The 56,108-nt window shown below is 73.2% G+C and carries 51 protein-coding genes, 1 tRNA gene and 1 riboswitch (1 of these 53 running past the window's edge); of the genes, 19 read left to right on the top strand and 33 right to left on the bottom strand.

All coding sequences use genetic code 11. The features are described from left to right. A protein-coding gene (gene pip, locus ACIRPH_RS30540; protein ID WP_402920703.1) for a prolyl aminopeptidase crosses the window boundary here: on the bottom strand, nucleotides 1-133 show its beginning. 827 nt of this gene lie to the left of the window's left edge; only the first 133 of its 960 coding nucleotides appear in the window; the start codon lies at nucleotides 131-133; the stop codon falls past the left edge of the window. A 178-nt stretch (nucleotides 134-311) separates the two neighbouring features. Further along, nucleotides 312-1,205, bottom strand: coding sequence for a DUF4429 domain-containing protein (locus ACIRPH_RS30535; RefSeq protein WP_402920701.1), 894 nt, complete (start codon nucleotides 1,203-1,205; stop codon nucleotides 312-314). 161 nt (nucleotides 1,206-1,366) lie between these two features. On the opposite strand from ACIRPH_RS30535, the gene ACIRPH_RS30530 reads away from it, so the two are divergent. Both ACIRPH_RS30530 and ACIRPH_RS30525 read left to right on the top strand, forming a co-directional pair. Beyond that, complete coding sequence (locus tag ACIRPH_RS30530; protein ID WP_402920699.1) at nucleotides 1,367-3,085, top strand: AMP-binding protein; 1,719 nt, start codon at nucleotides 1,367-1,369, stop codon at nucleotides 3,083-3,085. 238 nt (nucleotides 3,086-3,323) lie between these two features. After that, the gene (locus ACIRPH_RS30525) at nucleotides 3,324-4,385 is read left to right on the top strand and encodes a 3-deoxy-7-phosphoheptulonate synthase (RefSeq protein ID WP_402920696.1); all 1,062 of its coding nucleotides are present in this window, start codon (nucleotides 3,324-3,326) and stop codon (nucleotides 4,383-4,385) included. A gap of 234 nt (nucleotides 4,386-4,619) precedes the next feature. Here the strand turns inward: ACIRPH_RS30525 and ACIRPH_RS30520 are convergent, their stop codons facing one another. After that, on the bottom strand, nucleotides 4,620-5,495 hold the full coding sequence (locus ACIRPH_RS30520) for a penicillin-binding transpeptidase domain-containing protein (protein WP_402920848.1): 876 nt from the start codon (nucleotides 5,493-5,495) through the stop codon (nucleotides 4,620-4,622). 278 nt (nucleotides 5,496-5,773) lie between these two features. After that, nucleotides 5,774-5,874, top strand: a riboswitch (glycine riboswitch). A gap of 145 nt (nucleotides 5,875-6,019) precedes the next feature. Here ACIRPH_RS30520 and gcvT point away from each other — a divergent pair. From gcvT to ACIRPH_RS30500, 4 genes are all read left to right on the top strand, one after another. After that, nucleotides 6,020-7,135 (top strand): glycine cleavage system aminomethyltransferase GcvT, encoded by a 1,116-nt coding sequence (gene gcvT, locus ACIRPH_RS30515; protein WP_402920694.1) that lies wholly within the window; start codon nucleotides 6,020-6,022, stop codon nucleotides 7,133-7,135. Between the two features lie 154 nt (nucleotides 7,136-7,289). Continuing rightward, complete coding sequence (gene gcvH, locus ACIRPH_RS30510) at nucleotides 7,290-7,670, top strand: glycine cleavage system protein GcvH (protein WP_402920691.1); 381 nt, start codon at nucleotides 7,290-7,292, stop codon at nucleotides 7,668-7,670. A 7-nt stretch (nucleotides 7,671-7,677) separates the two neighbouring features. Then, nucleotides 7,678-8,946 (top strand): serine hydroxymethyltransferase, encoded by a 1,269-nt coding sequence (glyA, locus tag ACIRPH_RS30505; protein ID WP_402920689.1) that lies wholly within the window; start codon nucleotides 7,678-7,680, stop codon nucleotides 8,944-8,946. A 78-nt stretch (nucleotides 8,947-9,024) separates the two neighbouring features. Then, nucleotides 9,025-10,437 carry an L-serine ammonia-lyase gene (locus ACIRPH_RS30500; RefSeq protein ID WP_402920686.1) on the top strand — a complete coding sequence of 471 codons (1,413 nt, stop codon included), beginning with the start codon at nucleotides 9,025-9,027 and terminating at the stop codon, nucleotides 10,435-10,437. An 81-nt stretch (nucleotides 10,438-10,518) separates the two neighbouring features. Here ACIRPH_RS30500 and ACIRPH_RS30495 read toward each other — a convergent pair whose 3' ends face one another. Beyond that, the gene (locus ACIRPH_RS30495) at nucleotides 10,519-11,961 is read right to left on the bottom strand and encodes a sodium:solute symporter (RefSeq protein WP_402920683.1); all 1,443 of its coding nucleotides are present in this window, start codon (nucleotides 11,959-11,961) and stop codon (nucleotides 10,519-10,521) included. 177 nt (nucleotides 11,962-12,138) lie between these two features. Next, nucleotides 12,139-12,972 (bottom strand): MurR/RpiR family transcriptional regulator, encoded by an 834-nt coding sequence (locus ACIRPH_RS30490; protein WP_402920680.1) that lies wholly within the window; start codon nucleotides 12,970-12,972, stop codon nucleotides 12,139-12,141. A gap of 145 nt (nucleotides 12,973-13,117) precedes the next feature. Between ACIRPH_RS30490 and ACIRPH_RS30485 the strand changes: the two genes are divergently transcribed. Then, nucleotides 13,118-14,377, top strand: a complete 1,260-nt coding sequence (locus ACIRPH_RS30485) for an amidohydrolase family protein (protein WP_402920677.1) — start codon at nucleotides 13,118-13,120, stop codon at nucleotides 14,375-14,377. Between the two features lie 410 nt (nucleotides 14,378-14,787). Here ACIRPH_RS30485 and ACIRPH_RS30480 read toward each other — a convergent pair whose 3' ends face one another. From ACIRPH_RS30480 to purU, 8 genes are all read right to left on the bottom strand, one after another. Further along, nucleotides 14,788-15,378: an alkaline shock response membrane anchor protein AmaP gene (locus ACIRPH_RS30480; protein ID WP_402920675.1), complete on the bottom strand. Its 591-nt coding sequence runs from the start codon at nucleotides 15,376-15,378 to the stop codon at nucleotides 14,788-14,790. A gap of 2 nt (nucleotides 15,379-15,380) precedes the next feature. Next, nucleotides 15,381-15,986 carry a DUF6286 domain-containing protein gene (locus ACIRPH_RS30475; protein ID WP_402920672.1) on the bottom strand — a complete coding sequence of 202 codons (606 nt, stop codon included), beginning with the start codon at nucleotides 15,984-15,986 and terminating at the stop codon, nucleotides 15,381-15,383. A 1-nt stretch (nucleotide 15,987) separates the two neighbouring features. After that, nucleotides 15,988-16,356: a hypothetical protein gene (locus ACIRPH_RS30470; protein ID WP_402920669.1), complete on the bottom strand. Its 369-nt coding sequence runs from the start codon at nucleotides 16,354-16,356 to the stop codon at nucleotides 15,988-15,990. Nucleotides 16,357-16,419: 63 nt separating this feature from the next. After that, nucleotides 16,420-16,593: a hypothetical protein gene (locus tag ACIRPH_RS30465; protein ID WP_402920666.1), complete on the bottom strand. Its 174-nt coding sequence runs from the start codon at nucleotides 16,591-16,593 to the stop codon at nucleotides 16,420-16,422. Between the two features lie 38 nt (nucleotides 16,594-16,631). Beyond that, nucleotides 16,632-16,952: a hypothetical protein gene (locus ACIRPH_RS30460; protein WP_402920663.1), complete on the bottom strand. Its 321-nt coding sequence runs from the start codon at nucleotides 16,950-16,952 to the stop codon at nucleotides 16,632-16,634. Beyond that, complete coding sequence (locus ACIRPH_RS30455) at nucleotides 16,952-17,425, bottom strand: Asp23/Gls24 family envelope stress response protein (protein ID WP_402920660.1); 474 nt, start codon at nucleotides 17,423-17,425, stop codon at nucleotides 16,952-16,954. Before ACIRPH_RS30455 ends, ACIRPH_RS30460 begins: the two co-directional genes overlap by 1 nt. A 47-nt stretch (nucleotides 17,426-17,472) precedes the next feature. Further along, nucleotides 17,473-17,661, bottom strand: a complete 189-nt coding sequence (locus ACIRPH_RS30450; RefSeq protein ID WP_402920657.1) for a CsbD family protein — start codon at nucleotides 17,659-17,661, stop codon at nucleotides 17,473-17,475. Between the two features lie 305 nt (nucleotides 17,662-17,966). Further along, nucleotides 17,967-18,854, bottom strand: a complete 888-nt coding sequence (purU, locus tag ACIRPH_RS30445; protein WP_402920655.1) for a formyltetrahydrofolate deformylase — start codon at nucleotides 18,852-18,854, stop codon at nucleotides 17,967-17,969. Between the two features lie 171 nt (nucleotides 18,855-19,025). Between purU and ACIRPH_RS30440 the strand changes: the two genes are divergently transcribed. Beyond that, a complete protein-coding gene (locus ACIRPH_RS30440) occupies nucleotides 19,026-20,264 on the top strand; it encodes an amino acid deaminase/aldolase (RefSeq protein ID WP_402920653.1) in 1,239 nt (412 codons plus the stop codon). A gap of 128 nt (nucleotides 20,265-20,392) precedes the next feature. Here ACIRPH_RS30440 and ACIRPH_RS30435 read toward each other — a convergent pair whose 3' ends face one another. Together ACIRPH_RS30435 and ACIRPH_RS30430 are read right to left on the bottom strand one after the other, a co-directional pair. Beyond that, a complete protein-coding gene (locus ACIRPH_RS30435; protein ID WP_402920651.1) occupies nucleotides 20,393-20,788 on the bottom strand; it encodes a DUF3618 domain-containing protein in 396 nt (131 codons plus the stop codon). Then, entirely contained in the window at nucleotides 20,748-21,932 is a 1,185-nt protein-coding gene (locus ACIRPH_RS30430) for a CDP-alcohol phosphatidyltransferase family protein (protein WP_402920649.1), read from the bottom strand. Before ACIRPH_RS30430 ends, ACIRPH_RS30435 begins: the two co-directional genes overlap by 41 nt. A 327-nt stretch (nucleotides 21,933-22,259) precedes the next feature. On the opposite strand from ACIRPH_RS30430, the gene bcp reads away from it, so the two are divergent. Continuing rightward, nucleotides 22,260-22,742 (top strand): thioredoxin-dependent thiol peroxidase, encoded by a 483-nt coding sequence (gene bcp, locus ACIRPH_RS30425; RefSeq protein ID WP_267946267.1) that lies wholly within the window; start codon nucleotides 22,260-22,262, stop codon nucleotides 22,740-22,742. A gap of 87 nt (nucleotides 22,743-22,829) precedes the next feature. Then, nucleotides 22,830-22,904: transfer RNA gene (locus ACIRPH_RS30420), tRNA-Leu, on the top strand. A gap of 173 nt (nucleotides 22,905-23,077) precedes the next feature. On the opposite strand, the gene ACIRPH_RS30415 is transcribed toward ACIRPH_RS30420, so the two are convergent. From ACIRPH_RS30415 to ACIRPH_RS30400, 4 genes are all read right to left on the bottom strand, one after another. Then, the gene (locus tag ACIRPH_RS30415; protein ID WP_402920646.1) at nucleotides 23,078-24,259 is read right to left on the bottom strand and encodes a serine/threonine-protein kinase; all 1,182 of its coding nucleotides are present in this window, start codon (nucleotides 24,257-24,259) and stop codon (nucleotides 23,078-23,080) included. Nucleotides 24,260-24,595: 336 nt separating this feature from the next. Continuing rightward, nucleotides 24,596-25,942 carry a M16 family metallopeptidase gene (locus tag ACIRPH_RS30410; RefSeq protein WP_402920643.1) on the bottom strand — a complete coding sequence of 449 codons (1,347 nt, stop codon included), beginning with the start codon at nucleotides 25,940-25,942 and terminating at the stop codon, nucleotides 24,596-24,598. 55 nt (nucleotides 25,943-25,997) lie between these two features. Continuing rightward, entirely contained in the window at nucleotides 25,998-27,341 is a 1,344-nt protein-coding gene (locus tag ACIRPH_RS30405; RefSeq protein WP_402920640.1) for a M16 family metallopeptidase, read from the bottom strand. 170 nt (nucleotides 27,342-27,511) lie between these two features. Then, nucleotides 27,512-28,195, bottom strand: coding sequence for a hypothetical protein (locus ACIRPH_RS30400; RefSeq protein WP_402920637.1), 684 nt, complete (start codon nucleotides 28,193-28,195; stop codon nucleotides 27,512-27,514). 157 nt (nucleotides 28,196-28,352) lie between these two features. On the opposite strand from ACIRPH_RS30400, the gene sppA reads away from it, so the two are divergent. Further along, on the top strand, nucleotides 28,353-30,095 hold the full coding sequence (gene sppA / locus ACIRPH_RS30395; RefSeq protein ID WP_402920634.1) for a signal peptide peptidase SppA: 1,743 nt from the start codon (nucleotides 28,353-28,355) through the stop codon (nucleotides 30,093-30,095). Between the two features lie 20 nt (nucleotides 30,096-30,115). After that, nucleotides 30,116-30,574, top strand: a complete 459-nt coding sequence (locus ACIRPH_RS30390; protein ID WP_402920845.1) for a flavin reductase family protein — start codon at nucleotides 30,116-30,118, stop codon at nucleotides 30,572-30,574. A gap of 50 nt (nucleotides 30,575-30,624) precedes the next feature. Here the strand turns inward: ACIRPH_RS30390 and ACIRPH_RS30385 are convergent, their stop codons facing one another. The 5 genes from ACIRPH_RS30385 to ACIRPH_RS30365 all read right to left on the bottom strand — a co-directional run bounded on the left by ACIRPH_RS30385 (nucleotide 30,625) and on the right by ACIRPH_RS30365 (nucleotide 36,376). Further along, nucleotides 30,625-31,506, bottom strand: a complete 882-nt coding sequence (locus ACIRPH_RS30385; protein WP_402920631.1) for a shikimate dehydrogenase — start codon at nucleotides 31,504-31,506, stop codon at nucleotides 30,625-30,627. Continuing rightward, entirely contained in the window at nucleotides 31,503-33,392 is a 1,890-nt protein-coding gene (locus tag ACIRPH_RS30380) for a bifunctional sugar phosphate isomerase/epimerase/4-hydroxyphenylpyruvate dioxygenase family protein (RefSeq protein WP_402920629.1), read from the bottom strand. The genes ACIRPH_RS30385 and ACIRPH_RS30380 overlap by 4 nt, the downstream gene beginning before the upstream one ends. 46 nt (nucleotides 33,393-33,438) lie before the next feature. Further along, nucleotides 33,439-34,434, bottom strand: coding sequence for a DctP family TRAP transporter solute-binding subunit (locus tag ACIRPH_RS30375; protein ID WP_402920626.1), 996 nt, complete (start codon nucleotides 34,432-34,434; stop codon nucleotides 33,439-33,441). A gap of 110 nt (nucleotides 34,435-34,544) precedes the next feature. Further along, a complete protein-coding gene (locus ACIRPH_RS30370; RefSeq protein ID WP_402920623.1) occupies nucleotides 34,545-35,819 on the bottom strand; it encodes a TRAP transporter large permease in 1,275 nt (424 codons plus the stop codon). Then, complete coding sequence (locus tag ACIRPH_RS30365) at nucleotides 35,816-36,376, bottom strand: TRAP transporter small permease (RefSeq protein ID WP_402920620.1); 561 nt, start codon at nucleotides 36,374-36,376, stop codon at nucleotides 35,816-35,818. Before ACIRPH_RS30365 ends, ACIRPH_RS30370 begins: the two co-directional genes overlap by 4 nt. 151 nt (nucleotides 36,377-36,527) lie before the next feature. On the opposite strand from ACIRPH_RS30365, the gene ACIRPH_RS30360 reads away from it, so the two are divergent. Beyond that, entirely contained in the window at nucleotides 36,528-37,529 is a 1,002-nt protein-coding gene (locus tag ACIRPH_RS30360) for a LacI family DNA-binding transcriptional regulator (RefSeq protein ID WP_402920617.1), read from the top strand. A 303-nt stretch (nucleotides 37,530-37,832) separates the two neighbouring features. Here ACIRPH_RS30360 and ACIRPH_RS30355 read toward each other — a convergent pair whose 3' ends face one another. From ACIRPH_RS30355 to ACIRPH_RS30330, 6 genes are all read right to left on the bottom strand, one after another. Beyond that, nucleotides 37,833-38,741, bottom strand: a complete 909-nt coding sequence (locus ACIRPH_RS30355) for an ABC transporter substrate-binding protein (protein ID WP_402920614.1) — start codon at nucleotides 38,739-38,741, stop codon at nucleotides 37,833-37,835. Between the two features lie 54 nt (nucleotides 38,742-38,795). Further along, entirely contained in the window at nucleotides 38,796-39,476 is a 681-nt protein-coding gene (locus tag ACIRPH_RS30350) for an ABC transporter permease (protein ID WP_402920610.1), read from the bottom strand. Next, entirely contained in the window at nucleotides 39,464-40,273 is an 810-nt protein-coding gene (locus tag ACIRPH_RS30345) for an ABC transporter permease (protein ID WP_402920843.1), read from the bottom strand. The genes ACIRPH_RS30350 and ACIRPH_RS30345 overlap by 13 nt, the downstream gene beginning before the upstream one ends. Then, a complete protein-coding gene (locus ACIRPH_RS30340) occupies nucleotides 40,273-41,388 on the bottom strand; it encodes an ABC transporter ATP-binding protein (protein WP_402920608.1) in 1,116 nt (371 codons plus the stop codon). The genes ACIRPH_RS30345 and ACIRPH_RS30340 overlap by 1 nt, the downstream gene beginning before the upstream one ends. 279 nt (nucleotides 41,389-41,667) lie before the next feature. Next, the gene (locus ACIRPH_RS30335) at nucleotides 41,668-42,339 is read right to left on the bottom strand and encodes an HAD family hydrolase (protein ID WP_402920605.1); all 672 of its coding nucleotides are present in this window, start codon (nucleotides 42,337-42,339) and stop codon (nucleotides 41,668-41,670) included. A 74-nt stretch (nucleotides 42,340-42,413) separates the two neighbouring features. Next, complete coding sequence (locus tag ACIRPH_RS30330) at nucleotides 42,414-43,145, bottom strand: NUDIX hydrolase (protein ID WP_402920602.1); 732 nt, start codon at nucleotides 43,143-43,145, stop codon at nucleotides 42,414-42,416. A gap of 136 nt (nucleotides 43,146-43,281) precedes the next feature. Between ACIRPH_RS30330 and nadA the strand changes: the two genes are divergently transcribed. Together nadA and ACIRPH_RS30320 are read left to right on the top strand one after the other, a co-directional pair. Further along, on the top strand, nucleotides 43,282-44,280 hold the full coding sequence (gene nadA / locus ACIRPH_RS30325) for a quinolinate synthase NadA (protein WP_402920599.1): 999 nt from the start codon (nucleotides 43,282-43,284) through the stop codon (nucleotides 44,278-44,280). A gap of 169 nt (nucleotides 44,281-44,449) precedes the next feature. Beyond that, nucleotides 44,450-45,949 carry a sigma-70 family RNA polymerase sigma factor gene (locus ACIRPH_RS30320; protein WP_402920596.1) on the top strand — a complete coding sequence of 500 codons (1,500 nt, stop codon included), beginning with the start codon at nucleotides 44,450-44,452 and terminating at the stop codon, nucleotides 45,947-45,949. 56 nt (nucleotides 45,950-46,005) lie between these two features. On the opposite strand, the gene ACIRPH_RS30315 is transcribed toward ACIRPH_RS30320, so the two are convergent. Next, entirely contained in the window at nucleotides 46,006-46,632 is a 627-nt protein-coding gene (locus ACIRPH_RS30315) for a TetR family transcriptional regulator (RefSeq protein ID WP_402920593.1), read from the bottom strand. A 361-nt stretch (nucleotides 46,633-46,993) separates the two neighbouring features. On the opposite strand from ACIRPH_RS30315, the gene ACIRPH_RS30310 reads away from it, so the two are divergent. The 4 genes from ACIRPH_RS30310 (at nucleotide 46,994) to ACIRPH_RS30295 (ending at nucleotide 51,399) form a co-directional block, all read left to right on the top strand. Beyond that, a complete protein-coding gene (locus tag ACIRPH_RS30310; RefSeq protein WP_402920590.1) occupies nucleotides 46,994-48,022 on the top strand; it encodes an MBL fold metallo-hydrolase in 1,029 nt (342 codons plus the stop codon). A gap of 171 nt (nucleotides 48,023-48,193) precedes the next feature. After that, a complete protein-coding gene (locus ACIRPH_RS30305) occupies nucleotides 48,194-49,543 on the top strand; it encodes a glycosyltransferase family 4 protein (protein ID WP_402920587.1) in 1,350 nt (449 codons plus the stop codon). 54 nt (nucleotides 49,544-49,597) lie between these two features. Then, nucleotides 49,598-50,317, top strand: a complete 720-nt coding sequence (locus ACIRPH_RS30300; protein WP_402920840.1) for a methyltransferase domain-containing protein — start codon at nucleotides 49,598-49,600, stop codon at nucleotides 50,315-50,317. Next, complete coding sequence (locus tag ACIRPH_RS30295) at nucleotides 50,317-51,399, top strand: prenyltransferase (RefSeq protein WP_402920584.1); 1,083 nt, start codon at nucleotides 50,317-50,319, stop codon at nucleotides 51,397-51,399. Before ACIRPH_RS30300 ends, ACIRPH_RS30295 begins: the two co-directional genes overlap by 1 nt. 239 nt (nucleotides 51,400-51,638) lie before the next feature. On the opposite strand, the gene ACIRPH_RS30290 is transcribed toward ACIRPH_RS30295, so the two are convergent. Beyond that, on the bottom strand, nucleotides 51,639-54,857 hold the full coding sequence (locus tag ACIRPH_RS30290; RefSeq protein WP_402920581.1) for a transglycosylase domain-containing protein: 3,219 nt from the start codon (nucleotides 54,855-54,857) through the stop codon (nucleotides 51,639-51,641). Between the two features lie 324 nt (nucleotides 54,858-55,181). Beyond that, nucleotides 55,182-55,814 (bottom strand): class I SAM-dependent methyltransferase, encoded by a 633-nt coding sequence (locus tag ACIRPH_RS30285; protein WP_402920578.1) that lies wholly within the window; start codon nucleotides 55,812-55,814, stop codon nucleotides 55,182-55,184. Nucleotides 55,815-56,108: the final 294 nt, after the last annotated feature.

Raw genomic sequence — 56,108 nt, 5'->3', positions numbered from 1 at the left:
CGGGCCCGCCGTGCAGGAACACCACGGGCTTGCCCGCGGGGTTGCCGCACAGCTCCCAGTAGACGCGGTGTCCGTCGCCGACGTCGAGCATGCCCGAGTCGTACGGCTCGATGGGCGGGTACAGAGTGCGCAAGGCGTGAGCCCCTTCCTGGATGTGGCCTCCCCGCCGGGGTCCGGCGGGAGCTGAGGATGGTGTGCGGGGCGCGCCGGGATCCCCGGCCGCGCCCGCGGGCGGACCGCGGCGGGGCCCGCCGGGGCGGCCCGCCCGCCGCCGTCCCGGTCCCGTTCGGCCCCGGGGCGCCGGAACGCGGTCAGAGCCGGTCGAGGAGCTGCGCCTTCTTCGCGCTGAACTCCTCGTCGGTGAGCAGCCCCTCGGAGTGGAGGCGCCCGAGTTCGCGGATCGTGGCGAAGACCGCCTCGCCTCCGCCGCCGTCGTCGGCCCGGGCGCCGGGGCCCAGGGCCGCGGGGCCCTCCCCCGGTGCGTCCGCGGCCCCGATGTGGGCGTTGAGGGTGGCCGCCATCAGCAGCGTCTCCTCACTGCCCTTCGTCCCGTGCGAGGCCAGGGTGAAGAAGTCGTTCGCGAGCTCGGTCGCCCCCGGGAGGGTGACGCCGCGCAGCACGATCCGCAGGTGGCCCTCGGTGACGTCCACGGGGGGCCGCCACTCGGCCGCCAGGACCTCGGACAGCCGGTAGTCGCGGGACTTCTCCTTCTCCTTGGCCGTGCTGGCCAGCCAGCCGTCCCACTGCAGGCGCACCCGGGCGCCGTCGAAGGACGCCGAGCCCTCCGCGGTGCGGACCTGGAGAGGGGGCCTTCCGACCAGCCCCAGGGCGACCTCCCGGGGGTCGAGCTCCCCGGCGAGGGTCTCCCTGGCGTAGCGGGCCGAGGAGGCGACCTGCTCGGAGAGGTACTCGGCGACGAGCTCCGTGTCGTGGGGGCCGGTGAGCAGCAGCGGGGTGGAGGGGTCCCGTCCGGGGAGCCCCAGGGCCGCGTACGGGTCGGCGCCGTCCGCGAGCCCGAGGCGCAGGCGCCACCCGTGCTTGCGGTCGCCCCGGTCGAAATCCACCTCGTGGACGGCCGCCAGCGGTACCGTGCAGCTCCCCAGGGACTTGAGCAGCGTGGGGACCCTGCGGCCGGACTCGAAACGGATGCGGACCGTCTCGTCGTCGATCCGCCAGGTTCCGTGGTGTCCGCGCAGTTCCTCCATGTCCACACATCCTAGAGCCAGCCGGGGGACCCGCAGGGGAGGCGTCGGGGGCGCGCATCCCGGGTAGGACCAGCGGGGCACACCCGTCCCACCGCCCTCTCCGGGCGGAGTCCGCGGACAGTGCGGCCGGCGCCCTGTCCCCGAACCGGAGGTCGCCAGACATGTCGAGAGAGATGGCCGCCGAGGGCGCCGCGGAGTTCCGTGCGGCGCGGGACCTGCTCCTGTCGCACCGCACGGACCAGGAGGCCGCCCACCGCGAGTTCACCTGGCCGAGGCCGGACGTGTTCAACTGGGCGCTGGACTACTTCGACGAGGTCGCCGAGCGGCGTCCGGACCGGACCGCCCTGTGGATCGTGGAGGACGACGGCAGCGAGGCCAAGTACACCTACCGCCACCTGTCGGAGCGCTCGAACCAGGTGGCGAACTGGCTGCTCGGCCAGGGCGTCCGCGGCGGCGACCGGATCATGGTGATGCTCGGCAACCAGGTGGAGCTGTGGGAGACCACCCTGGCGGCGGTCAAGCTCGGGGCGGTCGTCACCCCGACGGCCACCGCCCTGTCCGAGGGCGACCTGGTGGACAGGCTGGAGCGGGGAGAGATCGCGCACGTGGTGTGCTCGGTCGCCGAGACGGCCAAGTTCGCCGAGCTCAGGGGCCACTGGACGCGGATCTGCGTGGGGTACATGGAGGGGTGGCTGAGCTACGCCGACTCCGAGCACGCCGCCCTGGAGTTCCACCCCCCTCACCGCTCCGGCCCGGACGACCCGCTCCTGCTGTACTTCACGTCCGGGACGACGTCGCGGCCCAAGCTGGTCACCCACACGCAGCGGTCCTATCCCGTGGGCCACCTGTCCACCATGTACTGGCTGGGCGTCCGCCCCGGCGACATCCACCTCAACGTGTCCTCCCCCGGATGGGGCAAGCACGCCTACAGCAGCGTGTTCGGGCCGTGGAACGCCGAGGCGACGGTCCTGGTCCTCAACCAGGAGCGGTTCGACCCCCGGCGGCTGCTCGACGAGGTGGTGCGCTGCGGCGTGGACACCCTGTGCGCGCCGCCCACGGTGTGGCGGATGCTCGTCCAGGCCGACCCGTCCGGGTGGAAGGTGGGGCTGCGCGAGGTCCTGTCCGCCGGCGAACCGCTCAACCCCGAGGTGGTCGACCGGGTGCGGGAGGCGTGGGGGCTGACCGTCCGCGACGGGTTCGGCCAGACCGAGACGACGCTGGTCATCGGCAACGGGCCGGGCCAGGAGGTCCTCCCCGGGTCGATGGGGCGGCCCATGCCCGGCTACGACGTCGTGCTGGCCGACCCGGTCACCGACGAGCCGTCCGACACCGGGCAGATCTGCGTGGACATGGCCCGGAGCCCCGTCGGGGTCATGAAGGGTTACGACGACGACCCCGGCCTCACCCGGGAACTGACCCGCCGGGGGCTCTATCGCACCGGCGACATCGCGAGCCGGGATTCGACCGGGCACATTACCTATATCGGCCGGATCGACGATGTTTTCAAGGCCTCGGATTACCGCATCTCACCCTTTGAACTCGAAAGCGTCCTGATCGAGCACGAATACGTGGCCGAGGCCGCGGTGGTGCCCTCACCGGATCCGCTGCGCCTGTCGGTCGCCAAGGCGTACGTGACCCCGGCCGAGGGGGTGCCGCCCGACGCGGCCACGGCGCGGGCCATCCTGCTCCACGCCCGTGCGCGGCTGTCGCCGTACAAGAGGGTCCGCCGCCTGGAGTTCGCCGAGCTGCCCAAGACCGTGTCCGGTAAGATCCGCCGGGTGCAGCTGCGCGCGGCGGAGTCCGAGCGCGGCGCGGTCGTCGACGGCACCCGCAATCCGCACGAGTTCTGGGAGGAGGACCTCCCGGGCCTGAAGGACTGAGCCCCCGGGCCGGGCCGGCGGTCCCGGCCGCCATTGCCGCGTCTTTCCACGGAAATGGCGTCCCACATCACGAGACAGTCGATATCCCCCTCGGCGGGTGTGGCGTTTCCCATCCCGTGTTCCGCGTCGGTGTTCCGGATCGGCACCTCCCCGCACGCACGGCCGCGCTAGTGTTTTCGTGGCGACAGCGTGACAGCAGTGCGATACACGGACAGACGGGACCAAGGGGAACTACACGATGCCGAGCACCAACGACACACGGGTGGCGAGCTACAAGCCGCTCATCGCCCCCCAGGACCTGCTCGCAGAACTCCCGCTGGGCCCGGACCGCAGCGCCCTGGTCGAGGAGTCCCGCGCCGAGGTCAAGCGCGTCCTGGACGGTGAGGACGACCGGCTCCTGGTCGTCGTCGGCCCCTGCTCGGTGCACGACCCCGAGTCCGCCCTGGACTACGCCCGGCGGCTGGCCGAGCTGGTGCCCTCCCTGCGCGACGACCTGTGCGTGGTGATGCGCGTGTACTTCGAGAAGCCGCGCACCACCGTCGGCTGGAAGGGCCTCATCAACGACCCGCACCTGGACGACACCTACGACGTCCACCACGGCCTGCGCACCGCCCGCAAGCTGCTCCTCGACATCAACTCCCTCGGCCTGCCCGCCGGGACCGAGTTCCTCGACCCCATCACCCCGCAGTACATCGCCGACGTCGTCTCCTGGGGGGCCATCGGCGCCCGCACCACGGAGAGCCAGGTGCACCGCCAGCTCAGCAGCGGTCTGAGCACCCCCGTGGGCTTCAAGAACGGCACGGACGGCGACGTGCAGGTCGCGGTGGACGCGGTCGGCGCGGCCTCCGCCTCGCACACCTTCTTCGGCGTCGACCCGGCCGGGGCCGGGTCGGTCGTCGTCACGGAGGGGAACCCGGACTGCCACGTGATCCTGCGCGGCGGCCGCAGCGGGCCCAACTTCGACGCGGCGCCGGTCGGGGCCGCCCTCGACGTCATCGAGAACGCGGGCCTGCCCCGGCGCCTCATGATCGACGCCAGCCACGCCAACAGCGGCAAGGACCACAAGCGCCAGCCGGGCGTGGCCTCCGCGATCGCGGCCCAGGTCGCCGCCGGCCAGAAGGGCGTCATCGGCGTCATGCTGGAGAGCTTCATCGTCGAGGGCGCCCAGAAGCTCGGCGACCCCGCCGACCTGACCTACGGCCAGTCCATCACCGACAAGTGCATGGGGTGGGAGACCACCGGCGAGGTGCTGAACCAGCTCGCCGAGGCCGTGCGCAAGCGCCGCGAGAACGCCGCCTGACGTACCCGGGCGCCCCGTCCCGGGGCGCCCGGCCCCGCGTGGCCCCGTACCCCGCCCTCGGAACGGCGCGCCCCCGACCCCGCCCGCTCCGCGGGCCCCGCCGCCCCGTCGGCCTCTGCCCGGCCCGGGCGGGAACGGCCCGGACCGTCGCGGGGCCGCGCCGGCTCCCGCCGCCCGGACGCCCGGCCCGCCGGACACACGGCGCCCCGCGGGGACGCGCGGCGCCCGCCCGGGTCAGCCCCCGGCGCCGCCCGGCAGCGCGCCCAGCTCCACCAGCAGCTCCCGGGCCAGGGGCTCCCTCAGCTCCGCGTTCGCGTCGTCGTCCATCTCGATGCGCAGGGCGAACGTGTACAGGTCCTCGCCGCGCTCCACCCAGCCGACCCACCAGCCGGGGGCCGGGTCGACGTCCACCGCCCAGCCGCTCTTGGCGAAGAGCGTGTGGCCGTCACCCTCCTCCACGAGGGCGATCTCGCGCAGCGCCTCCTGGTGGGCCGCGTCCACCGGCAGCTCCGAACGGGCCAGCGAGGCCAGGAACTCGGTCTGCTCCACGGCGGAGATCTCCAGCGGACCGTCCAGCCAGAACCGGTCCTCCACGCCCTCGCCGCCGACGTCCCGGTTCCCGTAGTCGAAGCGGTCCACCCAGACCGCCATCCGCTCGTGCCCCACCCTGCGGGCCAGCTCCTGGTAGACGGGGAAGTTCGAGGCGGGGAACGCCTCCCTGAGGGACATGTCCCGTTCCCACGCCTCGACGGGCTGCGGCCCGCCGCCGTGGGGCAGCACCTCGTCCAGGCCCGACACCGCGCCCGTCTCCAGGCCGATCAGGGTGTTGGCCAGCTTGAACGTGGACGCGGGCACCGCGCGCTCGTAGGCCGCCTCCGCCCCGACGAGGGTCGACTCCCTGGCACGGGTGTCGTGGAGCACGAACGTGCCCTCCACCCCGGCCTCGGCGAACACCGACTCCAGGTCCTCGCGCTCCACCGCGGCGACGTCGCCCCGCCGCTCCTGCGCGCTCGCCTCCAGCCGGCCCTCGGACGGCGGCTCCGGCCCGTCACCGCCGCCCCGCGCGCACCCGCTGCCGGCGGTCAGCCCGAGGACGCACGCCGCGGCCAGCACCGCCGTGCCGTGCACGGCCGCCGGCCGCCGCACCCCCCGGCGCCCCGCCCGCGCCCGTCCGCCCGTCCCCCGGTTCCCGTCCCCGTCGGCTCGCACCCGTCATCCCTCCCACGCAGGAAGTCCGTCCCCGGCTCACGCTAACCCCCGGAGCCCCCCTCCGCGACGGATTCGGCCCGACTCCCCCGGTGGGCGGCGGGGGACCCGCACCGCGTCCCCGCCCCGGACCGGGCACCTTCGGGGGCCGTGCGCGCCCGCTGCTAGTCTGAACGTGTTGCTGACCCCGTACGGGAGAGTGCCCGCGTAGCCATCTCGGGCCGCCGAAGGAGCAATCCCTCCCCACGACAACCTCTCAGGCACAGCGGACCGTACGGGCGAGACCACTCTGGAAAGCAGGGACCAGCGTCCCTCGCCGAAGGTGCAAGCCACGCCGAGCGCGCGGCGAAGCTCTCAGGCACAGATGACAGAGGGGGAGGATGGCAACGCCTCTGCACGACACGACGCCCATCCTCTCGGGAGTGCCCATGTCCGATCCCGCATCAGCGCCGCGCGCCACCGCGCTCCGCGAGGTCCACGAGAAGGCCGGCGCCACGCTGGTCGACTTCGCCGGATGGCTCATGCCGCTGCGCTACGGCAGCGAGACCGCCGAGCACAAGGCGGTCCGCGAGGCCGCCGGGCTCTTCGACCTCTCCCACATGGGCGAGATCCGCCTCACCGGCCCGCAGGCCGCCCACGCCCTCGACTTCGCCCTGGTCGGCCACCTGTCCCGGGTCGGGGTCGGCCGCGCCCGCTACACCATGATCACCGACGCCGGGGGCGGCGTCCTGGACGACCTCATCGTCTACCGGCTGGGCGAGGAGGAGTACCTCGTCGTGGCCAACGCCGCCAACGTGCCCGTGGTCGCCGCCGCGCTGGCCGAACGCGCGGAGGGCTTCGACGTCGAGGTGGCGGACGAGTCCGCCGACCACGCCCTGATCGCGATCCAGGGGCCGCGCGCGGTCGAGATCCTCGCGCCGCTCACCGACGCGGACCTGGACGGCATCCGCTACTACGCCGGGTACGAGCACACCGTCGCCGGTCAGCCCGTCCTGCTCGCGCGCACCGGGTACACCGGCGAGGACGGCTTCGAGATCTTCGTCCGGCCCGCCGGGAAGGCCCCCCTGGTCTGGGACGCCCTGATGGCCGAGGGCGAACGGCACGGGCTCGTCCCGGCCGGGCTGTCGGCCCGCGACACCCTCCGCATGGAGGCCGGGATGCCTCTGTACGGGCAGGAGCTCACCGCGGAGCTCACCCCCTTCGACGCCGGGCTGGGCCGCGTGGTGAAGTTCGAGAAGGAGGGCGACTTCGTGGGCCGTGCCGCCTTGGAGGAGGCCTCCCGCACCGCCCGCCCCCGCCGCCTCATCGGCCTCGTCGCGCGCGGGCGCCGCCCGCTGCGCAAGGGCCAGGACGTCCTCCGCGACGGCGAGACCGTCGGAACCCTCACCAGCGGCGCGCCCTCCCCCACCCTGGGCCGCCCCATCGCCATGGCCTACGTGGACGGCGACCTCGACACCTCGACCGGCGCGTTCACCGTGGACGTGCGCGGGAGGGGCGAGGACGTCGACGTGGTCGAGCTGCCGTTCTACAAGCGGCAGCCGTAACAGCAGGGGCCTTCACACCCCGAAGGCCCGCGCGCCCCGCGCGGCCGGACCCCCGAACCGGGGGCCGGCGCGCACGGGGCGCGACCGGGCGTAGGCCGGGCCGGGCAGCACAGGTGCACGGCAGGAAAATGGAACACCTCCAAGGAGAGTTGAAGTGAGCGTTCCCACGGAGCTGGGTTACACGGCCAAACACGAGTGGGTCGCGGTCGAGGACGGGATCGCCACCGTCGGGATCACCTCGTTCGCCGCCGAGGCCCTGGGCGACATCGTCTTCGTCGAGCTGCCCGAGGTCGGCGGCGAGGTGACCGCCGGTGAGCCGAGCGGCGAGGTGGAGTCCACCAAGTCCGTCAGCGACGTCTACTCGCCGGTCAGCGGCGAGGTCGTCGAGGTCAACGAGTCCCTCGCGGACGCGCCCGAGACGATCAACACCGCGCCCTTCGAGGGCGGCTGGCTGTTCAGGGCCCGGCTCACCGAGGAGCCCTCCGGGCTGCTCTCCGCCGAGGAGTACACGAAGCTGACCGAAGGCGAGGAGTAGGCCCCCGATGGCTACTGACAACACGCTCAACCAGACACTGGGCGAACTGGACCCCGAGGTGTCGGCCGCGGTCGACGCGGAGCTGGCCCGCCAGCGCGACACCCTGGAGATGATCGCCTCGGAGAACTTCGCCCCGCAGGCGGTGATCGAGGCGCAGGGCACCGTCCTGACCAACAAGTACGCGGAGGGCTACCCCGGCCGCCGCTACTACGGCGGGTGCGAGCACGTCGACGTCGTCGAGCAGCTCGCGATCGACCGCGCCAAGGCGCTGTTCGGCGCCGAGCACGCGAACGTGCAGCCGCACTCGGGCGCGCAGGCCAACACGGCCGTGTACTTCGCGCTGCTCAAGCCGGGCGACACCATCCTGGGCCTGGACCTGGCCCACGGCGGCCACCTCACCCACGGCATGCGGATCAACTACTCCGGCAAGATCCTCAACGCGGTCGCCTACCACGTGCGCGACGAGGACGGCACCGTCGACTACGACGAGGTCCAGGCGCTCGCCAAGGAGCACCAGCCGAAGATGATCGTCGCCGGCTGGTCGGCGTACCCGCGCCAGCTGGACTTCGCCCGCTTCCGGGAGATCGCGGACTCCGTCGGCGCCCTGCTGATGGTGGACATGGCGCACTTCGCCGGCCTGGTCGCCGCCGGGCTGCACCCCAACCCGGTGCCGTTCGCCGACGTGGTCACCACCACCACGCACAAGACGCTGGGCGGGCCGCGCGGCGGCATGATCCTCGCCAAGGCGGAGTACGGCAAGAAGATCAACTCCGCGGTGTTCCCCGGCATGCAGGGCGGGCCGCTGGAGCACGTGATCGCCGCCAAGGCGGTCTCGTTCAAGGTCGCCGCGGGCGAGGAGTTCGCCGAGCGCCAGCGCCGCACCGTCAGCGGTGCGCGCCTGCTCGCCGAGCGCCTCACCCGGCCGGACATGGCCGAGGCCGGCGTCAAGGTCGCCTCCGGGGGCACGGACGTGCACCTGGTCCTGGTGGACCTGGTGGACTCCCGGCTCAACGGCCAGGAGGCCGAGGACCGCCTGCACGACATCGGGATCACGGTCAACCGCAACGCGGTGCCCAACGACCCGCGTCCGCCGATGGTCACCTCCGGTCTGCGGATCGGCACCCCGGCCCTGGCCACCCGCGGGTTCGGCGACGAGGACTTCGCCGAGGTCGCCGACGTCATCGCCGAGGCGCTCAAGCCGGAGTTCGACGCCGACGCCCTGCACGGCAGGGTCCGGGCCCTGACCGCCAAGTACCCGCTCTACCCCAACCTGTAGGGCCTCCGCCGTGCGGGGCCCCGGGCCCCGCACGGCACCCCTGCTCCCCGGGCCCTGTACTCAACGAGGAGGACAGCCATGGCCATCAGCGTGTTCGACCTGTTCAAGATCGGCATCGGGCCGTCCAGCTCGCACACGGTCGGCCCGATGAAGGCGGCCCGCACGTTCGCCACCGGGCTGCGCGAGGCGGGCACGGCCGACCGGACCGTCCGCGTCAGGGCCGAGCTGTACGGATCCCTGGCGCTCACCGGCAAGGGGCACGGCAGCGACACCGCCGTGGTGCTGGGGCTGATGGGTCACACCCCCGAGCACGTGGACGTGGACGCGGTCCCCCGGCTCGTCGGGGGGGTCCGGGAGGAGCGGGCCCTGGACCTGGGCGGCCCGGACGGGCCCCGGGTGGCCTTCGACCCGGCCGTGGACGTCGACTTCCGCCGCCGGGAGAGCCTGCCCGACCATCCGAACGGGATGCGGTTCGCGGCCCTGGACGCCGACGGGGGCGAACTGGCCTCCAAGGTGTACTACTCGGTGGGCGGCGGCTTCGTCGTGGACGAGCGCGCCGCCGGAGCCGACCGGATCACGCCCGACGTCACCGTCGTCCCGCACCCGTTCGACAGCGCCGAGGAGCTGCTGGCGATCTGCGCGGAGACGGGGAAGTCGATCAGCGCGGTGATGCTCGACAACGAGCAGGCGTTCGGGCGCACCCCCGAGCAGATCCGCGAGGAGCTCCTGGTCCTCTGGACCGCGATGCGCCAGTGCGTGCGCCGGGGCGTGATGACCGAGGGCAGCCTCCCCGGCGGTCTGAGGGTGCCGCGCCGGGCGCACCGCCTCTACCGGCAGCTGGGCGGGAACTGCGACGAGTCCGGCCTTCTGGCGCCGACCGGGGTGGACCCCGACCCGATGCGCGGCAGCGACTGGATCACCCTGTACGCCCTGGCCGTCAACGAGGAGAACGCGGCGGGCGGCCGTGTGGTGACCGCGCCGACCAACGGCGCCGCCGGCATCGTCCCGGCCGTGCTCCACTACTACCTGCACTTCAGCCCGGGGGCCGGCGACGAGGGCGTGGTGCGCTTCCTGCTCACGGCCGCCGCGATCGGCATCCTGTTCAAGCAGAACGCGTCGATCTCGGGCGCGGAGGTCGGCTGCCAGGGCGAGGTGGGCTCGGCCTCCTCGATGGCCGCCGCCGGCCTGGCGGAGGTCCTGGGCGGCACCCCGGCCCAGGTGGAGAACGCCGCCGAGATCGCCATGGAGCACAACCTGGGGCTGACCTGCGACCCGATCGGCGGCCTCGTGCAGGTGCCGTGCATCGAGCGCAACGCCCTCGCCTCCGTGAAGGCGATCAGCGCGACCCGCATGGCGCTGCGCGGCGACGGCAGCCACTTCGTGTCGCTGGACAAGGTCATCCGCACCATGCGCGACACCGGCCGCGACATGATGGACAAGTACAAGGAGACCTCGCGCGGCGGCCTCGCCGTCAACGTCATCGAGTGCTGAGGCTCCGGCCGCCCGCGCTCCCGGCGTCCCCGGCGGTCGGGGACGCCGGCCGGGCCGCGCCGGAGCGCGGCCCGGGACGGGTCACTTCGAGGCGCCGGCCTCGGCGTCGGCGTCGGGCGCCGCGACGGCGGCGGCCACCCTCTCGGGGTCCGGCGCCTTCGTGAGGAGGCTGACGACGACCAGGGCGACCAGGGCCGCGGGCAGCGCCGCGATGACCCCGTTCAGGCCGGCCGGGGTCCCGGCCAGCTGCCAGCCGATGGTGGTGGCCGCGCCCACGACGAGGGCGGCGACGGCTCCGGCGGTGGTCGCGCGCTTCCAGAACAGCACCGACAGGACCACCGGGGTGATCGCCGCGCCGTAGACGGTGTACGAGTACATCTGGAGTTCGAGCACGGTCGGGAAGTACAGGCTCAGGGCCAGGCCGGCGAGCGCGATGCCCAGGACCGCCAGCCTCTGGAGCACCAGCTTGCGGCGCTGGCTCGCCCGGTCACCGGCGAACCGTGCGTACAGGTCGTAGGCGACGTTGGAGGCCCCGGACAGCATGTACGAGGAGCCCGTCGTGATGACGAAGGCGACCGCGCCGGCCAGGATCAGGCCGCCCAGGACGGCGGGCAGGTAGCCCTCGGAGGCCAGGGCGAGAACCGCCATGTCGCCGTTGATGCCGGGCATGAGGACGGCGGCGGCCGTGGCGAGCAGGACGACGGGGATGAAGACGAAGAAGCTGCCCACCAGCATGCCCAGGGTGGACGACCTGGCGTCGCGCTCGTCCTTGGCGGCGGCGAGGCGCTGGTACATGTTCTGGTCGGCCAGGAGCAGCAGGAACAGCGGGAGGAAGTAGCCGAGCAGCTGGAGCCAGGTCAGCCCGCCGCTGAAGGTCCGCGCCTGCTCCGGAAGCCCGTCCCAGTAGGCGCCGGGACCGCCGACCGCGGCGAACACCAGGGGCAGCGCCATGCACAGGCCGAGGACGATGAGGATGGCGGACACGAAGTCGGTGTAGGCGACCGAGAACAGGCCGCCGCTGATCGTCAGCAGGGTCACGACGACGGCGATGAGCACGGTCCCCTGGGTGGCGGACAGCGGGGTGACCAGGCTGACGACGTACCCGCCGCCGACGAACTGCGAGGCGGTCAGGCCCAGGAAGGCGATGGTGGTGACCACCGCCGCGACGGTGCGGACCCCGATCCCGAAGCGCACCTCCAGCAGTTCGGGGATGGTGTGCCTGGACGCCCTCCGGATGCGGCGGGCCGCCAGGAGCAGGACGAGGATGCCCAGCGGGGTGCCCGCGAAGAAGACGAGTCCGGCCGTCGGCCCGTAGGTGTACGCGAAGTTGGCGCCGCCGATGATCGTGCCGGACCCGACCCAGGTGACCAGCATGGTGGCGATCATGACCGGGCGGGGGAGGCTGCGTCCGGCGAAGAGGAAGTCGTCGCCGCCGCCGACCCTGCCGGAGCGCACGAAGTAGAGGGCGATCCCCAGCATGGCCAGGATGTACACGGCGAGGATCACGAGATGGGTCGTCTGCATTGGCCACCTGCGAGGTTCGGTTCAGGGGATGGGCACGGGGGGCGACCACCGGCGGTGATCCGTCCGCCATGAAAGCAGTCGCGCCAGTGAAGTGCAACACTTATTGCAAAGAACGTGATCCTGATCACGCCACCTGCGCGTCACCCCGTAGCCGCAGGTCATCCACCCGGCCGTCGCTCAGAAGAGCTCCGACTCCTCCCACAGGCGCTCCGTGTCGCGCACGGCGCGCAGCACCCCGTCCCCGCCGATCCGCGCCAGCTCGGCCAGCACCGCGTGGATCACCGACATCGCCGGGACCAGCGACGGGAACATGCCCACGCCCTCGCTCGGGACGAGCAGCAGGTGCGCGGCGCCCTCCGCCAGCGGGGAGTCCCTGCGGTCGGTGATGACCGCGACCGGCACGGACCGCCGCCCGGCGACCCTCACCGCGGCGCGCAGCGCGGTGGGCAGGCGCCACAGGTCGCACGCCACCAGCAGGTCCTCCGGCCCCATCCGCGCCAGGGCGTTGACCAGCGCCGTCCCCCCGACGTCGAACCGCTCCACGTCGTAGCCCATGATCCCGGCGGCGTGCGCCAGTTGCAGGCCGGGCGCCGCGAAGGTCCCCGAGCCCACCACCCTGGTCCTGCGTGCGGTGTGGATGGAGGCGGCGAGCGCGCGCACCCTGCCGGGTTCGAGCGTGCGCTCCAGGGTCCGCAGCCCCTCGCGGTCGGCGCGGACCGCCGCCCGGACCGGGTCGGCGTCGGACCCGGCGTGCTCGGCCAGCACCTCCCCCGCGCTGAGGGAGGCCAGGTAACGGGAGCGCAGTTCGACGCGGAGCGCCGGCCAGCCGCTGAACCCGAGGGCCTGCGCGGCACGGACCACCGTGGCGACGTTGACCCCGGCGCGCTCGGCCAGTTCCGCGGTGCTCGCGTAGGACGCGAACCTCGGCTGGTCCCGCAGCACCCTGACCACGCGCTCGGCCGCGCGGCCCAGTCGCCCGTCGCCGAGCGCGGCCTCGATCCAGTCCGCCATCACCCCTCCGTCCCGGGCGCGGCCGGAACACCCCCGGCCACGCGTCCACCAAGCGATACCACCCCCTGGCCGTTCGCGCGCCTTTGATGCAACATATATTGCAGATGCGTGGCCCACACGCCGAGCCGTTCCATCGGAGGTACACATGACCCGCCAGTCCCAGCCGCCGCTCCTCTTCACCGGGGCGGGCCTCCTCGACCCGGAGGCGGGCACCAGGACGCCGGACTCCTGGCTGCTCGTGGAGGACGGGCTCATCGCGGGCAGCGGCCAGGGCCCCGCACCCGAGACGGGAGGGGCCGTCGAGGTCGTCGACCTGGGCGGAGCCACCCTCATGCCGGGCCTCATCGACGGCCACATCCACGCGACCGCCTTCAGCGCCGACCTCGGCGCGGCCATGGACCACTCGCCCTCCTACGTCGCCAGCTACGCCGCCACGTCCCTCAACGCCATGCTCAAGCGCGGCTTCACCACCGTCCGCGACGTCGCCGGGGGCGACTGGGGCCTGGCCCTCGCGGTCGAGGAGGGGCTGGTCGACGGCCCCCGGCTGATGTTCGGCGGCAAGGCCCTCTCCCAGACGGGCGGACACGGCGACTTCCGCGGCCCCGGCCGCCAGGGCAACGACACCCACGCCTGCTGCCCCGGAGCCGGCGTGGTCTGCGACGGCCCCGACGAGTTTCGCCGGGCCGCGCGCGAACAGCTCCGCACCGGCGCGCACCACCTCAAGATCATGCTGTCGGGCGGGGTCGCCTCCCCGACCGACCGCATCGACTCCACCCAGTCCTCCGAGGCCGAGATCCGCGCCGTGGTGGAGGAGGCCGAGGCCGCCAACCGCTACGTCACCGGCCACGCCTACACCGCCCGCGCCGTCAACCGGGGCCTGCGCCTGGGCGTGCGCTGCATCGAGCACGGCAACCTCATCGACCGGAGCAGCGTCGAGCTGTTCCTGGAGCACGACGCCTTCCTGGTGCCCACGCTCGTGACCTACGAGGAACTGTCCCTCCAGGGCGCCGCCTACGGCCTGCCCGCCGCGAGCCAGGAGAAGGTCGACACCGTCCTCACCCGCGGCATGGACGCGCTGAGCATGGCGCACGAGGCGGGGGTGAACCTGGTCTTCGGCAGCGACCTGCTCGGCGGGATGCAGGACCGCCAGAGCCGGGAGTTCGCCATCCGCGGCCGGGTCCAGCCCGCCGCCGACGTCCTGCGCTCGGCCACCGTCAACGCGGCCCGGCTCCTCGGCCTGGAGGGCGTCGTCGGCACCCTGCGCGACGGCGCCCGTGCCGACCTGCTGGTCGTGGACGGCGACCCCCTCGCCGACATCGGGGTGCTCGCGGACCCCGAGCGCAACGTGCGCACCGTCCTGCGCGACGGCCGCGTGCGGCACGAGCGCGGCGACGCCCTGTCGTAGCGCGGCGCCCGGCCGGGCCCGCGTCCGCCGGGGCGCCCCGCCGCGCCGACCGCGCTCCGAGGGCCGGTCCCGGGCCGGCCCTCGCTCCCCGCCCTGTGGGGGACGGCCCCCGCGAGCGCTCGCGGCGGTCGGCGCGAGCGCCGAGCCGACCGGAAGCACCCACGGAACACGCCCCGGCGCGGCGGGCGGAGAGACCCCGACCCCGGCCCGCCGCCGGGGGCCCGTGCCCGTGGCGCGCCCGGGCGTCGGAACCGTCCCCCGGGACGGGGCCGCCGGTGTCGCAGCCCCGGAGCCACGAGAGCAGCGGTTCCGGTCGTCCCACCGGGCCGGGAGCGCGGTGCGGGGAGCGCTGTGCGGGGAGCACCGTGCCGGGAGCGTCGTTCGGGGAGGGCCCGCACGGGCCCTCCCGCTCAGGCGAGGCCGCGCCGGGGGTTCTTGGCCGGAGCGGTCATCGACATCCGCACGACGGCGGGCACCCTCTCCAGGTCGAGCGAGCTGCGCAGGTTCGCCAGGGCGTCCGAGCGCACCCGCTGCCACACCCCCCTGACGTCGGCGTCGTCGTCCAGGATGAGCGCCAGCCTCAGGTGCGGCGCGTCGGAGGACTCCGTCAGCCGCGCACGTGCGCGGCGCACACCGGGGTAGTCCGCGACCTCCTGCTCCAGCGCTCCGCGGGCCACGCTCTCGGACATCTCCACCCGGCCGTCGTGGCCCTTGTCCAGGACCAGGCGCCCCACGGTGTCGTTGAGCCCCTGGACCATCAGCCAGCGCAGCGCCAGGAACCCCGCCGCGAACGCCACCGCGACCGCCGCGTACGGCACCCACGGCCGGTCGAGGAAGTCGGCCGCCGGCGCGCTGAGCAGGGGGCTCTCCGCGAGGGGCGCGCCGAACAGCCCGCGTCCCGCGGCGAGCGCCGCCAGTCCCGCGGCGAGCGGGACCGCGCCCACGACCGCCAGGCCCCACCGGTTCCCCCGGGCCGACCTCCGGGCCCTGTCTCGCACCACGGTCACACCTCCGCGTACCTGACGTGGGTGGCGATCCGCATGCTGCGCAGCGGCGCCAGCTCCTCCAACCGCCGCTCCACGGCCGCGGTCACCTCCGCGGGCAGCCCGGCGGCCTCCCGCATACCGGTGCGCACGTGCACCCGGAGCCTGTTGCCCCGGACGGCGACGTTCACGGCGTCGACACCGCTGACCTCGTGCGCCGCAGCGGCCACCGCACGGCGCAGCGCGGGCCTGGTGAGCCCCACCACCAGTGCGGGGTCGTCGGTGCGCAGCGCGGTCCAGTGCCCGCGTCCGGGCGTCAGGGCGGCCACGATCAGCGCCAGGCCGATCAGCGCCAGGACGGCCGAGGCGATCTGCACCGAGGGCGCCGACCAGGTGGTGGCCCCGGCGTATCCGGTGGCCGCGCCCACCGGGATGAGCCGCAGGGGGCTCCCGGCGAGCGCGGAGATCACCTCGGCGGCGGCGACGACGGCCACGACGAGGATCACGAGCCCCGTGATCACCGCGGGCCACGACCTCCTCGGCCGGAAGGTATGGACCGCCACCCGCTTCGCCCGACGGTCGACGCCCTGGTCCGGGCGGCCGAGCACCTCTTCCACGGTGGTCATGTCAGCGCACCAGCTCCGCGATCTCGATGTCGATGTGGTGGACTTGCTTGCCGGTGATCCGCTCGACGCGTTCCTTGACGTGTCCGCGGACACGGGCGGCGACCTCCCGCGCCGAGCGCGGGTAGCGCACGGTGATCCGCAGCCGCAGGAGGACCACGTCACCGCTCACCTTCGCCCGTGCGGCCCTCGACCTGGCCGCGCGGGCCCCCTGGACCTCGCGGACGGCCCGGGCCGCGACCTTCTCGACCACTCCGGGCTCGATGACGGTGCGGCCCGCGGGTCCGTGTTCGCGCTCGTGCCGCCCGTGGCCCGGCCCGCCGGGCGGGTGCTCCCTCTGCCTGGGGACCGTATCGGTCCGCACTCCGGCCACGACCGCTCCTTCCCTCCGGGGCGTGTGTGTCGGCGGCGCCCTCGGACGCCCGAGGGGCCCGCCTCAGGCCGACCGCCGCGAGAACACCTCACCGAGGTCGATCTCGCCCTCCATCGCCCGGCCCGCGACGAACCCGACGAGGCCCAGAACCAGGACCAGCGCGAAGGCCGCGAATCCGCCGAAGGCGGCGGCGAGACCCAGTACCGTCCCGTAGGACAGGCCGACGATGGGCCACATGGCTTCCCCCTCTTGTCCAGCACCTGTTGCTTCCACGTTCAGAGCCCCGTCCGTCTGCCGTCGCCGAGGCCGGCGACCACGTCCTCCACCGAGATGTGGACGGTGCGGCCGCCGGCCAGCGGGGCCAGGCCCCGGCGCAGCTCGGCTGCGATCTCCGGCAGCGGTCTCCCGAAGCGGACCACGACGCCCACCTCGACCCCGTCCGCGCGCACCGCGACGCCGTGCACGCGTCCGCCGGGCACGGGGGTGGCCAGCGTTCCGAACCCTCCGGACGACAGCTCCACCACGTCCGGGAAGCGGGCGGCCTCCTCGGCCACGCGTCGGGCCACCTCGCCCGGGTCCCCACCGCCGGCCGCCACTACCGGACCCGGGGCCCGGAGTCGTCGGAGTCGTCGTCCTGGTCGTCGTCGGGCAGGTGGATGTCGTCCACCCTGATGTTGATCTCGGTGACCTCCAGGCCGGTCATGCGCTCCACCGCCGTGGCGACGTTGCGCCGCACGGAGGCCGCGAGGTCCTGGATGGCGGCCCCGTACTCGACGACCAGGTCGATGTCGACGGCGGCCTGGTGCTCGCCCACCTCGACCGAGACCCCGCGCGAGACGGAGCCCCGGTCGGTCCCGCCGCCGGTCACGGCGTCCCTCACGGCGCCGACGGCGCGCGCCGTCCCGCCGCCCATCGCGTGGACGCCGCCGATCTCACGCGCGGCCATCCCGGCGATCTTCGCGACCACCCCGTCCGCGATCTGGGTGCGGCCTCCCCCGTCGCCGGAGGAGTCCCCCCTGCCCGCCTCGCGGGCGCCCGGCACCTTCGCTTCGGTCCTGATGTCCGACACTGGTCCCCCCTGCGCAGTGTGCAGAAACCCCGTGGTCACAGAGGCCGTCAGCGCTTGAAGACGTTCTTGGCCTTCTCGCTCGCGTCCTTGGCCTTGTCCTTGGCCTGGTCGGCCTTGTCCTTGGCGTCGGCCTTGGCCTGGTCCGCCTTGCCCTCGGCCTCCTTGCCGCGGTCCCCCGCGGCCTTGCCGTAGGCCTCCTTGGCCTTGCCGGCGGCGTCGTCGACGTGCTTGCCCATGTTTTCTGCCCCCTCCTCCGAGCGCATTGCCCTCGGAGTTTTCGGACCGAAACCCGGTATCTACGCCATGGGATGGCCAGATGAGTTCCGAACTAAACACACCATATACACACTGTACGTAGTGGCCAAGATACCTTGAGTAACGAATCGCTGGTCAGAAGAGGAGATAGTCTTTCCCATCCCGCCTCACGCGGGCATGGCGCACCCCAGCATCACGGGAAAACACCAGGGGCGCCCCTGAAGGCGCCCCTGGTCCGAAAAGCGGTCCCGCCCGGCGATCCGCCGGGAGGCCCGTGCCCCCGGTGTCAGCCGAAGACGACCGTCTTCTCCCCGTTGAGGAGGACCCGGCGCTGCGCGTGCCAGTTGACCGCGCGCGCCAGCGCCACCGACTCCAGGTCCCGGCCGATCGCGGTGAGCTGTTCCGGGCTGTGCGTGTGGTCCACCCGGGACACCTCCTGCTCGATGATGGGCCCCTCGTCGAGGTCGGCGGTGACGTAGTGGGCCGTCGCGCCGATCAGCTTGACCCCGCGCATGTGGGCCTGGTGGTAGGGGCGCGCACCCTTGAAACTCGGCAGGAAGGAGTGGTGGATGTTGATGATCCGGCCGGACATCTTGGTGCACAGCTGCTCGGAGAGCACCTGCATGTAGCGGGCCAGGACGACCAGGTCGACGTCGTAGGAGTCCACCAGCTCCAGGAGCCGCGTCTCCTGCTCCGACTTGTTCGCGGCGGTCACCGGCAGGTGGTGGAAGTCCACGCCGTAGGAGTCCGCGAGGAACCCCAGGTCCGGGTGGTTGGACACCACGGCGGCGATGTCGACGTCCAGGAGCCCGCTGCGCTGGCGGTAGAGGAGGTCGTTGAGGCAGTGGCCGAACTTGGACACCATGACGATCATGCGGGGGCGCACGTCGCGGGGGCTGAGCGTCCACTCGACGAACGCGTCGCCCGAACCGGACCCGAAGTCCCCCGCCAGCGCCGCGAACGCCCCGCGCAGCACGTCCTCGCCGACCGCCCCGTCGCCGCCCCGCTCCGCCACGAACTGCATGCGCAGGAAGAAGCGGCCCGTGTAGTGGTCGCCGTACTGCTGACTCTCGGTGATGTTGCAACCGTGGTCGGACAGCAGGTTGGCCACTGCCGCGACGATGCCCCTGCTGTCGGGACACGAAAGGGTCAGGACGTACTCGCGCTCACTCATGGGAAAGAACCATTTCTGGGGTCGGACCGGCTGATCGGCCGTGACGCTCCAGGATATCGACCCGGGCCGCCCGGCGGGGCGGATACGGGACGTCGTCCCGGCCACAAGGTTCACCGAACCGTTCATTGCCGGGAATATGAAACACATTCATGTTCTGGCATCCTCGGACGCATGACAAGCCTGCGTGAGAAGTACGAGGCCGCGACGCGCGAACTCCGGGCCCCCTTCGCCATGGTCGACCTGGCCGCCTTCCGCGCCAACGCGGCCGACCTCACCCGCCGGGCCCACGGCAAGCCCGTCCGGATCGCCAGCAAGTCCGTGCGCAGCCGTGCCCTGCTCCGCACCGCCCTCGCCCTCCCCGGCTACGCGGGGATCATGGCCTTCACCCTCCCCGAGGCGCTCTGGCTGGCCGAGGGCGACTCCGAGGGCCCCCTGGACGACGACATCCTCGTGGCCTACCCCACCGTCGACCGGGAGGCCCTCACCCGGCTCGCGGGGGACCCCGCCGCCGCCCGGGCCATCACGGTCATGGTCGACGACACCGCCCACCTGGACATGATCAGCGCCGCCGTGGCCGACGCCACCGCCTCCGGCACGCGCGGAGCCGGGGCCCCGCCCGTCCGCGTCTGCCTGGACATCGACACCAGCTGGCAGCCCCTCGGCTCCCGCGCCCGCATCGGCGCCTTCCGCTCCCCCGTACGCACACCCGAGCAGGCGGCGGCGCTCGCCCGTGCCGTCGTCGGGCGGCCCGGGCTGGAGCTGGCCGGGATCATGGCCTACGAGGGCCAGATCGCCGGGGTGGGCGACGCCCCGCCCGGGCGCCCCCTGTACGCGCGCGTCCTGCGCGCCGTCCAGCGAAGATCGGCGATCGAGCTCGCACGACGCCGGGCCGCCGTCGTGCGGGCCGTGGGCGCCGTCGCCGATCTGCGCTTCGTCAACGGCGGCGGCACCGGCAGCCTCCACACCACCGGCCGGGAGAAGGCCGTCACCGAGCTCGCGGCGGGATCCGGCCTCTTCCACCCGCGCCTGTTCGACCACTACCGGGCCTTCCGGGGCCGCCCCGCCGCCCTCTTCGCGCTCCCCGTCGTACGCCGCCCCGCCCCGGGCGTGGTGACCGCCCTCGGGGGCGGCTACCCCGCCTCCGGTCCGGTCGACCCCCACCGGGCACCCACCCCCCACCTCCCCGAGGGACTGTCCTACACCGCCAACGAGGGCGCGGGAGAGGTGCAGACCCCCCTCGTCGGCGCCGCCGCCGACGGCCTCGCCGTCGGCGACCGCGTGTGGATGCGCCACGCCAAGGCGGGCGAGCTCTGCGAGCGCTTCGACACGCTGCACCTGATCGACTCCGACACCGGCGAGTACGTCGGCGCCGTCCCCACCTACCGGGGCGAGGGCCGAACCTTCCTCTGAGCCGGACGGTCCGCGTGCCCCCGCCGAGGACCGCCCCGGCCCGCCGGGCCGCAGACGCAGCGACACCGGACCTCCCGCACGACGAGGGGCCCGTGCGCCGAGCGCACGGGCCCCTCTCACCCGGTCCGCTACTTGCGGCGGCGGACCGCCCAGGCCACCACGCCCACGGCGATGACCGCGCCCACGCCGACCGCGAGGATCAGTGCCTCCGGGGGCAGCCGGCGGCGCGACTGGTAGGTGGTCACGACCTCGTCATCGCCCTTGATGACGATGCTGCCCTCCTCGGGGGCCACGAGGTGGCTCTCCACACGCACCGCGCCTCCGCCGACCACGAGGGCGCGCGCCTCGTCGACGATCCGTGCGCCGCGTTCGCGGGCCCTCCCGATCTGTCTACGGGCGATGTTGGCAGGCCGGGCCTGCTCGCTCAGCTCGTCCAGGGTCTCCGCCAGCCGCCGCTGTTCGCGGGTGATCTCGGCCTGGATCTCAGCCGGGGTCTGGCGCGGTTCGGTGTCGCGTCCCGTCATGGGGCTCCGCCTCTCTCCACTGGCGCAGGGTCGTCTGAGAGCCCGAGTCCGAGTCCGAGCCGGAGTCCCGGCTCTCCTCCGCGCCGTCGGACGGACCGGAGAATCTCAGCGCGCCGTCGATTCCGTCGACCACGCGGAAGAAGTCCCGCGTGGACAACCACAGTTTATAGATGATGGCTATCTCGAAGGCGAGAAGCAAAACGCCCGCGGCGGCGGTGATCCAGCCGATCAGCGACGGGGCGCCGAGGACCGCGACCGCCAGGGGAGCCACCACGAACACCGCCAGCTGGAACTCGATGCCGCCCACCAGGTGCGTCCTGATGCGCCTGGCGTTGAGCGCCGACCAGAAGCGCTGGTACCAGGGGAAGCGGGAGCGGAACTCCTGGTGGAGGTCCACCTTGGGCAGCGTCAGGTCCGGCTGCTTGCCCGCCGTGCGGTGGTTGCGCGCCTCCCGCTCGTTCTGGCTGTGCAGTATCTGCTCCAGGACGCCGATGCCGTGGCGGAGCACCGCCTGCTCGCCGCCGTCGCTCATCGTCCGTCCGCCGCCGCCGGTGGCCGAGGCCGTGTCGTCGTCCTCCGGCTCCAGCATCGACAGGGTCGCGCGGGCCCTCTCCAGGGCGGCCGCCAGGTGCGAGCGCATCTCCCTGCGCACCTTGTAGACCTGCAGGGCGTTGAGGTACCGGAGCATGTCCAGGAAGACGACGGCCAGGGCCAGCCACACGAACCACACCGGGTTGGAGTCGGGGACGACCTCCTCGGACACGACGTACTGCCCGCCCATGAGGGCGACCGCGCACACCAGCACCCGGAACCGGTCGGACACGTAGTCCATCCACGAACCGAACAGGGACTCCGAACCGGTGAGCCGGGCCAGTTTGCCGTCCACGCAGTCCACGAGGAAGCACAGGATGTACAGGACCGCGCCCAGGGCCAGGAACTGCCGGTAGCCCAGGGCGAAGCAGACCGCCGCGCCGAGCCCCAGGAAGAGCGCGACCACCGTCAGCTGGTTGGGCGTGATCGACGTCCGGTTGGCGACCAGGCGGACGAGCCGGACCGCGACCGGGTCCACGAGGGAGACCGTCAGCCAGGAGTCGCGCTCCTTGAGCGTGCGCTCCCTGACCTCGTCGAGTGTGAATCCAGGCATCGTCGCCAATACTCCCCAACACGAAGCGGATGTGTTCCGGCCCGGAGGCCGTGCCGACCACCACCGGAGGGGCGTGGCGCCCGGGTGCGCGAAGGGCGTCACCAGCGGGTCGACCGAAAGCACGAGTGCGGTCAACAATAGGTGATCGAACCGCTGGTCACCCCCAAAGCGGATGAACCGAACCGGAATCGCAACCGAAGCCGGTAAACCCAGCCTGGCACAGGTGAAGAAGCGCCGCTCCCCGGGGCACCCCCGGCGCTCGCTACGGTAGGAGCAGTGAGCGGGCGGGGCCCCACCGCCCCGCCGACGAGCAGATGGGAACACCACGTGAGCGACCCGATCCGCCTGGCGCCCGGCGACCAGGCCCCCGACTTCACCCTCGACGACGCCGACGGCAAGCCCGTCACCCTCAGCGAGGTGCTGGCCTCCACCGGGCAGCGCGTCGTCCTGTACTTCTACCCGGCGGCGATGACCCCCGGGTGCACCACACAGGCCTGCGACTTCCGCGACAACCTCCGCGAGTTCGGCTCGGCCGGCCTCACCGTCCTGGGCGTCTCCCCCGACACGACCGACAAGCTGGCCGCGTTCCGGGAGAAGGAGGGCCTGACGTTCACCCTCCTCGGCGACCCCGGCAAGGAGACCCTGCGCGCCTACGGCGCCTTCGGGGAGAAGAAGAACTACGGCCGCACGGTCCAGGGCGTCATCCGCTCCACCGTCGTCGTCGGCGCCGACGGCAAGGTGGAGAAGGCCTTCTACAACGTGAAGGCCACCGGGCACGTCGACCGCCTCAAGAAGGAACTCGGCGTCTGACCCGCAGGACCCCGGCGGCCCGGCCGGGCCGGGCCCGCGGGGCCTGGCGGCCGGGTCCGCCCGCGTCCCCGGTACAGTTGTCCCGACGGGGCCGTAGTCCAACCGGCAGGAGACGACAGCTTTAGGTGCTGTACAGTGCGGGTTCGAATCCCGCCGGCCCTACGAGACGGTGTGCGCCGGTCGGTGGGCTCCGCCCACCCTCCGCGCGACACCCCGGGGAACGCCCCGCACCGCAGGCGGTGCGCGCCGGCCGACGGCTCCGGCCACCCTCCCCGCACCGCGGTCCCGCGTGACGGGGGCGTCGGGCCGCGACGGCCGCTCCCGCGCCCGGCCCGCTAGCGGCCGAGCAGGGCCCAGAGCACGACGGCCAGCAGCAGCACCACGCCGAGGGCGACGCCGGCGAACACCGGCAGCATGCTCTTCTCCGCGTGCCGGCCCGAACTCGTCAGCCCCAGCGTGTCCGTGGACTCGCGGATCGACGTCATGATCGAGTTCATCGCCTCGGGGCTGTTGCGCAGCCGCTCGTTGATGGACTCCGCCAGGACGTGGGCGCCCGCCTTGAAGTGCTCACGGGCCGACTCCCGGTCCTGTTCGTCCCCGCCCCGGCCCTCCCCGCCGCCCTCTCCGGGGCGCGGCTCGGCCGGACGGGCCCCGGAGGCGGCCGTCTCCACGCTGGTCTCGGGCGCCCACGGGGCCAGGGCCGCGATCCGCAGCATCTTGGTGGCGTTCTCCGCGGTCAGCCGCTCGCCGGGCTCGACGCGGAGCAGGCCGGCGAGCACCGGCGCGAGCGGGCCCGCGCTCGCGGCCTCCGCCGGCTCGTCCAGCTGCTCCTGGCGCAGGATCTTGATGTAGCCCTTGCGGTCGTAGGGAGGGTGGCCCTCCACCGCCGCGTACAGGGTGGCGCCCAGGGACCACAGGTCCGACTCCGGCCCGACCGGTCCGGCCTTGGCCCTCTCCGGCGGGATGTAGGCGGGCGAGCCGATGATGCGGCCCGACGCGCTCAGCGCCGACTCGCCGTTCCAGGCGGCCAGCCCGAAGTCGGTCAGCACCACGCGCCCCGCCTGGCTGATCATCACGTTCTCGGGCTTGACGTCGCGGTGGACGATCCCCTCGGTGTGCGCGACCTTGAGGGCGTCGATCAGCTGGAGCCCGATCTCCGCCACCCGCTGGTAGGGCAGCGGGCCGCCCACCTGGATGAGCTCCTCCAGGGTGGAGGCCTCGACCAGCTCCATGACGATCCACGGCCGGTCGTCCTCGTCCACGACGTCCAGGACGGTGACCAGGCTCGGGTGGGTGAGGCGCCCGGCGACCCGGGCCTCACGCGTGGTGCGCTGGAGGAGGGACTCGCGCTCGGAGCGGCTCAGATCGGCCGGGAGTCTCAGCTCCTTGACGGCGACCTCGCGGTCGATGACCAGGTCGACGGCGCGCCACACGGTGCCGACACCGCCCCTGGCGATCTCCGACACCAGCTGGTAGCGCCCTTTGAGCAGGCGCCCCTCAGGACCGGAGTCGCCCATACCGGCTACCTCCGGACCTTCGGAAGAGCGCGACGCCCGGGGCCGCTGAGTGTGAGGGTTGTCTAGGGAGGACACGGTTATCCACGGGTCCATTCACCGGCCATGGTGGCCTCCTGCGGAGCATTGCGGTCGCTGTCACCATGTAGGTGCACGGATCACTCGTTATACCAGCAGGACGCCGAGTCCACGCTGGTAGTTGCCATAACACTGGCACATAGGTTCGCTTTCGTTATGTCCGACGAAAAGCTGCACATGCCATGACCTGCCTCTCCTTTGCCCGTCCTCGCCCCGGCCGTGGGGAGGGCGTGCGGGCGCGACACGCCCGCACGCCCCGGGTCAGGTCCAGAGGGACTCCGGGTCGCGGACCTCGACGGGGCCGATCCCGGTGTCGGTGAGCGGCTGCCGGAGGCGCTCCGCGTCGCCGACCACCACGACGACGGCCTCCTCCGGGTGCAGGTACTCGGTGGCGGCCGAGTCCAGGCTCTCCTTGGTCAGCCGCTCGTAGCCGGCCCGGTTGCGGTCCACGTGGTCGTCCGGCAGGTCGTGGACGACCATGTCGACCAGGGCCCCCGCGAGGGAGCGCGCCGTGGAGTAGCTGACGGGCAGGCCCACCGTGTTGGACTCGCGCACCGCGGTGAGCTCCTCCTCCGTGACGCCCGACTCGCGGAGCTCGGCGACCTGCTCCAGCGACGAGGTGACGGAGTGGGCGGTGGTGTCCGCCTCCACCTGGGTGGACATGAAGAACACGCCGCTGTCGCGCCGCAGGTCGAACCGGGATCCGGCGCCGTAGGTGTAACCGAGGCGTTCGCGCAGCTCCATGTTGAGCCTGGACGTGAACATGCCGCCCAGCACCTCGCTGATGCCCTCGGCCCTGGGCAGGTCGACCTGCGAGCGGGACGGCGCGCGGTGCGCGATGACCAGGGCCGACTGGACGGAGCCGGGGCGGTCGACGATCAGGACGCGGGGCAGCTCGCCGGGCGGCGGCGCCGGGACGGAGGACTCGCGCTCCGGGACGGAGGCGGCGTCGCCGAACACCGTCTTGCCCAGCTCCTCCAGGTCGATCCCGTCGAGGTCGCCGACGACCACGAGGGTCCCGGCGACGGAGGCGATGGACTCGGCGTGGAAGGACGCCACGGTCTCCGGGGTGATGTCGGCCAGCCGGACCGGGCCTCCCCCGAGCGGGGTGGCGTAGCGGCCGGTGAACAGCTGCCCGCCGAGGCTGCGCATGGCCAGGGTCCCGGCCGTGGCGGCCTCCAGCCAGAACCGCTCCAGCAGCTGCTCGCGGCGGCGGACGATGTCGTCCGGGTTCAGGGCGGGGCGCCGGACCGCGTCCGCGAACAGGCGGACGGCCTCGTTGACGCGGTTGGCGGGGGCGTCCAGGCCGGTGATGAATCCGTCCCAGTTGACGCGGGACGTCCACTCGGCGCCGTGGCGCTCCAGGGCGGGCGCCAGGGAGCTGTTGCCGTCGGGGCCGTCCTCCAGCACCTCGCTCGTGAGCACGTTGACGCCCATGGCGTCCAGCGGCTCCACGGCGCCCCCGTGGGGGTGCACGAGGCGGAGGGAGACCAGTTGCTGGCCGGGCACGTCGACGGCGACGACGGTGCCGCCCCCGACGGTGACCCGTTGGGGCTTCGGGAAGGAGTAGGACGCTACGGCACCGAGTGGCGGGCGGGTCTGCGGCATGCTCTGCGGCTCTTTCTGCGGCTTGCGGTGACAGGGCCAGGGGTGGCGGCGCGCCCTAGGAGGCGCCGGCGGCGTTCGCCTCGGCGTCCGCCTGGAGGGTCTCGGCCTCCGAGGACTCCTCGGGGTCGAAGCGGACGACGAGCAGGTTCTCGTCGACCAGCAGGCGCTCGGCGGCGGCCCGCACCTCCTCCGCGGTGATGTCGTCCCAGCGCCGGGGCCAGGTGTAGGCGAGCTCCGGGTCGTCGAACAGCTGCGTGCAGCTGCTGATGCTGTCGGCCAGCCCGGCGGGGCTGGAGATGGACTGGAGGTGGTCGCGCTCCATGACGGCGCGGGCGCGCTCCAGCTCCTCCTCGGTCACGCCGGAGGCCAGCTTCGCGATCTCCTCGCGCACGGCCTCCTCCAGCACGTCGCCGGCGACGCCCTCGCGGGCGAGCATGTTGACCAGCAGGAGGCTGTCGGTGTAGCGGAAGGGCAGGATGTCGGCGGCGGCGCCGCCGTCGTCGGCGGCGATGGGGCGGTCCACCACGAGCGAGCGGTAGAGGCGGCTGCCCTGCCCCTGGCCGAGGACGGCCGAGGCCAGGTGCACGACGTCGAACTCCCGCTCGCCGTACGGGGGGACGCGGTACCCGATGAACACCCCGGCGGCGGGCACCGTCTCGGTGACGGCGTCGCGCACCGGCCCGCCCAGGGGCGCTCCGAGGGAGGCGTCGGGCGCCTCGGGGACGAAGTCCCGGGCGGGGATCGACCCGAAGTACTTCTCGACGCGGGCCAGGACGTCCTCGGGGTCGAGGTCGCTGACGACGGTGAGCACGCAGTTGTCCGGCCCGTAGTGGGCCTTGTGGAACGACTTGACGTAGTCGAGGTCGGCGGCGTCCAGGTCGGCCATGGAGCCGATGGTCGGGTGGTGGTACGGGTGGCCCTCGGGGTAGGCCAGGCGCAGGATGCGCTCCAGGGCGGTGCCGTAGGGCTGGTTGTCGTAGCGCTGGCGGCGCTCGTTCTTGACGACGTCGCGCTGGTTGTCCAGGACCTCCTGGGTCATGCCGTCGCGCAGCGTCTCCAGGCGGTCCGCCTCCAGCCACAGCACCCGGTCCAGGGCGTGCTCGGGGACCGTCTCGTAGTAGTTCGTGCGGTCGCTCGACGTGGAGGCGTTGATGTCGCCGCCGAGCCGCTCGACCTCCTCGAAGTGCTCGCCCTTGGCCACGTTGCCGCTGCCCTGGAACATGAGGTGCTCGAAGAGGTGCGCGAAGCCGGTGCGCCCGGGGACCTCGTGCCGGGACCCCACGCCGTACCACAGGTTGACCGCGGTGACCTGGCCGGTGGAGGCCGCCGCCGTCACCAGGCGCAATCCGTTGTCGAGCGTGTACTGACCAACCCGTCCCGCCGCTCCGATGGTGGTCACCAGTGCTGCACCCCGCTTCGCGCTGTCGCCTGAACTGCCGTCGTCCGCGCGGCCGTGCGCCGCCCCGGACGTCCTCTGCCGTGACGAGTACGACCCTATGGCCTAACGGGACCCGGGGGACACTGGAACGGCGCAACCGGTGGCCGAATCCGGGACGGATGCGACAGGTGTCAGCTCCGGTACTCGGTGGTGTCCATGGAGGCGGCCATCTGGTCGTAGACGGCGGAGTGCTGGGAGTCGGCGGACCAGACGTACAGGAGGACGTCGCTCGTCGGCAGGAACCACATGCGCACCTCGAAGGTGTCGTCGTTGGCGCAGGTGACGTCCCAGACGGAGTGGTGCGACTTGAGGGTGTCGGCGTGTTCGGTGAAGTCGGAGACCCGCAGCTCGGCGTCCTTGATCCCGATGTCGCCGGAGGCCGCGGTGTTGAGGCTGCGGCAGCGGTCGGTGTTGTCCGCCCAGCCGTCCGCCTTGCTGTGGGCCCCGCCCCTGGAGGGCCACTCCTGCGGGTGGTTCTCCGCCGCGTGCGCGGTCAGCTGCACCGACCCGTAGGCGCAGGCGGCCTGGCCGGGAGGGCTCACGCACAGCGTGCCGCCCTGGTTCTGGACGTCCCAGCCGTCGGGGACGTCGATGGTGATGCCCTCGACCGTCTGGGGGGTGAAGCCCTCGGGGCCGGGCGGGTCGACCGCCGGGACCATGCCGCTCTCGCCGCGCTCCAGCTCGACCGCGGCGCCGGCCTCCTCCCCGCCGCCCGAGCACGCGCCCAGTAGCAGCAGTGCGGAGGCCGCGACGGCCGTCCCCGCCCCGGCGCGCACGCCTCGCGCCCGATGCCGTCGCCCGTGGATGCCCGCCATGCGTCGTCCCTCTCCCGCGTCCCGTGGTCAGAACCCAGTCGACCATAGCGTCCCCGGCACACGGCGCGAACCGGAGGAACCCGGCACGTTCGCGGCGACCGCGGCGCTGCCGGGGCGGGCGAGGGGGGCGCTGGACAGCGGCCACTACGCTGGGGCCATGGTGGACCTCGCGAAGATCACAGAACCCTTGTCCCTCGCCCGGTTCGGGCCGCGCCCCCAGGGGCCGCTGGTCCTGGAGCTGGACCTGACGGAAGGGGTGGCCGACGAGGCCCCGGGGGACCCGATCAGCCAGATCGTGAACCGGCGCCGGCAGCACTACCTGGACATCGTCGAGGGTATCCGCCGCGGTGCGCGCGACCCGGGGGTGGCCGCGCTCCTGGTCCGCGTGGACGCCCGGTCGCTGGGGTTCGCGAAGGTCCAGGAGCTGCGCGACTGCGTCGCCGACTTCCGCGCCGCGGGCAAGACCGCCGTGGCCTGGGCCGACTCCTTCGGGGAGACGGGCGAGGGCAACCTCCCGTACTACCTCTCCTGCGCGTTCTCCCGCGTGGTCATGGCCCCCACCGGGGTGCTCGGGCTGACCGGCCTGATGATGCGCGTGACGTTCCTCAAGGGCGCCCTGGACAAGCTGGACGTGTCCTACGAGGTCGGCAGGCGCCACGAGTACAAGAACGCGCTGAACAGCGTCACCGAGACCGGCTTCACGGAGGCCCAGAGGGAGGCGTCCGGCCGCATCGTCTCGTCGCTGGGCGACCAGCTGGTGGAGGCGGTGTCCGAGGCGCGCGGCCTGCCCGAGGAGAAGGTGCGCGAACTGGTCTCGCGCGGTCCGTTCATGCCCAAGGAGGCCCTGGACGCCGGCCTGGTCGACGGCCTGGCCTACCGGGACGAGGTGTACGCCGACCTCCTCGGCGAGGTCCGGTCGGAGGCGGACGGGGCCGGGGACGGCTCCGGGCCGGAGCCCTCGCTCCAGTTCGTCACCCGCTACCACCGCAAGCACACCCCGGCGCCCCGTCCCCGCGTGGCGGGCGGACCGGGGTACATCGCGCTGATCTCCGCGTCCGGGGCCATCAGCCTGGGGCGGACCCGGCGGTCCCCGCTGGGCGGCGGCACCGTCATGGGTTCGGACACCGTGACGGCGGCGTTCCGGGCCGCCCGCAAGGACCCGCAGGTCAAGGCGGTCGTGTTCCGGGTGGACAGCCAGGGAGGGTCGCCGACCGCCTCCGACGCGATCCGCCGCGAGTCCGAGCTGACCAGCCGGGCGGGCATCCCGGTGGTGTCGGCGATGGGCGACATCGCCGGTTCGGGCGGCTACTACGTGACCCTGGGCTCCGACGCGGTCGTCGCGCAGCCCGGCACCCTCACCGGGTCCATCGGCGTGATCACCGGCAAGCCGGTCCTGGGCGCGCTGCTGGAGCGGTTCGGCGTGACCAGCGACTCCGTGAGCACCGGGGAGCACGCGGGCATGTTCGACACCCGCGAGCCGTTCACCGAGTCCGAGTGGGAGCGGGTGAACGCGCTCCTCGACGAGATCTACGAGGACTTCACCGGCAAGGTCGCCGAGGCGCGGAAGATGACCCGCGAGCAGGTCCACGAGGTCGCCCGGGGACGGGTGTGGACCGGTCGCGACGCCAAGGAGCGGGGCCTGGTGGACGAGCTGGGCGGCCTGGAGACGGCCGTGCGCCTGGCCCGGGAGAAGGCGGGCGCCGGCCCCCTGCCCCTGCGCGCCTTCCCGCGCGCGCACCCGCTGGACCGGATCCGCCAGCACGACTCCAGCGAGGACATGGCGGCCTCGCAGCCGCAGACGGTGCTCGGCGCGTGGGGCCCGCTCCAGCACGCGGCCGTGGCGATGGGGCTGCCCGCGGCCGGTCCGCTGACGATGCCCGACGTCTGGGACATCCGTTGACCGGTCCGTTCCTGGACGCCATGGCGCTGCTGCCCGCCGGGGTCACCGTGGTGACCGTCGCCGACGGCCGGGACGACGTGGGCGCGACCGTCACCGCGTTCGGCTCGGTGTCGGCCGACCCGCCGATCGTGTGGGTGTCCGTGGGCGCGGAGGGCTACATGGCCGAGGTCATCGGGGCCGCCGGGGCGTTCGCCGTGAACGTGCTCGGCGCCGGCCAGCGGGTGGTGGCGGGCCGCTTCTCGGCCGAGGGGCGTCCCAGCGCCAGACTCCTGGTGACGGACCAGCCCCACCACAGGGGCGGGCACACGCGCGCCATCGTCCTGGACGACGCGCTGGCCGCCCTGGAGTGCACGGTGCGGCAGCGCCTGGAGGTGGGCGACCACGTGGTCTACCTCGCCGACGTGGTGGGCCTGGCCGGTGTGCGGGGCGAGGGCCCGGCCCTGGTGCGCCGCTCCGGCCGCTACCACGCCCTGGACTGACCGCGGGGGCCGTGCCGGGTCCGGAGAGGGCTCCGGTCCCGGCACGGCGCTCACTCACGGGCGATGAGCTCCCGGAAGTGGGCGCGCAGGTGCTCCGGCGAGGGTTCCAGCCCTGTGATCAGGCCGAACGCGTCACTGGCCTGGAAGACGGCCATGCCTCCGCCGCTCAGGGTGCGGCATCCGCGCGCCTGCGCCGCGCGCAGCAGCTCGGTGCGGAGGGGCCGGTAGACGACGTCGGCGACCCACAGGGACGGGCGCAGCAGAGCGGGGTCCAACGGGATCCCGGGGTGGTGCGCCATGCCCGTGGGGGTCGCGTGCACCAGGCCGTCGGCCCCGGCCAGGGCGGCTCCGAGCCCGTCCGTCCCCTCGGGACGGCAGACCGCCCCGGGGAACCGCTCCGCCAGACGGGCGGCGAGAGCCCCGGCGCTCGTCCCGTCGACGTCGACGACGGCGAGCTCCCGCACACCGGACACCAGCAGGGCGTAGGCCACGGCCGCTCCCGCGCCGCCGGCCCCCAGCACCACGACCCTGTCCCCGGGCGCGTCCGGCAGCTCGTGCCGGAGCGACCGCGCGAACCCGGACCAGTCGGTGTTGTGCCCCACCGCTCCCCCGGCTCCGAACACGACGGTGTTGACGGCCCCCAGGGCCTCCGCCTCGGGGGAGAGCCCGTCCAGGGCCGGCAGCACGAGCCGCTTGCACGGGTGGGTGATGTTCAGCCCGTCGAAGCCGAGCCTGGACGCCGCCTCCACCAGGTAGCCGACCGAGCCGGGCTCCATGCCGAGCCTGTCGATGTCGATCGTCCGGTAGACGAGGCGGCGGCCCAGCCTCGCGGCCTCCCTCTCGTGCATGGGGGGCGTGAGCGAGGGGCCGATCCCCGCGCCGATGAGCCCCGCGAGGAAGGACCGCCCCGGGGCGCCGTGCGCGCCGCTCACCGGTCGCGCTCCGCCCGCTGCGCGGCCATGCGCACGGTGCCGTTGGCGGCCCCGTACCCCTGGTAGCCGCCGACGCGCTGGACCACCTCGAAGAACAGCCGCCCGTCCACGGTCGGCGTGTAGAAGTGCAGGAACTCGCCCTCCTCCGACCTGTCGTGGAGGATGCCGCCCTCGCGCATGCGCTCCCTGGTGTCGGGGCGCAGGTCGGTCCGGCAGGCGAGGTCGTCGTAGTAGTTGTCCGGGATGGCCAGGGGCGCGACCCCCGCCTCGCGCAGGGAGCGCGCGACGGCGAAGACGTCGTCGCAGCCCAGCGCGACGTGCTGGGCGCCTCCCCCTGTGTCCGCGTGCTCGCCGCCCAGGACGGACACGTGCAGGGCGACGCGCAGGGCGGACGACGGGTCGGTGAGGGCCCGGCTGCGCACGAGGCCGTCGGGGGCGGCCATCTCGACGCTCGTGTCCGGGCGCAGGCCGAGCAGTGCGCGGTAGAACAGGGACGCCTCGTCGAAGTGGTCGAAGGGCTGGAGGAGCCCCACGTGGTCGATGCCGGTCAGCCGTGCTCCGCCCCCCTCCCGGTAGCCGTCGACGGGCGGGGCCGAGAAGTCCTCCAGCCACGGCTCGCCGTCGCCCGGACCGTCCCCGCAGAAGAAGACAGCGGTCCCGTCGGGCGCGGCGACCGCGCTGAGCTCGGACTCCGCCGGGTCGCGGCGGCGCGGCAGGGGCGGGGCCAGGAGCCGCTCCGCACGGCGCATCGCGCCGGCGGGGTCGGGGACGGAGACGCCCAGGGCGGTCACGGAGGCGTCGCCGCTCCAGGTGTGCCCGAGCCGGGGGTCGCTGGAGTTGAGCAGGACGCGCGCGTCGCCGTTGCTCCACAGCTGCACCGGTTTGGAGCGGTGGTCCCGGGTGTGGGCGAAGCCGAGCGCGCCGAGCAGCACGCGCACGCGCTCCGCCGACGACGGCTCGGCCGCCACCTCCACGAACGCGAACCCGGACGGGCGGACCGGGTCGGGCAGCCGGCGCAGCCGCACGGCCCCGCGCGCGCCCTCCCCCTCCGCCGCGGCGGGCTCCTCCCCCGCGGACCGGCTCAGCCCGTCCTCCAGCAGCGCCAGGGACCGGAGGGCGTCCGCGGCCGTGCGCCGCGCGTCCGAGGCCCTGAACACGTCGTTGAAGACCTCCAGGGACAGCGGGCCCGTGTAGCCCGCGGCCAGCACGTGGCCGGTGAAGGAGGTGAGGTCGAACCCTCCCTGGCCGGGGAAGCAGCGGTAGTGGCGGCTCCACCGGAGCACGTCCATGGCCATGCGCGGCGCGTCCGCGAGCTGGAGGAAAAAGATCTTCTCCCCCGGGATGTCGCGGATCCCGGACGGGTCGCCGTCACGGGAGAGGATGTGGAAGCTGTCCAGGCAGACGCCGAGGGACGGGTGGTCCGCCTCCCGGACGAGGCGCCAGGCGTGTTCGTGGTCGTCGACCCGGGTCCCCCAGGCCAGTGCCTCGTAGGCCACGCGCACCCCGTACTCCGACGCCGTCTCGGCGAGCCGTCTCAGCTGGGCCGCGGCCCGGGCGTCGTCGTCCAGGGCCGCCGCCGTGGCGTTGGAGCACACGAGCACCGTGTCCGCGCCGAGTTCGACCATGAGGGCGAACTTGTCCCGGGCACGGCGCAGATTGCGCCGGAACCGGTCGTCGTCCACCCCCTCGATGTCGCGCATCGGCTGGTAGAGGTCGATGCCCAGGCCGAGCGAGGCAGCGAGCGCCCGTATCCGCCGGGGCCTCAGCGGCGACGCTATGAGGTCGTTCTCGAAGATCTCGACGCCGTCGAACCCGGCCCCGGCCGCCGCCCGGAGCTTCTCCTCGAGGGTGCCGCTCAACGACACCGTGGCGATGGAACGCCGCATGTCCGTCTCCCCCTGTCCTTCCGTGTTCGGTCCGGTCCGCGGCCGTCTACGACCCGGAGTGCAAGGACTCGTACAGGGCCCGCTGCCCCTCGTCGAGGTTCTCCGCGAAGTAGTCCCTGGACCTGGTGCGGAAGGCCTCCACGTCGACGTCGTCCACGACCTCCATGGCGCCGTCGGCGGCCCACCGGTCGAGGATCTCGGCCTCCGACTCCTCGATGCAGGCGCGGTTCTCCTCCCGGACCGTGCTGACCGCCTCCTGGAGCGCCTCCTGCTGGCGTTCGTCCATCTGTTCCCAGCTCTGGCCGGAGACGACGATGAGCTGCGACCCGATCTGGTGGCTCGTGAGGCTGATGTGGCTCTGGACCTCGTCGAAGCTGTCGGCGGAGATCGTGGGGATCGGGTTCTCCTGGCCGTCGACGGTCCCCTGTTGGAGGGCGAGGTAGACCTCCTCGAAGGCGACGGTGGTGGGGGTGGCGCCCATCGCCTCGGCGTTGGCCAGGTAGATCGGGGCGTCGGGGAACCGCATGCGCAGGCCGTCGAGGTCGCCGGGGGTGCGGATGGGCCGGTTCGCGGTGAAGTGCCGGTCGCCGAAGTACCAGACGTCGAGGATCCTGGCGCCGGTCGCGGCCTCGAAGTCCTCCTTCAGCCGGTCGGACTCCTCGGAGTCGAAGTAGTCGAACATCTGGTCGGCGTCGTCGAACGCGTAGGCCGCGTCGAGCACCCCGATCGGCTCGTACGCCGAGCCGAGCGCGGCGGAGCCCTGGACGTCCATGTCGATGTCGCCCGACATCACCGAGGTGAAGGTCTCGGTGTTGTTGCCGAGCTGGCTGTTGGGAAAGGTCTCGACCGTCACTCCGACGCCGGCGTCCGCGACGCGCTCGGCGACCAGGTCGATCCCGCACCGGGTGTGGGGGTGCTCCGCGGTGTAGCTGTTGGCGAAGGAGAGGGTGATCTCGCCGTCGGCGGCCCCGTCGGCGCCGCAGCCCGCGAGGGCGAGGACGGCGACGGGGACCAGGGCGGTCCAGCGGTGGGGGGTGCGCATGCGGTGCTCCCTGGGGGTCGTGCCGCCGTACGGCGGCGGTGGTGGCGGTGTGTCGGGGCCGCGCCCCGGGTCGCGGGGGCGCGGAGGGGTGCGCCCCGGGGCGGCGCGGCTCAGAGGCCGAGGTACCGGGGCAGGAAGAGCACGAGGTCCGGCACGAAGGTGAGCAGGGCCAGGATGAGCAGCAGGGGCACGAGGAAGGGCGCCGTGCCGCGGAACACCTCGTGCATGGGGCTGCGCGTGGCCGAGCCGAGCACGAAGAGGACGCCTCCGATCGGGGGCGTGAGCAGCCCGATCATGAGGTTGACGATGACGATGACGCCGAAGTGGACGGGGTCGACCCCGAACTGCGTCGCGATGGGCAGCAGGACGGGCACGGTGATCATCAGGGCGGCGACGGGCTCCAGGACCGTGCCGAGGAGGATGAGCACGAGGTTCACCAGCACCAGGAACACGATCGGGCTGTCGGTGAGCCCCAGCAGGAACGACGCGATGTCCTGCGGTACGCGTTCGCGGGCCAGGATCCAGCCGAGCAGGCCGGACGCGGCCAGGACGATCGCGATCGACGCGGCGGTCGTCGCGGTCTCCACCAGGATCCGCCACAGGGTGCGCGGGTTCAGCTCGCGGTAGAGGAGGCCGAGCGCGAGCACGTAGGCGGCGCCGACCGCCGCGGCCTCGGTGGGGGTGAAGAGCCCGCTCAGGATGCCGCCGAGCAGGATGAGGGGTGCGCCCAGCGGGCCGAGGACGCGGACGACCGCGGTGCGGACCTCTCCGGCGGTCGCCCGCTCGCCGGCCAGGTGCGGCTGCTTGCGCGCCCACAGGTGGACGGCGAGGGCGAGCCCCGCGGCCACGAGGAACGCCGGGACCACCGCCGCGGCGAACAGGGCGGCGGTGGAGACCGCGGCGACGGAGGCGTAGACGATCGCGGGGATGCTGGGCGGCATGATCGGGCTGATCAGGCTGGAGGAGGCGGTGAGCCCGAGGGCGAAGCGCTTGGGGTAGCCGCGGTCGGTCATCGCCGGGACGAGCATCTTGCCCATGCCTGCGACGTCGGCCAGGGCGGTACCGCTCACCCACGAGAAGCCGACGCTGACACCGATGTTGACGTAGCCCAGGCTTCCCCGGAGGCGCCCCAGCAGGACCTGGGCGAAGCCGAAGATGCGGTCCGCGATGCCGGTGTGGTTGGCGGCGACGCCCACCAGGATGAACAGGGGGATGGCCAGCAGGGGGAAGCTGTTGATCTCCTGCGTCGCGGTGCGCAGGCTCAGGCCGGCGGACTGGCCGGTCAGGAGCATGTACGCCAGGGACGGCCCGAGGATGGCGAAGGCGATCGGCACGCGCAGGGCCAGCAGGACGACGATCCCCAGGATGACGAGGCCGGCGCTCATCGGGTGGGCTCCTCGTGGTCGGTCGGTGCGGGGGGAGGGGTGCCCGGCGCGGGCGGCCCCGGGACGAGGACCGCGTTGGCCAGGGCGCGCAGCGCGGCCAGGGCGAGCCCGGCCATCGGGATCACGTAGGTCCAGGCCATCGGGATGCCCATCACCGGGGTGGTCTGCGGTCCGCCCGCGAACACGAGGTCGGCCGCGGCCGCGACGAGCAGGCCGCACGTCGCCGCGACGACGAGGTTGGCGAAGATCCACACGGCGCGCATCGCACGGCCCCGGGCGACGAAGTCGACGAGCTTGAGGGTGATGTGCTCGTCGCGGCCGACGAGGTGCCCGACCAGGGAGAAGGCGAGCCAGACCAGGCCGAACCGGGCGAGCTCCCCCACCCAGACCCAGCTCTCACCGGGGACGTAGCGCTGGCCGGCCTGCACGAGCATCAGGACGAGGACCATGGCCAGGAGCAGCGCGCCGAGGGCGAGTTCCGCGGTCTCCAGCCATCGGACGGGCGCCGGGCGCGAGCCCGGGGGCCCGTCTCCGGACGTACTGGGGGGATGGGTCATCCCGGGCTCCACTCAACAAACGGGGGGTTGCATACGCCCTGTTCAGAGACGTGCTCCTGGGGGCCGTACGTCGTGGTTGTGAACTCTAGGTTTCGGTCGTCGCGCGTGGCAAGCGATTGCCAAAAGTTGCCGCCCGGCGTAGAAAGTCCCCATGAGCCCGGTCAGGAGAAGCACGGTCTACGACGTGGCACGGGAGGCGGGCGTGGCCGCGTCCACGGTGTCACGCGCCTTCAGCGATCCGCGGCGGGTCAACCAGGTCACCCGCGAACACGTCCTCGACGTCGCCGAGCGCCTGGGCTACCGGCCCAACCCGTTGGCGAGCGCCCTCCAGTCCGGCCGCACGGCCACGATCGCGCTCCTGGTCCCCGACATCGCCAACCCGCACTTCTTCGGCACGATACGGGGCGCCGAGGGCCGGGCCAGCGCCTCGGGGATCACCTTCATCCTGGGCTACACCGAGGAGTCCGCGCACAACGAGCGCGAGCAGATCCTGCGGCTGGACCGCTCGGTGGACGGCTTCGTCCTCGCCTCCAGCAGGATGAGCGACGCGACCACGGTCGAACTGGCCCGGGAGCACAACATGGCCCTGGTCAACCGCCAGGTCGAGGGGCTGCCCAGTGCGATCGTCGACAACGGCGGCGGCAGCCGGCAGATCATCGACCACCTCGCCTCACTCGGGCACCGGTCGGTGGTGTACCTCAGCGGGCCCGAGCAGTCGTGGCAGGCGAAGGAGCGGTGGAGGGGGCTGGGCACGGCGGCGGGGCGGTGCGGCATGGCGGCGACGCGCCTGGGCCCCTTCTCGCCCCGCGTGGCGGGCGGCGCCGCGGCGGCGGACGCCGCGCTGGTGTCGGGGGCGACGGCGTTCGTCGCCCACAACGACCTGTTGGCGATCGGCATGCTGCGCCGCCTGGCCGAGCGCGGGATCCGCGTGCCGCGGGACCGCAGCGTCGTGGGGTACGACGACATCTTCGGCGCGGACTTCTGCGTGCCCGCGCTGACCACGCTCGCGGGCCCCCACGAGGAGGCCGGACGCGCGGGTGTGGAGCTGCTGCTGAACCGGGTCTCGCGGGCCGCCGCCGGGGAGCCCCCGCGGCAGGTGGTCCTCCCGGCGCACCTGGTGGTCCGCGACTCGACCGGCCCGGCGCCGGACTGACCGCGCGGGACCGCCTCGGCGACCGCACGCGAAGGCGGGCCGCGGTGACCGGACCGGCCCCGCCCGCGCGGCGGGCCCGTGCCCGGGGAAGCACCGCCCCTCTCCGGAACGGCGGGAGGGCGCCGGGACCGGTGGCCTCGCGCCGGTCCCGGCGCCCTCCGTCACGCCCTGGCGTCCGCGGTCCGGTTGGAAGCGCGGCAGGCGCGGCGTGCGGGACCCGTCCCGACGGTCCCGCCCTCGCGGCCCCGCCGCAGGGCCGGACCGCGTCGGCGGGGACGGGACCGCGCCCTTCCGCCCGCCGTGCTAGGCGAGCCCCTCCTCCTCCAGCCACTCCTGGGCGACGTCGGCGGCGTTCTCGTTCTGGACGACGACGCGCTCGTTGAGCGCGGTCAGGCTCTCCGTGGTGAGCGCCGCCGAGACCGCGTTCAGGGCGTCTCTGGCGGTCTGGTCGACCTGTTCGCCGTTGATCAGCGGGGTGATGTTCTGGGCGCCGAACAGGTTCTCCGGGTCCTCCAGGACCACGAGGTCCTCCACCGCGATCTGCGGGTCGGTGGTGAACAGGTTCGCGGCCTGGATGTCGCCGTCCAGGAGGGCCTGGGTCAGCAGGGCCACCTCCAGGGAGCGGAACTCGCCGAACTCGATGCCGTAGACGTCGGCCAGGCCCACCACGCCCTGCTGGCGGGTCTCGAACTCCGGCGGCCCGCCGAGGGTCAGCTCGCCGGCGACGCCGGCCAGGTCGGCGAGGGTGCTCAGGTCGTGCTCCTCGGCGATCTCGGCGGTGACCGTCACCGAGTCCTTGTTCTCCGCGCTGGAGGAGTCCAGGATCTCCAGGCCCTCGGGGAGCGCCTCCGTGATGAGCGCGTTGGTCTCCTCGCTGTTCCCGCTGGGCGCCTCGCCGTCGAGGTAGGCCAGGGTGGCGCCGTTGTACTCCGGGAACACCGACAGGTTCCCGGACTCGATCTGGGAGTAGTACACCTCGCGGCTGCCGATGTTGAGCTGGTAGGTGACGTCCACCCCCTCCGCCTCCATGGCCCGGCCGTAGATCTCGGCGAGCAGGGTGCTCTCGGGGAAGTCGGCGGAGCCGATCACGACGGAGCCGGATGCGGCGCCGCCTCCCCCCTCCCCGTCCTCCGCGTAGGGGTCGCTGCCGCCGCAGGCGGTCATGAGCACCGCTGCGAGTGGGAGCCCGACGAGGGCGAGCCTCTTGTCCATGTCCGAACCTTCTCTTCTCTCAGTAGTGCGTCAGCAGGCGGCGCCCGAGACCGCCTAGCGCGCCGACGCGGCCTCGGCGCGCAGTCCGGGTGCGACGAGCAGCAGCCGCAACCCGGCGAACAGGAGTGTGGTGAGCACCGCGAGCAGCACCACCAGCACGGAACCCCCCAGCATCATGGTCAGGTCCTGGCGGGCCTGGCCGTCGACGATGTAGCGTCCGAGCCCGCCCACGCCCACGTACGCGGCGATGGTGGCGGTGGCGACCACCTGGACCGCCGCGGTGCGCATCCCGATGAGGATGAGAGGGGTGGCCACGGGCAGTTCGAGCTTGAACAGCACCTCGCGGCCGCGCATCCCCATGCCGAACGCCGCGTCGCGCAGGCGGGGCTCCACCCCGCGCACCCCCTCGTGGGTGTTGACCAGGATCGGCGGGACGGCCAGCGCCACCAGCGCGCAGACCACGGGGACGAGCCCGATCCCGGCCGCCAGGACGATGAGGAACAGGACGCCGATGGTCGGCAGGGCGCGGGCGAAGTTGGCGAGGCTCGCGGTGAGGAACCCGCCCACACCGGTGTGCCCGGTGAGCAGTCCCAGGGGGACGGCGATGACGGCGGAGACCAGCAGGCCGAGCAGGCAGAAGTAGACGTGTTCGGCCATGCGAGCGGGGATGCCCGCGCTCCCGGTCCACTGGGCCGGATCTGCGAACCACGCGACCAGCTCGTTCAGGATGTCCATGTCCGCCCCTTCCCCGGCGTGGTGCCTTCCCCGGCCGGGGTTCCCGCCCCGGCGCGCGCGGCGGCCCCGGCGGACGCGCGGGCGACCGCCCTGCGGCCCCGGCCGCTCCCCCCGTCGTCCCGGCGGGCCCAGGGGGTGAGCCCGCGCTGGGCGAGCACGAGCAGGGCGTCGGTGACGAAGGCCAGGAGGACGGTGAGCAGGACGCCGACCACGATGGGCGCGTCGAACTGGCGGCGGAACCCCTCGCTGAGGATCAGCTGGCCCAGCCCTCCCAAGCCGACCAGGGAGGCGACGCTGACCATGCTGATGGTGGCGACCGAGGCCACCCGGAGGCCGGCGATGACCACCGGCACCGCCACCGGCATCTCCACGAACACCAGGCGGCGCAGCGGGCCGAAGCCCATCGCCACGGCGGCCTGGCGCACGTGCTCCGGCACCTGGCGGAGCCCGTCCACCACGTTGGGCAGCAGGATCACCAGCGTGTACAGGGCGAGCGGCACGACGGCCGTCCAGTCGCTGAACCCGGTGTAGGGCAGCATCAGGAAGAACAGGGCGATCGACGGCACCGCGTAGAGCACGTTGACGCCGGTCAGCACCGGCGGGTACAGGGGCTTCCAGCGCACGCACGCCAGGCCCAGAGGCACGGCCACCGCGAGTCCGATGAGGATGGACAGGTAGGCCAGCCGCATGTGCTCGGTCAGGCGGGGCAGGATGCCCCGGTCCGGCTCACCCGGGTAGCTCCAGTTCGCCACGCCCCAGTCGAGGACGCCGGCCGCCCACTCCCAGGCCGCGCCGATCACTCGGCCACCGACCAGAGTGCGGTGCCCAGGTCGGCCTGGGTGACCACGCCGGCCACCCGCCCGTCGGAGTCCACGCCGACGGCGCGCCCGGCCGGGGAGAGCACGGCGGCGTCGAGGGCGGCGCGCAGGGAGTCCGCGCCGACGTCGAACGTGTGGCCGTAGGGGGCGAGGTCGAGCGCGCCGAGGACCGCCCCGGCGGGGGCGCGGTCGAGCCGGTCCGCCGCGGCCCATCCCAGCGGCATGCGGTCGCCGTCGACGACCAGCACCCAGGGCTCGCCCTTGCCGCGTGCGACGGCGGCCGCCTCGGTCGCCGGGGTGCCGTCGCCGAACACGACGTCCTCGCGCAGCGACAGGTCGCGGGCGGGGAAGAACGACAGCCGCCGCACGCCCCGGTCGTAGCCGACGAAGGACTCCACGAACGCGTCGCGGGGGGAGGCCAGCAGCTCCTCGGGGGTGTCGTACTGGGCGAGCCGGCCGCCGGGCCGGAAGACGGCGATGCGGTCGCCCAGGCGGACCGCCTCGTCGATGTCGTGGGTGACGAACACGATCGTCTTGTGCAGGTCGGCCTGGAGCCGCAGCAGCTCGTCCTGGAGGCTGGCGCGCACGACGGGGTCGACGGCGCTGAAGGGCTCGTCCATCAGCAGGATGGGCGGGTCCGCGGCCAGCGCGCGGGCCACGCCGACGCGCTGCTGCTGGCCCCCGGAGAGCTGGTGCGGGTAGCGCCCGGCCTGGGAGGGTTCGAGTCCGACCAGTTCCATGAGCTCGTCGGCCCTGGCCCGGGCCCGGGACCTGTTCCAGCCGAGCAGCAGCGGCACGGTCGCGATGTTGTCGCGGACGGTGCGGTGCGGGAAGAGCCCGGCCTGCTGGATGACGTAGCCGATGGATCTGCGCAGTTCGGCGGGGTCGCGGCCGCGGATGTCGTCGCCGTCGATGAGGACGGCGCCCCCGGTGGGCTCGACCATCCGGTTGATCATCCGCAGCGACGTGGTCTTGCCGCTGCCGGAGGGACCGACGAAGACCGTGGTCTGTCCGGTCTCCACGGTGAGGTCCAGGTCGTCGACGGCGACCGTGCCGTCGGGGTAGAGCTTGGCAGCGCCCTCGAATGTGATCATCGGCCGGGCTGTCTCCGTTCGGGGACCGGGGTGGTGGTGAGACGGCGGTGAGCAGGCCGTCCGCACGTTACCCGTGTGCAGGTGGATCAAACGGTATGGTCTCGGCCGTGACCCGACCGGGACCTCGTGTCCTTCGCGGCGGGTGGCGTCGGCAGTGGGGCGGGGCGTCGCCGTCCCGGCCGCGGCCGGGGCCCGGGGCGCCTTCCGGGCCCGGACACGCGAACGGGCCGGGCCCGTTCGTGGGCCCGGCCCGTGGGCCGGTTCCGCGGTGGCGGTCGCTCAGTCCTGGGCGGCGATCCACGCGGCGAGCTGGTACAGGTCGTCCAGGACGGCGTCGGCCCGGGCCGCGTCGTCCATGGCCGAGTGGCGGTAGCCGTAGATGCCGCGGCGGAGCAGGACCGCGCGCATCCCGGCCTTGAGCGCGGGGACGACGTCGTTGTCGACGCGGTCCCCGACGTAGAGGATCTCTCCGGGCGTGATCCCGGGGCGGCTCCGGTCGGCGAGCTCCACGACCCGGTCGAAGAACTCGGGAGCGGGCTTGGCGACGCCCCAGTCGTCGGAGATGCCGATGCCGTCCACGCCCAGGTCCATGGCGGCCAGGGCTGGTCCGGCCTCGGGCGGCTGGTTGCCGGCGACGACCAGGGACAGCCCGGCGTCGCGCATGGTCGCGAAGGCGGGGCGCACGTCGGGGTAGAGGTCGCGCGCGCCGAAGTGCTCGCGCTCGCCGCCGGGGTCCTCCGCCCGCCACCGGGCGCTCTCCCGTGCCAGGTCGAACCCGGGCACGAGGAGCCGGAAGCCCTCGGTGAGGGTCCCGCCCGAGGCGATGACACCGCCGATGGTGCCGAAGAACGCCATGTGCGGGATGCCGAAGCGGTCGGCCCAGCGCGCGAAGATGCGCGTCTCGTCGACGAGCGTCTCTCCGACGTCGAACACCACGGTACGAATTGTCACGGTCAGGGAGTCTACAAGCACCCCTGTACCGTTCCGGGGGCGGACGGAGCCCCGTGGCCGCCCCCGGGCCCCGGTCAGCCGGGCGGGCGGAGCACGGCGAACGCGTCGGTGATCTCCAGTCCCCGTGCGCGGAAGCGGAAGAGGGCCGCGGGCCGCCCGCCCGAGCGCCCGGAGGGCACGGAGCGGCCGGTCTCCTCGATCTGCCCGCGCCGCAGCAGGACACGGCGCAGGTTGGTGGCCGCCACGTCGTGCCCGAGGGCCGCCCGGTAGTAGCCCGACAGCTCCGACATCGTGAACTCGGGCGGGGCGAGCGCGAACCCGACATTGGTGTAGCTGAGCTTGGCGCGCAGCCGGTGGTGGCCGGAGCGGACGATGGACGCGTGGTCGAAGGCCATGGGGGGCAGGAGCGCGGCGGGGTGCCAGCCGGTGTCGGCCGGCACGACCGGGTCGATGTTCGCGGGCACGAGCCCGAGGTAGGCCGTGGCCAGGGTGCGGCGCTGGGGGTGGCGGTCGGGGTCGCTGCGCGTCTCCAACTGCTCCAGGTGGGAGAGGTCGCGCACGTCCACCTTCTGGGCGAGCTGGCGCCGGATGGAGGCGCCGAGGCTCTCCCCCGCCCCGAGCCGCCCGCCGGGGAGGGCCCACTCCCCCTCGCACGGGGGAAGGGCCCTGCGCCACAGGAGGACGCACAGTTCTCCCGCGCGGATCTGGAGGACGACGGCGAGCGCCTCGTGCGCCGACAGCACCGCGTGGTCCGCCTCGCCGCAGACGGAGGCCCTGACCTGTCCGTTTGCTTCCGGGATATCCACCCTGTCCCTTCCGTTCCTCGTCATGTTAAGCTGCACCAGGTTTGTGCCTGACAGACGAAAACCTGTTCATCCGCACCGACCTCTCACGGCACGGAGTCCGTACGACGTGCCCACAGCCCCAAGGAAGTAGTTGGACATGGCACCGGTCACCGCCACGGCGGACACCATGACCAGGCAGGAATGGGCCGCCGAGGTCCGCCGCCTGGCAGAGGAGCGCGACGCTGTCATCCTCGCGCACAACTACCAGCGCCCGGAAATCCAGGACGTGGCGCACTACACCGGTGACTCCCTCGCGCTGTCCCGCCTGGCCGCCACCGTGGACGCCGGGACCATCGTCTTCTGCGGCGTGCACTTCATGGCCGAGACCGCGAAGATCCTCGCCCCGGAGAAGACCGTCCTCCTCCCGGACCCCGCCGCGGGTTGCTCGCTCGCCGACACCATCACCGCCGCGGACGTGCGCGCCTGGAAGGCCGAGCACCCGGGCGCGGTCGTCGTCGCGTACGTCAACACCACCGCGGCGGTCAAGGCCGAGACGGACATCTGCTGCACGTCCTCCAACGCCGCCGACGTCATCCGGTCCATCCCGGAGGACCGCGAGATCCTGTTCCTCCCGGACCAGTTCCTCGGCGCCCACGTCAAGAGGGTCACCGGTCGCGAGAACATCCACATCTGGATGGGCGAGTGCCACGTGCACGCCGGGATCGACGGCCACACCCTGCGCGAGCGGGTCGCCGCCGAACCCGACGCCGAGGTGTACGTCCACCCCGAGTGCGGCTGCGCCACCTCCGCCCTCTACCTCGTGGGCAGCGGCGCCGTCCCCCAGGAGCGCGTGAAGGTCCTCTCCACCGGCGGCATGCTGACCGCGGCCGAGAACACCACCGCCAAGAAGGTGCTGATCGCGACCGAGACCGGCATGCTGCACCAGCTGCGCGGGGCCAACCCGAACACCGAGTTCGAGGCGGTCAACTCCCGCGCCGAGTGCCACTACATGAAGATGATCGACGCCGACAAGCTGCTCGGCTCCCTCCGCCACGGCACCACAGAGATCACCGTCGACCCCGGCACGGCCGAGCGCGCACGGCGCTCCGTCGAGCGCATGGTCGCGATCGGCTCGCCCTCCCGGGGCGGCGAGTAGCACGGCCCCCTCCCCTCTCCGGCCGGCCGGGCACGGGCCGCCCCCGCGGCCGCTCCCGGCCGGCCACGAGAATTCGGGTAACAGAACTCTTACCTTCGGGACACAGCTGACTGTTTTCTCCACGCCGCACCCCTCCCCTCGCTACCGTCACGGTTGAGGGGGGAGAATCGTGACCAGAGATGGCGAAACAGGCGAACCAGCCCGGACGGCGATCGAGGCGCTCTACGACGCCTTCGCCCCACCCCTGTACCGGTACGCCTGGACCCTCCTGGGCGACGACGCGGAACAGGTCTCCGACGCCGTGCACGACGGGCTGGTGGCGGGCGTCGTCCTCGACGCGCGCCGTTCCGACCCCGCCGACCGGGGCCCCTGGCTGTACGCCCTGGTCCGCTCCGCCTGCCAGCGGCGCGGCCTGGCCCACGTCAGCCCCTACACCGGCCTGGCCACGGTGCCCGCCGAGGCCCCGGTCGCCCGCATGTTCGCCGGGCTGCCCGCCAGCCACCGCGAACTGGTCGAACTGAACCTGCGGCACGCACTGCCCACCTCGGCGACCGCCCGCGTCCTGGGCCTGGACCCCTCGATCTGCGGTGAGCTGTCCCGCTCCGCGATCCGCCGCGCGGCCGAGTGCCTGTCGGAGGCCTCCGGCGGCTCCGCCCGCACGGCCGCGGCGGGACCCGTGCCCACGGACCGGGGCGGGGCCCCGCCCGAGGGGGCTCCGGCCGGGGAAGCCCCGCCCGAGGAAGCCCCGCCCGACCCTCCCGGGGGGCTCGGCTCCCCCGGCTCCGCGGCGTGGCGCGCCCAGGTCCACGAGGTCTCCTCCGCCCTCGCGCTGCTGCGCCCTCCCGGCCCGCCGCCCGGCCTTCGCGAGCGGGTGCTCCTCACCTGCCTCGACCCCGGGTCGTCCGGCGCCCGCGACCGGATCGCCGCCCAGATGCACCCGCTCACCGGAGAGGGCTACCCCCTGCACCGGTCCCGCGTGCCGGGAGAGCCCGGAGAGACCGCGGAGGTCTTCGAGCCGGGCCCCGACCCCCTCCCCCGGGCCCTGCCCGGAGACCGCCTGACCACCGCGGACCACCCGGCGCACGAGGAGGCGGCCACCCCGCTCCCCGGGCCGCGCCCGGAACAGGACGACGAGGGGGCGCGGCGCCGCCGGGCCGACCACCGCCGCTGGTCGCTGCCCGCCGTCTCCGGCCTGGCCACGGTCGTGGTGGCGGTCTCCCTGTGGGCGTGGGCGAGCGCCGTGGGCGGCCCCTCCACGGTGATCGGCACGGCCCCCGCGGAAGCCGAGCGCGGTCCCGGCGCCTCGGACGTGGAGACCGCCTCGACCGCCTCCGACGCCAAACCCGAGGCCGGGCCCACCGTCCCGGCCTCCGGGCCGACCGCCCCCGCCTCCCCCGAGGACCCGGAGAAAACCGGGGACGGCGTTCCCGGGGCGGAGGCCACCGGGGAGGGCGCGTCGGGCGGGGACGCCGCGCCCGCGCCGCCCGCCGGGGAGCAGAGCCCGCCGGCCGACGCCGGACCGGACGAGGACCCCGACGGCTCGGACGGGGACGGCTCCGGGGACGACGACGCCCCCGGCGACCCGTCCGAGGAGGACGGGTCCGACGACGGGGGCGGTGGCGGTGGTCTGTTCGACGGGCTGCTGGGGCTGCTCTTCGGCGGTGGCTGACGCCGGGGCGCCCCGCCCTGCCGCGCGGCTGTCGTGGCCGGACGCGGACGCGGGTGTCAGAAGGCGATGAGGAGGTGCTCGGCCGCGGTCCGCAGCCGCCGTTCGACCTCGTCGACGTCGCGCCGCCCCTTGAGGACCTCGACCAGCTCGAAGATCCACACGCTGGTGAGCGAGCCGACCAGGACGTACCCGGCGCCGGTCCGGTCGACCCCCGCGGCGGGGGCCTCCTCCGGCGAGGCGGTGTCGGCGCCCTCCAGGTTGCCGGTGGCCACCCGCCACACCAGGTCGGAGATGCGCACGTCCAGCTCGATCTTGACCTCGGCCATGATGAGCGAGCGGATGAGCGCGTCGGCGAGCTCGGGCTCGCGCATCAGCCCTCGGGTGGCGCGCAGCAGGACGTCGACGGCGCGCTCGGCCGGGGAGTCGGCCGTGGGCGGCCGGCGGACGATCCCGCCCTCCAGCAGGTCGAGCTCCTCGGTGACCACGGCGACCACGAGGTCCATCTTGGAGGGGAAGTACCTGTACAGGGTGCCGAGGGCGACCCCGGCCCGCTCGGCGACCGACCGCATCTGCATGGCCTCGACGCCACCGCGCACGGCGAGCGCGGCCGCCGTCTGCACGATGCGCTTTCGGCGCTGGGTCTGACTTCGCGACATGGTTCCGCTCGGCGCCTGCACCGCCACAGGATCTCTCCCATTCGTCGTCAGTCCGCGCGCTGCCCGCTCGCCACGGCGCTGAGGGCCAGGACTCGGCCGAGGCTCCTGTGAACCCCGGCCGTACGAGAACACGTTATCCAACGGTTTCCCTCCCGCGCAGTTCTTCACGCCCATGATCCACACCTCATCGCACGACGTAGCAGTAGCAATACGAAGAGGACGCCGGGCTTTTCGGATACCCCGCCCAAGCTTTATAGAATATGTTCTATTTAGGGGGCTCGCTTGACCCCCGCCCCCTATGCCCCGCACAGCCCCCTCCGGCCGCACCCCCGGAACGACCACATCCTAGAATCGAACCGGATTCGGTTTCTAGTGAGAGGTCTCCCCCATGCCCGACGCACCCCCCGTCGAGGACCTCGGGGACGGGGTGTGGAGCCTTCCGGTGCCCATCCCCGGCAACCCCCTCGGCTTCACCTACGTCTACGTCCTGACCGGCTCGGACGGCCCCGTCCTCGTCGACACCGGCTGGGACCACGACGAGTCGTGGGAGGCCCTCGTCCGGGGCCTCGCGCGGACCGGGCACGCGGTGGAGCAGGTGCGGGGAGCGGTCCTCACCCACTTCCACCCCGACCACGCCGGCCTGGCCGGCCGCCTTCGCGAGGCCTCCGGCGCCTGGATCGCCATGCACCCGGCCGACATCGCCGTGACCGAGCACCTGGGCTCCGTCCCCGCCCGGACCCGCCGCGCCTCGATCGCCGACCAGCTGCGCCGCTCGGGCTTCCCCGACGAGGACGTCCGGGCCCTCCTCGACGGCCCGCGGCCGTTCACGCCCCCCGCCGTGCCCGACCTCGCCCTGGAGGACGGCGCCGCCGTCGACCTCCCCGGACGCGACCTGCGCGCGGTGTGGACCCCCGGCCACACCCCCGGGCACCTGTGCCTGCACCTGGCCGACGGCGGCAGGCTGTTCACGGGGGACCACGTCCTGCCCCACATCACCCCGCACGTGGGCCGGTTCCCCCTCCTGTCCGACACGGGCGACCCCCTCGGCGCCTTCCTCGACTCCCAGGCGCGCGTGGGGCGGCTCCCCGACGCCGACCGACTGGTGTGCCTTCCCTCACACGAGAGCCGTTTCACCGGGCTCACCGCGCGCTCGGCGGAGATCACCGCCCACCACGAACAGCGCCTGGACGAGATGTCCGCGCTCCTCTCCGAGGGGCCCGCCACGCTGTGGGAGGTCACCTCCCGCCTCGCGTGGAAGCGGCCCTGGGCCGGCATGCGCGTCCAGGCACGCCACATGGCCGCCGCCGAGACCGCGGCCCACCTGCGACTCCTCGAAACACGCGGTCTCGCCCGACGTTCCGAGAAGGACGGCCTGCCACGCTGGGTCGCCGTCGCCCCGGCACCGCGCCCGGCATAGGATCCCTTACCAACCGGCCCGACGCCGCCGTCGACCCAACTGCCGAGTAACATATGGGGCGCTCATGCCCGTCACCGGCGAACACGCGCGTCCGCGACGGCGACCACCCCGCCCACGCACCGGCGGCACACAGCGGCGAGCGGGCCAGCGACCCAACGAAGAGGTGGACTCTTGACCCAGCCGGGCAACAACACGGGACCGGGCCCACGGCCGTCCGCCGAGCGCCCCCTCCGCGTCGCCCTGCTGTCCTACCGCAGCAAGCAGCACGTGGGGGGACAGGGCGTGTACGTCCGCCACCTGTCGCGGGAGCTGGCCGCCCTGGGCCACGAGGTCACCGTCTTCTCCGGCCAGCCCTACCCGGTCCTGGACGAGGGCGTCGCCCTGGAGAAGGTCCCCTCCCTGGACCTCTACAACGACGCCAACCCGTTCGTCGCCCCGCCCGTGCGCGAATGGCGCGACTGGATCGACGTCCTGGAGGTCCTCACCATGTGGACCGCCGGGTTCCCCGAACCCCTCACGTACTCCCTGCGCGCCAACCGCGAACTGCGCCGGCGCCTGGACGAGTTCGACGTCGTCCACGACAACCAGACTCTGGGCTGGGGCCTGCTCGGCATCAAGTCCGCCGGCCTCCCCCTGGTCACCACCATCCACCACCCCATCAGCGTGGACCGCCGGATCGAGCTGGAGGAGGCCAAGGGCCTCCAGAAGCTCTCCAAGCGCCGCTGGTACGGGTTCGTGGGGATGCAGGCCCGGGTCGCCCGCAGACTCGACCCCATCCTCGTCCCCTCCCGGTCCTCGGCGGAGGACATCGCCAGGGAGTTCGGGGTCGACCCCGCGGCCATGGAGGTCACCCCCCTCGGCGTGGACACCCGCTACTTCCACCCGCGCCCCGAGCTGGAGCGCGTCCCCGGCCGCATCGTGTGCACGGCCAGCGCCGACAGCCCGCTCAAGGGCGTGGCGGTCCTCCTGCGCGCCGCGGCCAAGCTCGCCACCGAGCGCGACGTCTCCCTGACCGTCGTCAGCAGGCCCCGGCCGGGCGGCCCCACCGACCAGCTGGTGGACGAGCTGAGCCTGCGCGACCGCGTCGAGTTCGTCAGCGGCATCGACGACACGGAGCTGGCCGAGCTGATCGCGAGCGCCCAGGTCGCCGTCGTCCCGTCCTTCTACGAGGGCTTCTCCCTGCCCGCTGTGGAGGCCATGGCCTGCGGCACCCCCCTGGTCGCCAGCCACGCCGGAGCGCTGCCCGAGGTCGTGGGGACCGACGGCGACGCCGGACGGCTCGTCCCCCCGGGAGACCCGGAGGTCCTGGCGGACGCGATCGCCGCCCTGCTCGACGACGACGCCGAGCGCGGGCGCATGGGCGCCGCCGCCTGGCAGCGCGTCCAGGAGCGCTTCACCTGGCGCGCGGTCGCCGAGCTGACCGCGCGGAGGTACGCCTCCACCATCGACCTCGTCAGGGGCGGCCGCCCCGCCGACGACACCCGTCCCGCGCCCGCGCGGGCCCGCGCGAACGGCGCCTGACCCGGCGGGCCGCGCGCACCACCACCCGCGTCCGCACCATCTAGGGAGCCTCCACTGATCACCGTCGACTTCAACCTGTTCCCCGTCGGACCGGGCGACCGCGTTCTCGACCTCGGCTGCGGCGGCGGCCGGCACGCCTTCGAGGCCTACCGCCGCGGGGCCGACGTCGTGGCCTTCGACCAGAACGTCGGCGACCTCGCCGAGGTCGAGACGATGTTCGCGGCGATGCGCCACGAGGGGGAGGCCCCCGAGGAGGCCGGGGCCGAGACCGTCAAGGGCGACGCCCTCGACATGCCCTTCGACGACGACAGCTTCGACCGGGTGATCGCGGCCGAGATCTTCGAGCACATCCCGCACGACACCGCCGGGATGAAGGAGCTGTTCCGGGTGCTGAGACCGGGCGGGATCGCCGCGGTGACGGTTCCGAGCTTCCTGCCCGAACGCCTCTGCTGGGCCCTCTCGGAGCAGTACCACACCAACGAGGGCGGGCACATCCGCATCTACACGCGCGCCGAACTGGAGGCCAAGCTCAAGGCCACCGGGTTCGAGATCGGCCCGCACCACCACGCGCACGCCCTGCACTCACCGTACTGGTGGATCAAGTGCGCGGTGGGCACGGACAACGACGACCACCCCCTCGCCAAGGCCTACCACGACATGCTGGTGTGGGACATGCTCCGGGCCCCGAAGGCGACCCGGATCGCCGAACGCCTCCTCAACCCGGTCATCGGCAAGAGCGTGGTCGTGTACGTGCGCAAGCCGCACGCCGCCTGATGGCCGCCCCGCCCGCCACCGCACCCGCCCCGGAAGGGACCCTGCGCCTGCCCGGCGTGCTCAGCGCCGAGCAACTGCACCGCTCCGCCCACTACCTGGCGCGGAGCCAGGAGGAGGACGGCGCGATCCCCTGGTTTCCCGGGGGCCACACCGACGTGTGGGACCACGTCGAGTGCGCCATGGCGCTGACCGTCACCGGGCTGAGCGTGCCCGAGCACGGCGAGGCCGCCAGACGCGCCTACCTGTGGCTGGAGCGGACCCGCCACCCGGAGGGCGGCTGGCCCGCCAAGTTCCGGCAGGGGGTGCCGGTCACGGAGCTGCGCGAGGCCAACCACGCCGCCTACCCCGCGGTGGGCCTGTTCCACCACCTGCTCGTCACCGGCGACACCGAGTTCGCCGAACGGACCTGGCCCGTGGTCGAGAGCGGCCTGGAGTTCGTCCTCGGGCTGCGCGGCGAGCACGGCGAGATCCTCTGGGCGCGCTCGGAGGACGGTTCCCCGGGCGACCACGCCCTGCTGACGGTGTGCGCGAGCGTCCACCACGCCCTCCGGTGCGGCGCCGCCCTGGGCGCGCGGCTGGGCCGCGACCGGCCCGAGTGGTCGGCCGCGGCCGACCGGCTGGCGACGCTGATCAACGAGCGGGAGGACCTGTTCTCCGACCGCAGCAGGTTCTCCATGGACTGGTTCTACCCCGTCCTGGGCGGGGCCGTCCGCGGCGCCGCCGCCAAGGAGCGCATCGGGGAGCGCTGGGACACCTTCGTCATGCCGGGGCTGGGGGTGCGCTGCGTGAGCGACCAGCCGTGGGTGACCGCGGCCGAGTCGTCGGAGCTGGTGCTCACCCTGGCCGCCGTGGGGGACGTCGAGGGGGGCGTCCGCGTCATGCGGGACGTGCAGCACCTGCGCGACCCCGACGACGGGGTCTACTGGACCGGCTACCAGTTCGCCGAACAGGTGCGCTGGCCCGTGGAGCGCAGCACGTGGACGTCGGCCGCCGTGATCCTGGCGGTGGACGCCCTCACCGGGACCACGCCGGGGTCCCGGGTGTTCCTGCACACCTGGGACGAGGAGCCCGCGGTCCGGTAGCGGAGGGACGCGCCCCGCCCGCGTACGGACGGGGAGGGCGGCACGGAGAGGCCCCGGCGGTGGATACCGCCGGGGCCTTGCCCGTCGCGGGCCTCCGCTCCGCTTCGGCCCTCGTGTCGTGGAGGCGCCGCGGGCGCCCGTCGGCGCGGGATCCCCCGGCGCCTGCGGCGGGTCGGCCCGTTCCTCGCGAACCCTCCTGCGACGCCTCCGGAACCCCGCGGGCGCCCGGGCCCGGTCCGCTAGGGGACGCCCCACTCCTCGGACCGGCGCGTCTCCTCGCCCCCGCCCGGCGGCGGGACCTCGCCCCCTCCGCCCGGGTCCGGCTGCTCCGGGATCCCCGGCTGCTCCGGGTCCGTCGGCACCTCGGGCTGCTCCGGGATCCCCGGCTCGACCGGGTCCGTCGGCACCTCGGGATCGGCGGGCTGCTCCGGCTGCTCCTCGCCCTGCGGAGGAGTTTCCGGCTCCTGGGTGGACGGGTCCGGAGCCCAGTACTGCGTGGACCCGGCGAAGGCCGGCTCCGGGAACTGGACCACCTCGCGCCCCTCCATCGCCCTGCGCATGTAGTCGCGCCAGATGGGCGCGGCCACACCGCCGCCGGAGATGTCGTACCCGGGGATGCTGAAGCTCTGGTTGTTCTGGTTGTAGACGCCCACGGCCGTGGACAGCTGCGACGTGTACCCGACGAACCAGGCCGCGACGCTGTTGTCGGTGGTACCGGTCTTGCCCGCCGCCGGGTGCGTGTAGAAGTTGGCGGACGAACCCGTGCCCCCCTCGATCACCTGCCGGAGCGCATGGGTGACGTCGGCCGCGGTGGACTCCTCCAGCGCCCGGGTGCTCTCGACCTCGGGGCGCAGATCCTCGCCCTCGGTGTCGATGATCTCCTTGACCACGTGCGCCTCGACGTGCTCCCCGCCGTTGGCGAAGGTCGCGTACCCGCTGGCCTGGTCGACCGGGCGGACCGTGGAGACGCCCAGGGCCATGGTGGGCACGAGCTGGTTGTCGAGGATGCTCCCGTCGGGGAGGCCCGCCGCGTAGGCGGTGTCCCGGACGTTCTCGTAGCCGGTCTCCATCGTGAGCTCGACGTAGCCGAGGTTGTTGGAGACCCGGGTGGCCTGGACCAGGTCCATGGGGCCGCCCGGCGCGTTGCCGGCGTTCTGGATCGTGGAGCCGGCGATGCTGCGCGGTCCGCTGCCGTTCACGATGCTGCGGAGGCTGTACCCCTCCTCCAGCGCGGTGGCCAGCACGTAGGGCTTGAAGGCCGATCCGGCCTGCGCCCCGCCCAGGAGCGCGCTGTCGTACTGGTTCTCGTAGTAGTCGTGTCCGCCGTAGAAGGCCAGGACCCCGCCCGTGGCCGGGTCGATCGTGGTCAGCCCGACGTTGACGCCCTCGGGAAGGGCCTCCGGGGGGATCGACGCCTCGACCGTCTCGTAGGCGGCTTCCATCAGCTCCTCGTCGAAGGTCGTGACGATGGAGTAGCCCTGGCGGTTGATCTGGTCCTCGGTGTAGCCGAGGTCGGCCATCTCCCGCATCACGGCCTCGTACATGTACCCCCGGTACCCGCTGAGGTCGGCGCCCTCCAGGGGCTTCTCCGGCTCGGGGGCGGGGAACTCCATCGCGTCGGCCTCGGCCTGGGTGATGGCCTCGGTGACGACCAGACCGTTGACGACGTAGCGCCAGCGCTGCTCCATCTCGGGGGTGGTCTCCACGTCGGCCTCGCCGAACGGCGTCGGCTGCTGGATCGCCGCGGCCAGGAACGCCGCCTCCTCGGGCGTGAGCTCGTCGACGTCCTTGTGGTAGTACGCCTGGGCCGCCGCCTGGATGCCGTACGCGTTGCGTCCGAAGTAGATGGTGTTGAGGTACTGCTCCATCACCCACTCCTTGGACTCGCTCTGGTCGACCTTGATGGAGATGATGATCTCCTGGATCTTCCTGGAGATCGTCTGTTCCCGGGAGATGCCCTCGTAGTAGTTGCGGACCATCTGCTGGGTGATCGTGGAGCCGCCCTGGACCTGCTGCCCGGTGACGGTGGACCACACGGCCCGGGTCGTCCCCCGGATCGAGACCCCGGGCTCCTCCCAGAAGCCGCGGTCCTCGGCGGAGATGACGGCCTCCACGATGTGGTCGCCGCCGGCCACCATCTCGTCATAGGTGACGGGCTCGCGGTCGGTGCCCCGGTAGGCGAACTCCGTCTCGCCGTCGGCGAAGTAGAAGGTCGACCCCTGTTCGAGGGCTTCGGCCTGGGCCGCGTCGGGCACCTCCACCGTGGCGTAGAAGAAGGCGAACACGGCGGCGCCGAGGATCACGAACAGGCCCGTGACGATGAGGAAGACCCGGAGGATCCGCCACCACAGGGGCTTCTTGGCCTTCTTGCCCTTGGCCGCCTTCGGGTCTCCCGGGCCCTTGGGGCCGCCCGGACCCGTACCGCCGGGCCCTGCGGGGCCCTTGGGGCCCCCGGGGCCGTTGGAACCGCCCTTGCCGCCCGAACCGTGGGCGGCCGGGGCCCCGGTGGGTCCCTGGTCGCCGGACCGTCCCCCGGGCGTCTCGCCCGGGGCGCCCGCAGAGGCTCCGGCCGCCGCGGCGGCACCCGCGGCGCCGACGCCCTCCGCGGCGGAGGACTCGTGCGCGCCGGACTCCTCGGTCACGTAGGCCGAGAGGCGGCGCGGCGCGGGCCAGAGCGCCGCGGTCTCGGCGGCGGAGGACTCGTCGATCCTCTCCGCCTCGGCCTTGTCCGGGGCGACGGCTCCGGGCGCCGGGAGCTCGTCCCCGTACAGGGGCGCGGACTCCGCGGCGGACGCCTGGTCGGCGGCCCACGAAGCCCGGGGGCCGGGGTCCCCGGCGACGACCACCGCGTCGGCGGACTCCTCGCCGCCGGCGGCCTGCGGAACGGGGAAGGCCTCGGTCCTCGGGGTGGGCCCCTCCTCCGCGTCTTCCCGCGCAGCCTCGGCGGACACGGTGCGAACGTCCTCGGGAGTGGGGGCCTCCCCGGCGTCGACCGCGTCATCCGTCCCCGGCGCGTCCGCGCCCGAGGCGCCGTCCGCGCGCGGGGTGTCCCCACCCGGGGACGACGGGCCACGGTCGGAGCCCTCTGCGTCCGCCACGGCGGGCGAGGACCCCTCCGTCGGGTCGGGGTCGTCGTAACCCTGTTCGGCGAGGGTCTGCGCGACCCGCTCCCGGAGGAACGTGCCGCTGGTCTTGAAGGTGATCGGGCTGATGAACTCCGGCTCCGGCGGCTCGCCCGTTCCGCCCTGCTCCTCGACGGCGTCGTCGTCGGAGGACGGGGACTCCCCACCCTGTGCGGCGGGCGCGCCACCCTCAGAAATGTTCTTGCTGGACAGCTCTTCGGCAGAGGTGTCTTTTACTTCCGGCGTGTGCTTCTCGGGACGCTGTCCATCCGCCCCGCCTTCGCCGTGTGTGCTCTCGCTCAGCTCCCCGCCCCCATGGCAAATCACGTCCGGCACCGTGCCGTCCTTGTGTTTGACGCGCGAGTGCCCCTGATCGTTCAGTTCGAGTCAGGGCTGAAGCGGTAATGAGGGGAATAACGCCACCATCGCTCCGCCCTCCACGCAACGATACCCGCCCGTAACCAGGTCGAGGTCGAATCCGTTACGGCGCTGTCACTTCTTACCGAAGGCTCACCCACGCCAAGCGTGTTTCGGGCCAGTTGTTGAATGACTCACTTTCTCATGTCCGCGACAGTTCCGCGCACTCCGAGAACCGCGCCACCGCTGCGGCACGGGCGGTGTCCCCGGAGTGCGCGCCCGTGCGGAGGCGCGGAGGAGCGGTCAGGCGACACGTTCGAGGACGCGCATCGACCCGAGGGCGCGCACCTCCTCGAACCTTCCGGACTCCAGCGCCCTGAGGTAGATGTTGTGCGGCGGACGTCCGCCGTCGGCGGGGTCCGGGAACACGTCGTGGATGACGAGGGCCCCGCCCTCGGCGACGTGGGGCGCCCAGCCGGCGTAGTCGTTCTGCGCGGCCTCCTCGCTGTGCCCGCCGTCGATGAAGACCATCCCGAGCGGGGTGCCCCACACGGCGGCGACCTCGGAGGACCGGCCGACGACCGCGATGACCTCGTCGTCCAGGCCGGCGCGGGTGATCGTGCGGCGAAAGTGCGGAAGGGTGTCGAACCTGCCGGTCTGCGCGTCCACGAGCGAGGCGTCGTGGTACTCCCAGCCCTCCTGGTGCTCCTCGGAGCCCCGGTGGTGGTCGACCGTCAGGACCTTCGTGCCCGTGGCTCGTGCGGCCGCCCCGAGGAAGATCGTGGACTTGCCGCAGTACGTCCCGATCTCCACGACGGGGCCGACGGCGGAGTACCGGACCGCCGTCTCGAAGAGGAGCGTGCCCTCGTCGGTGGGCATGAAGCCCTTGGCTTCCTCTGCAGCGGCCAGGAGGTCCGCGGGGATCGTCTTCGTCATACGTGAATTCTCCCACCGGCCGAAACGGGCACCGTCCCCCTACCGGCCGGAAACACAGAAGAACACGGGAAGAACACAGGGACCCGCCCCTCTCCGACGACTGCGGGTTCCGGAACTCCAGGTTCTGGCAACACCGGGTTCGGGAAAACCGGGTTCCGGAAACACTTCTTTCACAAACGCACAAACGCACAAACACACAAAAAAAGAAGGGGGCCGCCCAACAAGGCGACCCCCTCCCCACAAAAAACCGTGGCAGCGACCTACTCTCCCACCCCACCACAGGGCAGTACCATC

The sequence above is a fragment of the Nocardiopsis sp. NPDC101807 genome (assembly GCF_044766605.1).
Classification (GTDB): domain Bacteria; phylum Actinomycetota; class Actinomycetes; order Streptosporangiales; family Streptosporangiaceae; genus Nocardiopsis; species Nocardiopsis tropica.
This window is presented reverse-complemented; position numbering and strand designations above follow the sequence as displayed.

Bases quoted from the DNA above. Each gene is read 5' to 3' on its own strand.
- ACIRPH_RS30475 (WP_402920672.1), bottom strand. From the start codon at position 15,986: ATGACCACCGTGGAAGAGGTGCTCGGCCGCCCGGACCAGGGCGTCGAC.
- ACIRPH_RS30295 (WP_402920584.1), top strand. From the start codon at position 50,317: ATGGCCGCCCCGCCCGCCACCGCACCCGCCCCGGAAGGGACCCTGCGC.
- nadA (WP_402920599.1), top strand. From the start codon at position 43,282: ATGGCACCGGTCACCGCCACGGCGGACACCATGACCAGGCAGGAATGG.
- ACIRPH_RS30535 (WP_402920701.1), bottom strand. From the start codon at position 1,205: ATGGAGGAACTGCGCGGACACCACGGAACCTGGCGGATCGACGACGAG.
- ACIRPH_RS30465 (WP_402920666.1), bottom strand. From the start codon at position 16,593: ATGTGGCCCATCGTCGGCCTGTCCTACGGGACGGTACTGGGTCTCGCC.
- ACIRPH_RS30400 (WP_402920637.1), bottom strand. From the start codon at position 28,195: ATGGCGGGCATCCACGGGCGACGGCATCGGGCGCGAGGCGTGCGCGCC.
- ACIRPH_RS30410 (WP_402920643.1), bottom strand. From the start codon at position 25,942: ATGCCGCAGACCCGCCCGCCACTCGGTGCCGTAGCGTCCTACTCCTTC.
- ACIRPH_RS30350 (WP_402920610.1), bottom strand. From the start codon at position 39,476: ATGGACATCCTGAACGAGCTGGTCGCGTGGTTCGCAGATCCGGCCCAG.
- ACIRPH_RS30415 (WP_402920646.1), bottom strand. From the start codon at position 24,259: ATGGGCGACTCCGGTCCTGAGGGGCGCCTGCTCAAAGGGCGCTACCAG.
- ACIRPH_RS30340 (WP_402920608.1), bottom strand. From the start codon at position 41,388: ATGATCACATTCGAGGGCGCTGCCAAGCTCTACCCCGACGGCACGGTC.
- ACIRPH_RS30525 (WP_402920696.1), top strand. From the start codon at position 3,324: ATGCCGAGCACCAACGACACACGGGTGGCGAGCTACAAGCCGCTCATC.
- ACIRPH_RS30365 (WP_402920620.1), bottom strand. From the start codon at position 36,376: ATGACCCATCCCCCCAGTACGTCCGGAGACGGGCCCCCGGGCTCGCGC.
- purU (WP_402920655.1), bottom strand. From the start codon at position 18,854: ATGAGTGAGCGCGAGTACGTCCTGACCCTTTCGTGTCCCGACAGCAGG.
- glyA (WP_402920689.1), top strand. From the start codon at position 7,678: ATGGCTACTGACAACACGCTCAACCAGACACTGGGCGAACTGGACCCC.
- ACIRPH_RS30485 (WP_402920677.1), top strand. From the start codon at position 13,118: ATGACCCGCCAGTCCCAGCCGCCGCTCCTCTTCACCGGGGCGGGCCTC.
- ACIRPH_RS30360 (WP_402920617.1), top strand. From the start codon at position 36,528: ATGAGCCCGGTCAGGAGAAGCACGGTCTACGACGTGGCACGGGAGGCG.
- ACIRPH_RS30370 (WP_402920623.1), bottom strand. From the start codon at position 35,819: ATGAGCGCCGGCCTCGTCATCCTGGGGATCGTCGTCCTGCTGGCCCTG.
- ACIRPH_RS30530 (WP_402920699.1), top strand. From the start codon at position 1,367: ATGTCGAGAGAGATGGCCGCCGAGGGCGCCGCGGAGTTCCGTGCGGCG.
- ACIRPH_RS30500 (WP_402920686.1), top strand. From the start codon at position 9,025: ATGGCCATCAGCGTGTTCGACCTGTTCAAGATCGGCATCGGGCCGTCC.
- ACIRPH_RS30310 (WP_402920590.1), top strand. From the start codon at position 46,994: ATGCCCGACGCACCCCCCGTCGAGGACCTCGGGGACGGGGTGTGGAGC.
- ACIRPH_RS30375 (WP_402920626.1), bottom strand. From the start codon at position 34,434: ATGCGCACCCCCCACCGCTGGACCGCCCTGGTCCCCGTCGCCGTCCTC.
- ACIRPH_RS30390 (WP_402920845.1), top strand. From the start codon at position 30,116: ATGGCGCTGCTGCCCGCCGGGGTCACCGTGGTGACCGTCGCCGACGGC.
- ACIRPH_RS30380 (WP_402920629.1), bottom strand. From the start codon at position 33,392: ATGCGGCGTTCCATCGCCACGGTGTCGTTGAGCGGCACCCTCGAGGAG.
- ACIRPH_RS30285 (WP_402920578.1), bottom strand. From the start codon at position 55,814: ATGACGAAGACGATCCCCGCGGACCTCCTGGCCGCTGCAGAGGAAGCC.
- ACIRPH_RS30435 (WP_402920651.1), bottom strand. From the start codon at position 20,788: ATGACGGGACGCGACACCGAACCGCGCCAGACCCCGGCTGAGATCCAG.
- ACIRPH_RS30495 (WP_402920683.1), bottom strand. From the start codon at position 11,961: ATGCAGACGACCCATCTCGTGATCCTCGCCGTGTACATCCTGGCCATG.
- ACIRPH_RS30440 (WP_402920653.1), top strand. From the start codon at position 19,026: ATGACAAGCCTGCGTGAGAAGTACGAGGCCGCGACGCGCGAACTCCGG.
- gcvT (WP_402920694.1), top strand. From the start codon at position 6,020: ATGTCCGATCCCGCATCAGCGCCGCGCGCCACCGCGCTCCGCGAGGTC.
- ACIRPH_RS30355 (WP_402920614.1), bottom strand. From the start codon at position 38,741: ATGGACAAGAGGCTCGCCCTCGTCGGGCTCCCACTCGCAGCGGTGCTC.
- sppA (WP_402920634.1), top strand. From the start codon at position 28,353: ATGGTGGACCTCGCGAAGATCACAGAACCCTTGTCCCTCGCCCGGTTC.
- ACIRPH_RS30450 (WP_402920657.1), bottom strand. From the start codon at position 17,661: ATGGGCAAGCACGTCGACGACGCCGCCGGCAAGGCCAAGGAGGCCTAC.
- ACIRPH_RS30430 (WP_402920649.1), bottom strand. From the start codon at position 21,932: ATGCCTGGATTCACACTCGACGAGGTCAGGGAGCGCACGCTCAAGGAG.
- ACIRPH_RS30490 (WP_402920680.1), bottom strand. From the start codon at position 12,972: ATGGCGGACTGGATCGAGGCCGCGCTCGGCGACGGGCGACTGGGCCGC.